54 protein-coding genes, 1 pseudogene and 2 riboswitches (2 of these 57 cut by a window edge) are annotated in these 57671 nt (G+C 43.4%); of the genes and pseudogenes, 7 read left to right on the forward strand and 48 right to left on the reverse strand.

Features of this window, described 5'->3' with window-relative positions:
• The 10 genes from CPZ25_RS05690 to CPZ25_RS05720 form a co-directional block, all read right to left on the reverse strand.
• Window positions 1-341: the start of a DEAD/DEAH box helicase gene (locus CPZ25_RS05690; protein ID WP_243129349.1), read on the reverse strand. The gene continues 1381 nt to the left of window position 1, outside the view; the window shows 341 of its 1722 coding nt (coding positions 1-341); its start codon is at window positions 339-341; its stop codon lies beyond the left edge, outside the window.
• Complete coding sequence (locus tag CPZ25_RS05695) at window positions 325-651, reverse strand: hypothetical protein (RefSeq protein ID WP_096919569.1); 327 nt, start codon at window positions 649-651, stop codon at window positions 325-327. Before CPZ25_RS05695 ends, CPZ25_RS05690 begins: the two co-directional genes overlap by 17 nt.
• A complete protein-coding gene (locus CPZ25_RS05700) occupies window positions 641-841 on the reverse strand; it encodes a hypothetical protein (protein ID WP_074617065.1) in 201 nt (66 codons plus the stop codon). The genes CPZ25_RS05695 and CPZ25_RS05700 overlap by 11 nt, the downstream gene beginning before the upstream one ends.
• Before the next feature lie 87 nt (window positions 842-928).
• The gene (locus CPZ25_RS05705; protein ID WP_096919568.1) at window positions 929-1657 is read right to left on the reverse strand and encodes a hypothetical protein; all 729 of its coding nucleotides are present in this window, start codon (window positions 1655-1657) and stop codon (window positions 929-931) included.
• Entirely contained in the window at window positions 1657-1983 is a 327-nt protein-coding gene (locus CPZ25_RS05710) for a hypothetical protein (protein ID WP_074617067.1), read from the reverse strand. The genes CPZ25_RS05705 and CPZ25_RS05710 overlap by 1 nt, the downstream gene beginning before the upstream one ends.
• Before the next feature lie 358 nt (window positions 1984-2341).
• Window positions 2342-2515, reverse strand: coding sequence for a hypothetical protein (locus CPZ25_RS20370; protein WP_167495174.1), 174 nt, complete (start codon window positions 2513-2515; stop codon window positions 2342-2344).
• Window positions 2512-2637 (reverse strand): hypothetical protein, encoded by a 126-nt coding sequence (locus CPZ25_RS20950; protein WP_279230343.1) that lies wholly within the window; start codon window positions 2635-2637, stop codon window positions 2512-2514. Before CPZ25_RS20950 ends, CPZ25_RS20370 begins: the two co-directional genes overlap by 4 nt.
• An 85-nt stretch (window positions 2638-2722) precedes the next feature.
• Window positions 2723-2890: a hypothetical protein gene (locus CPZ25_RS20375; protein WP_167495175.1), complete on the reverse strand. Its 168-nt coding sequence runs from the start codon at window positions 2888-2890 to the stop codon at window positions 2723-2725.
• Between the two features lie 487 nt (window positions 2891-3377).
• Window positions 3378-3608 carry a helix-turn-helix domain-containing protein gene (locus CPZ25_RS21145; RefSeq protein WP_120785063.1) on the reverse strand — a complete coding sequence of 77 codons (231 nt, stop codon included), beginning with the start codon at window positions 3606-3608 and terminating at the stop codon, window positions 3378-3380.
• 12 nt (window positions 3609-3620) lie between these two features.
• Complete coding sequence (locus tag CPZ25_RS05720) at window positions 3621-3815, reverse strand: hypothetical protein (protein ID WP_096919566.1); 195 nt, start codon at window positions 3813-3815, stop codon at window positions 3621-3623.
• Window positions 3816-3928: 113 nt separating this feature from the next.
• Here CPZ25_RS05720 and CPZ25_RS05725 point away from each other — a divergent pair, with 113 nt between their 5' ends.
• The 3 genes from CPZ25_RS05725 to CPZ25_RS05735 all read left to right on the forward strand — a co-directional run bounded on the left by CPZ25_RS05725 (window position 3929) and on the right by CPZ25_RS05735 (window position 7564).
• Complete coding sequence (locus tag CPZ25_RS05725) at window positions 3929-4297, forward strand: helix-turn-helix domain-containing protein (protein WP_167495177.1); 369 nt, start codon at window positions 3929-3931, stop codon at window positions 4295-4297.
• Between the two features lie 333 nt (window positions 4298-4630).
• Window positions 4631-6013, forward strand: coding sequence for an SNIPE associated domain-containing protein (locus CPZ25_RS05730; RefSeq protein WP_096919564.1), 1383 nt, complete (start codon window positions 4631-4633; stop codon window positions 6011-6013).
• 156 nt (window positions 6014-6169) lie between these two features.
• Entirely contained in the window at window positions 6170-7564 is a 1395-nt protein-coding gene (locus CPZ25_RS05735; protein WP_096919563.1) for a recombinase family protein, read from the forward strand.
• Between the two features lie 216 nt (window positions 7565-7780).
• On the opposite strand, the gene CPZ25_RS05740 is transcribed toward CPZ25_RS05735, so the two are convergent.
• The 6 genes from CPZ25_RS05740 to CPZ25_RS05765 all read right to left on the reverse strand — a co-directional run bounded on the left by CPZ25_RS05740 (window position 7781) and on the right by CPZ25_RS05765 (window position 11212).
• Window positions 7781-8392 carry an RNA polymerase sigma factor gene (locus CPZ25_RS05740; protein WP_167495178.1) on the reverse strand — a complete coding sequence of 204 codons (612 nt, stop codon included), beginning with the start codon at window positions 8390-8392 and terminating at the stop codon, window positions 7781-7783.
• Between the two features lie 12 nt (window positions 8393-8404).
• Window positions 8405-8611, reverse strand: coding sequence for a hypothetical protein (locus CPZ25_RS05745; protein WP_096919561.1), 207 nt, complete (start codon window positions 8609-8611; stop codon window positions 8405-8407).
• A gap of 135 nt (window positions 8612-8746) precedes the next feature.
• The gene (locus CPZ25_RS05750) at window positions 8747-9151 is read right to left on the reverse strand and encodes a hypothetical protein (protein ID WP_058694119.1); all 405 of its coding nucleotides are present in this window, start codon (window positions 9149-9151) and stop codon (window positions 8747-8749) included.
• An 8-nt stretch (window positions 9152-9159) separates the two neighbouring features.
• Window positions 9160-9690, reverse strand: a complete 531-nt coding sequence (locus tag CPZ25_RS05755; protein ID WP_096919560.1) for a BRO-N domain-containing protein — start codon at window positions 9688-9690, stop codon at window positions 9160-9162.
• A gap of 19 nt (window positions 9691-9709) precedes the next feature.
• The gene (locus CPZ25_RS05760; protein WP_096919559.1) at window positions 9710-10330 is read right to left on the reverse strand and encodes a hypothetical protein; all 621 of its coding nucleotides are present in this window, start codon (window positions 10328-10330) and stop codon (window positions 9710-9712) included.
• 159 nt (window positions 10331-10489) lie between these two features.
• Window positions 10490-11212, reverse strand: a complete 723-nt coding sequence (locus CPZ25_RS05765; protein ID WP_096919558.1) for a hypothetical protein — start codon at window positions 11210-11212, stop codon at window positions 10490-10492.
• Window positions 11213-11427: 215 nt separating this feature from the next.
• Here CPZ25_RS05765 and CPZ25_RS05770 point away from each other — a divergent pair.
• Window positions 11428-11864: pseudogene (locus tag CPZ25_RS05770) on the forward strand (transposase); the annotation flags it as partial.
• 559 nt (window positions 11865-12423) lie between these two features.
• Here CPZ25_RS05770 and CPZ25_RS05780 read toward each other — a convergent pair.
• The 12 genes from CPZ25_RS05780 to CPZ25_RS05835 all read right to left on the reverse strand — a co-directional run bounded on the left by CPZ25_RS05780 (window position 12424) and on the right by CPZ25_RS05835 (window position 25420).
• Window positions 12424-13635 carry an MATE family efflux transporter gene (locus tag CPZ25_RS05780; protein ID WP_096919557.1) on the reverse strand — a complete coding sequence of 404 codons (1212 nt, stop codon included), beginning with the start codon at window positions 13633-13635 and terminating at the stop codon, window positions 12424-12426.
• Between the two features lie 193 nt (window positions 13636-13828).
• Complete coding sequence (locus CPZ25_RS05785; protein ID WP_096919556.1) at window positions 13829-15091, reverse strand: hypothetical protein; 1263 nt, start codon at window positions 15089-15091, stop codon at window positions 13829-13831.
• 76 nt (window positions 15092-15167) lie between these two features.
• Entirely contained in the window at window positions 15168-16382 is a 1215-nt protein-coding gene (locus CPZ25_RS05790; protein WP_096919555.1) for a glycosyltransferase, read from the reverse strand.
• Complete coding sequence (locus tag CPZ25_RS20955; protein ID WP_279230344.1) at window positions 16358-16948, reverse strand: DapH/DapD/GlmU-related protein; 591 nt, start codon at window positions 16946-16948, stop codon at window positions 16358-16360. Before CPZ25_RS20955 ends, CPZ25_RS05790 begins: the two co-directional genes overlap by 25 nt.
• Window positions 16941-18116, reverse strand: a complete 1176-nt coding sequence (locus CPZ25_RS05800) for a glycosyltransferase (protein WP_096919553.1) — start codon at window positions 18114-18116, stop codon at window positions 16941-16943. Before CPZ25_RS05800 ends, CPZ25_RS20955 begins: the two co-directional genes overlap by 8 nt.
• A 3-nt stretch (window positions 18117-18119) precedes the next feature.
• Entirely contained in the window at window positions 18120-18815 is a 696-nt protein-coding gene (locus CPZ25_RS05805; RefSeq protein ID WP_096919552.1) for a sugar transferase, read from the reverse strand.
• A 26-nt stretch (window positions 18816-18841) separates the two neighbouring features.
• Entirely contained in the window at window positions 18842-20044 is a 1203-nt protein-coding gene (locus CPZ25_RS05810) for a DegT/DnrJ/EryC1/StrS family aminotransferase (RefSeq protein WP_096919551.1), read from the reverse strand.
• Window positions 20045-20368: 324 nt separating this feature from the next.
• The gene (locus CPZ25_RS05815; protein ID WP_096919550.1) at window positions 20369-21598 is read right to left on the reverse strand and encodes a nucleotide sugar dehydrogenase; all 1230 of its coding nucleotides are present in this window, start codon (window positions 21596-21598) and stop codon (window positions 20369-20371) included.
• Window positions 21599-21633: 35 nt separating this feature from the next.
• A complete protein-coding gene (locus CPZ25_RS05820; protein WP_096919549.1) occupies window positions 21634-22686 on the reverse strand; it encodes an NAD-dependent epimerase/dehydratase family protein in 1053 nt (350 codons plus the stop codon).
• 269 nt (window positions 22687-22955) lie between these two features.
• Window positions 22956-24422 (reverse strand): hypothetical protein, encoded by a 1467-nt coding sequence (locus CPZ25_RS05825; protein WP_138721005.1) that lies wholly within the window; start codon window positions 24420-24422, stop codon window positions 22956-22958.
• Between the two features lie 485 nt (window positions 24423-24907).
• A complete protein-coding gene (locus tag CPZ25_RS05830; RefSeq protein WP_013381005.1) occupies window positions 24908-25126 on the reverse strand; it encodes a YdbC family protein in 219 nt (72 codons plus the stop codon).
• 39 nt (window positions 25127-25165) lie between these two features.
• Complete coding sequence (locus tag CPZ25_RS05835; protein ID WP_243129350.1) at window positions 25166-25420, reverse strand: glutaredoxin domain-containing protein; 255 nt, start codon at window positions 25418-25420, stop codon at window positions 25166-25168.
• Between the two features lie 194 nt (window positions 25421-25614).
• On the opposite strand from CPZ25_RS05835, the gene upp reads away from it, so the two are divergent.
• Window positions 25615-26244, forward strand: coding sequence for a uracil phosphoribosyltransferase (upp, locus tag CPZ25_RS05840; RefSeq protein WP_096920803.1), 630 nt, complete (start codon window positions 25615-25617; stop codon window positions 26242-26244).
• 18 nt (window positions 26245-26262) lie between these two features.
• Window positions 26263-27609 (forward strand): APC family permease, encoded by a 1347-nt coding sequence (locus CPZ25_RS05845; protein ID WP_096920804.1) that lies wholly within the window; start codon window positions 26263-26265, stop codon window positions 27607-27609.
• Between the two features lie 15 nt (window positions 27610-27624).
• On the opposite strand, the gene CPZ25_RS05850 is transcribed toward CPZ25_RS05845, so the two are convergent.
• The 11 genes from CPZ25_RS05850 to CPZ25_RS05900 form a co-directional block, all read right to left on the reverse strand.
• Entirely contained in the window at window positions 27625-28032 is a 408-nt protein-coding gene (locus CPZ25_RS05850) for a hypothetical protein (RefSeq protein WP_096920805.1), read from the reverse strand.
• Between the two features lie 213 nt (window positions 28033-28245).
• Window positions 28246-29826: a BCCT family transporter gene (locus tag CPZ25_RS05855; protein WP_096920806.1), complete on the reverse strand. Its 1581-nt coding sequence runs from the start codon at window positions 29824-29826 to the stop codon at window positions 28246-28248.
• Between the two features lie 60 nt (window positions 29827-29886).
• Entirely contained in the window at window positions 29887-31320 is a 1434-nt protein-coding gene (locus CPZ25_RS05860; protein ID WP_096920818.1) for a trimethylamine methyltransferase family protein, read from the reverse strand.
• Between the two features lie 22 nt (window positions 31321-31342).
• Window positions 31343-32782 (reverse strand): trimethylamine methyltransferase family protein, encoded by a 1440-nt coding sequence (locus tag CPZ25_RS05865; RefSeq protein WP_096920807.1) that lies wholly within the window; start codon window positions 32780-32782, stop codon window positions 31343-31345.
• A 23-nt stretch (window positions 32783-32805) separates the two neighbouring features.
• Entirely contained in the window at window positions 32806-34257 is a 1452-nt protein-coding gene (locus CPZ25_RS05870; RefSeq protein ID WP_096920808.1) for a sigma-54 interaction domain-containing protein, read from the reverse strand.
• Between the two features lie 92 nt (window positions 34258-34349).
• Entirely contained in the window at window positions 34350-35792 is a 1443-nt protein-coding gene (locus CPZ25_RS05875; protein ID WP_096920809.1) for a trimethylamine methyltransferase family protein, read from the reverse strand.
• Window positions 35793-35796: 4 nt separating this feature from the next.
• Window positions 35797-37233 (reverse strand): trimethylamine methyltransferase family protein, encoded by a 1437-nt coding sequence (locus CPZ25_RS05880; RefSeq protein WP_074617100.1) that lies wholly within the window; start codon window positions 37231-37233, stop codon window positions 35797-35799.
• 20 nt (window positions 37234-37253) lie between these two features.
• A complete protein-coding gene (locus CPZ25_RS05885) occupies window positions 37254-38537 on the reverse strand; it encodes an MFS transporter (RefSeq protein ID WP_058694089.1) in 1284 nt (427 codons plus the stop codon).
• Between the two features lie 465 nt (window positions 38538-39002).
• Entirely contained in the window at window positions 39003-40130 is a 1128-nt protein-coding gene (locus CPZ25_RS05890) for a DUF362 domain-containing protein (protein ID WP_096920810.1), read from the reverse strand.
• A gap of 96 nt (window positions 40131-40226) precedes the next feature.
• Window positions 40227-41975, reverse strand: a complete 1749-nt coding sequence (locus tag CPZ25_RS05895) for an ABC transporter ATP-binding protein (protein ID WP_096920811.1) — start codon at window positions 41973-41975, stop codon at window positions 40227-40229.
• On the reverse strand, window positions 41972-43708 hold the full coding sequence (locus CPZ25_RS05900) for an ABC transporter ATP-binding protein (RefSeq protein ID WP_096920812.1): 1737 nt from the start codon (window positions 43706-43708) through the stop codon (window positions 41972-41974). The genes CPZ25_RS05895 and CPZ25_RS05900 overlap by 4 nt, the downstream gene beginning before the upstream one ends.
• A gap of 114 nt (window positions 43709-43822) precedes the next feature.
• On the opposite strand from CPZ25_RS05900, the gene CPZ25_RS05905 reads away from it, so the two are divergent.
• Window positions 43823-44683: a LysR family transcriptional regulator gene (locus tag CPZ25_RS05905; protein ID WP_074617105.1), complete on the forward strand. Its 861-nt coding sequence runs from the start codon at window positions 43823-43825 to the stop codon at window positions 44681-44683.
• Window positions 44684-44749: 66 nt separating this feature from the next.
• Window positions 44750-44912: riboswitch (cobalamin riboswitch) on the forward strand.
• Window positions 44913-45309: 397 nt separating this feature from the next.
• Here CPZ25_RS05905 and CPZ25_RS05910 read toward each other — a convergent pair.
• From CPZ25_RS05910 to CPZ25_RS05950, 9 genes are all read right to left on the reverse strand, one after another.
• Window positions 45310-46056, reverse strand: coding sequence for a hypothetical protein (locus CPZ25_RS05910; RefSeq protein WP_096920813.1), 747 nt, complete (start codon window positions 46054-46056; stop codon window positions 45310-45312).
• Window positions 46057-46066: 10 nt separating this feature from the next.
• The gene (locus CPZ25_RS05915) at window positions 46067-51304 is read right to left on the reverse strand and encodes a M60 family metallopeptidase (RefSeq protein ID WP_096920814.1); all 5238 of its coding nucleotides are present in this window, start codon (window positions 51302-51304) and stop codon (window positions 46067-46069) included.
• A 117-nt stretch (window positions 51305-51421) separates the two neighbouring features.
• Window positions 51422-51509: riboswitch (cyclic di-GMP riboswitch) on the reverse strand.
• 149 nt (window positions 51510-51658) lie between these two features.
• A complete protein-coding gene (gene phoU, locus CPZ25_RS05920) occupies window positions 51659-52339 on the reverse strand; it encodes a phosphate signaling complex protein PhoU (protein WP_224168833.1) in 681 nt (226 codons plus the stop codon).
• Between the two features lie 11 nt (window positions 52340-52350).
• Window positions 52351-53112 carry a phosphate ABC transporter ATP-binding protein PstB gene (gene pstB / locus CPZ25_RS05925; protein WP_074617109.1) on the reverse strand — a complete coding sequence of 254 codons (762 nt, stop codon included), beginning with the start codon at window positions 53110-53112 and terminating at the stop codon, window positions 52351-52353.
• Between the two features lie 11 nt (window positions 53113-53123).
• Window positions 53124-54329 (reverse strand): phosphate ABC transporter permease PstA, encoded by a 1206-nt coding sequence (pstA, locus tag CPZ25_RS21090; protein WP_058694081.1) that lies wholly within the window; start codon window positions 54327-54329, stop codon window positions 53124-53126.
• Between the two features lie 5 nt (window positions 54330-54334).
• Window positions 54335-55216, reverse strand: coding sequence for a phosphate ABC transporter permease subunit PstC (pstC, locus tag CPZ25_RS05935; RefSeq protein ID WP_096920815.1), 882 nt, complete (start codon window positions 55214-55216; stop codon window positions 54335-54337).
• Window positions 55217-55263: 47 nt separating this feature from the next.
• The gene (locus CPZ25_RS05940) at window positions 55264-56100 is read right to left on the reverse strand and encodes a phosphate ABC transporter substrate-binding protein (protein ID WP_096920816.1); all 837 of its coding nucleotides are present in this window, start codon (window positions 56098-56100) and stop codon (window positions 55264-55266) included.
• Between the two features lie 364 nt (window positions 56101-56464).
• Window positions 56465-57106 (reverse strand): cytidylate kinase-like family protein, encoded by a 642-nt coding sequence (locus tag CPZ25_RS05945; protein ID WP_058694078.1) that lies wholly within the window; start codon window positions 57104-57106, stop codon window positions 56465-56467.
• 99 nt (window positions 57107-57205) lie between these two features.
• Window positions 57206-57671 carry the final stretch of an InlB B-repeat-containing protein gene (locus tag CPZ25_RS05950; protein WP_167495179.1) on the reverse strand. The gene runs 2861 nt beyond the window's last position, so the window shows 466 of its 3327 coding nt (coding positions 2862-3327); its start codon lies beyond the right edge, outside the window; it ends in the stop codon at window positions 57206-57208.

Below are 57671 nucleotides of genomic sequence, written 5' to 3' on the forward strand. Positions count from 1 at the left end.
CCGTAGCCGCATCGCCCCTGGTGAAAAAGGGCCATGGCTTTCGCATAGGCGGCGTATTGGTGTTCAAAGGGTGTGATTCCTGCTTTTAAGGGCATGGGGCCGATATCGGAGATAGTTTTCTTTTCGGCCGCCACCGGTGTTTCAAAGTCCGCCTTAACCGCAGTGTCGCCTTCAATGCCAGGCACGGCCATCAAAAGCCCCTGCCAGACATCCAGGCTGTAGGGCAGCACCCATTCCTTGTGGAAGGGATCCCACTGGCCGCCCATGGCCTTGACGGTTTCTTTATATTTATAATCCACACAGGCCCGCAGGCCATCCGGAGCTTTATAGGCGCGCATCATCGCTTTGCACCTCCCGCTTGATATGCTGGCCGCACCAGGGGCAGTATTCACCGATAAATCCGGAATGGACTCGGGTATGGATCTGAATGGCGCCAATGGCATGACCACAGGTTGGGCAGAAAAAGCCGACGCGCTCGCCATCCTCCCGCTTGTAAAGCTTCTTTGCCTCCCGCATCCGCAGGGCTTCAATGCCTGCCTGAATGGCGGCCTGGCCATAATCATGACCACCCTTGCTGTCTTTCTTTAAGGCGGACAGCTTGCCTTTTAAGGTGGTGATCGCATTTTCGATCAATGCCTGTTCATGCTTCATAATGGTCTTCCTCCTTCCCCATGGCCTGATCCACAGCGCTCCGAACGGTATCCAGAATGATTTCGCAGTCCCGATAGGTCGTGACAAAATCCGGGTTGTTGACCATGAGCTTGGTAATCTTGGCGGCAGTATTCATGAGCACACCAAGGCGGTATGGTGGAATTTCGTCGGGTTTCTTTTCGGTTTTCACTTGATTTTTTCTCCAATCGTGATATACTCACTTACAGGTAGTTCTTTAATGTGCCGGGATGACGTGGCTGCGTCACCCGGCTTTTTTCTATGCAATAATGATGTAGGGGCAGTTTCCGTCCTCATCGCTCAGGGCTTCGATCAGGTAGGCTTGAATGTTTTTCATGGCTTCCTGCCTCCAGGCGCCGCCATCGGCTTCAAAGAGCGCTACCTGCATGTTTTGGTTGATGCGCAGCACAAAGGCACTCTCGGGCTGCTCCACCTCGGTGAAGGTTCGGAACGGTGCCAGGCGGACGGGGTTCGGGATCGTGGCTTTGGTTTTTAGCACTGCGCCTGTTTTTGCTTCTACGTTCTGGGTCACACCGTCGTCGGAAACCTCCACACCGCTGTTCTGATCCAGACAGATGTTGCCAACCACTTTCAGAACGGCATCCCTGTCACATTGACCTTTGAAGCAAGACTGCAGCATGACGTTGAAGGCTTCGCGGTCCATGTACTCGTTAAACCGGATATGCGGTACTGGCGCGGTGGCTTCCAGGAATTCTTCCCGGGTACGGGTACAACACTCCAAAGAACCGTTGACCGTGACCGTCTCTGGCCCATACACATGAATAAGTGTATATGCTGTGGGTTCTCCGTCAATATTGCTTCTGAGATAGTCCACGATGCTTGTCAGGCTCTTCGTCCGCAGAGATACTGGTTTTGGTGGCAGTACCGGAAATAGGTTTTCCCTTGTGTACTCCACGCTCCCCGCTTCAATGGTTTTCGGGCCGGCCATTTCTTCAATCTTTTCAATAAAATCACGTGTTAAGTCCATTATTTGACTCCTTCCATTTCGAGTACATTTTCAACGTTCATCTGTCCGGGAAGCTCGTTCCCGATTTCTTCTGCGACCACCTTGCGGCCGTCTTCGGTGATGGTAATGGCAGTGGCAAAACCGTTGATCGGGGCTTCGGTGTGCTTGACTTTAAAGTCAATATCGCCGATGGTGCGTTTTTCATTGGGGCTGATGGTCATCTCGATGGTGACCTTCCGTTTTGCTTTGGGATCGGTGTTGATGTCCCGGATGTTTTTTAGAACCTTGTCGAACTCATAGTCAAAGACTTCCTGCAAGGCACCGTTGTTAATTTCGCTTAATTGCATGTTTTTTCTCCTTTGGTTTATTTGAGAATGTTTGGCCGGAGTGACAGTACCCTGCCCTCCGGCTTTTCAAAATCCATTAAAGTTTAGAAATTTGACTGTTCAGGTTGAACGGGCGCTCATTCCCGTCCGTTTTTATCTTGTGTGTTTTTTTACAAACCGATTTTTATTCTTTTTATTTCCGCGTTTTTAGCCCGCGGATCAGGCTTTTGACTTATAAAGATGAACAATATGGCGTCGCACAGCTTCCTTATGGTGGAATGCCCCTGTATTGGATCATTGTTTTTTCTCCGTTTCTGTGGTAGAATAACCACGTAACATATATCTGGTCCCTAATGCGGTGCTTCGCTTTGGGACCTTTTTATTTGCCATACTTCCGGTGCAGCCCATCAATCTGTGGCCGCATCGCCTCAACCTGTCGTTCCAGTTCCTCGCGCCTTCTGCCAATTTCCGGCGTCCAGCCGACCCCGTGGGGTAACATTGCCAGTTCGTGCGCGGCCTTTAAATATTGGGTTACGACTTGTTCATCGGTCATTTCCTTTTCACCTCCTTCAAAATTTCAATACCTACCGGCACCATCACCAACCCGATCACGGTCAGCCAGCCGGTCGTCTCTGCGAGTCTTCCCGCCCAGTAAATATAGATTAATCCTTCCATAGCCACCCCTTATTGACCGCAAAGCGAAAGGCTTGATAAATTGCGATGCCCATCAAGACAAAGGGCAGTCCGGCGTAACTTAGGTTCATGAGGCGGCCTCCGTATCGGCTTTATGCCCCTTATCCCATATTTCTTGAATCATCCGGCAAGCGGTTTCCACCCCGACTGTAAATGCTGGACAGTAACCAGTGGTATCCTCAATATAAGTTCCATCCGACAATTTTTCTTTTACAGAAATTTCATTTATTTTCATGATTTTTCCTTTCTTTTACTCAAATGATCCAAATATATTGGTCTTTCTATTCCTCTATTTTTCATCAGTATTTGTAATATTTTTATCGTTATGTTAAAATTTAAGTATGCCAATAGGGCAAATCCAAACCAAAGGAGTTGGTTTCTTTTGGAAGCATTTTTGAATTTGCCCGCTCCCTTTTTACAGGCCGCCGTCGTGATGGCAGACACGTTAAACGCTGTATAGTATTTTCCACCCTTCCTATTATTCGTGTAGATCCACGTTAAAAACTAGCGGTTAGCGCCGTGCTAAAAAATGCTATTGTTGTGGTGAGAAAATCCTGTAACCAGTCAGCAAAAGGGCTTGCTCTTTTGAGCAGTCGCAGAACCAAAACTGCGAAAGTGACGGATGCTCCAAGAAGCGTTAAGCTGTTTTTAATGCGGTGTAAGCCTGCAAAGCATTAAGGGTAAACAATTTTGGGCAAAAGCTGATAGAGAAACAGCCTCTATCAGTTTTTTGTTTTTTTTGAGTTATTAATCTTCATATATTCCATTGGTTCAATCCCAAGGTAACAACAAATTTTCATATATTCTCCCACACGTAGATCTCTGTCCCTGCTTTTATTTGATAAACTGTCATAAATTGACATATATGGAATCTCTGTGTCATTGGAGAGTTTTGTCAAATTAATTCTTTTTTCTTTTATATACTCTGAAATGAATTTAGTTGGTTCATCTATTTTCCTTTCCTCCTAACTCGCCACCAGCGTCTGTTCATCCGGCGCCTGTTTCTTCTTGCTGTCCAGATAAGTCTGGCGCTGGGCCAAAACTGCGATGGTGTTGGCCACAACCGCGAAATCATCTGGCTTCAGACTTTCCATTTTTTCTTTAGCAGAAATCAAATCTTGCTGTTTTTCTTTGGTAAGCATATATTCACCTTCTTTCATTTTTTGTATCCTTCGACACTATTATATGTGCCTTAGCAACTTTTGTCAATCTTTTTTTGTTGACATTGACACCTTTTGGTGATATATTGTTTTCATGCAAAGGAGGTATGGCATTGAAAGAAAGAATTAAAGCTCTGCGTAAGCAATTAAAAATGACGCAAGAAGATTTTGCAAAGCGCCTTGGCCTTGCACGTAACAGTATTGCCAATTATGAAATTGGCCGCAGAGAACCTACAAACGCAATAGTAAATTCTATTTGTAGAGAATTTAATGTGAATGAAGAATGGCTTCTTACTGGAAAGGGTGAAATGTTCATTGACTTTTCCGAAGGTGAGGAACTGGCTGCTTTCTGCGGAAAGCTGTGCGCTGGTACCGATCCCGCTATAGCAAATGCACTTTTATACTACAGCCGCCTTTCTGACGAAGATAAGGAATTTGTCCGGACACTTATGTGGAACCTTGGAAATTTTGAAAAAAAATAGCGCGCGGCAAATACGCCACGCGCTGGTGTTTCTTTAATCTTCCATCAGGTTCTTAATGAAAAGAGCGATCATGTTCAGTTTTTCCTGATCCGTGATATCCTCGATCATCTCAAGAATGTCCCAGGCCGTATAATCTTGTGCATTCATAGACGTACTCCTAAAATTTATTTAGAAGCGGCCGCTATCTATAGTTTAATTATAGACAACTATAGATCTGATTCCAATGATAAACAGGTTTTATTCGTCATTTATTTGAAATATTTTTAGAAAACATTTTCAATTCGCCAATATTAGTATATAATATTCCCAATAGTATTTTATTGGAGGTATATTATGGCATTATTTGATAAACTAAAAAAACAGGTTTCTGAAAAAATTACTGATGGGATTTCTGCAGCACAAGAACAAATTAAGGATAAAGCTGAAGAATTAACACCCTTGGCCAAAAACAAAGAATATCAAGAAAAGATTAAAACATTAGAATCGGAAAACAAACGCCTTCAGTCGATTCTCTCACCTGAACTAATAGATAGCACAGAAGCAATTTCTGCTTTGGATAAAGAAAGAGAAACGCTTGAAATTAAGATTCAACGGTTAAGTAATAAACTCCTTAACCTTGAAAGCGAAATAAAAAGCAAGAAGAAAGAGCTTATTATTTTAGATGATGAGACGCTTTACCAAGACTTTGGTCTTTATGCTCCCATTTATGATCTTGTTAATTCTGAAGCCTATAAAGATAGAATTACCGTTATTCGCCAACGCCAAAAGGACATGATTAAAAGTGACACAGCATGTACTTATAGTAAGAATATGACGCTTAATAACAGCCTGAGCAAAGGTCAAAAAATGGTTAAGGACAATGTTAAGCAGGCTCTTCGCACTTTTAATAATGAATGCGAAATGGTCATTGCAAAGGTCAAATTTAATAATATTGAATCCATTCGGAGCCGTATCATTAAGTCTAAAGAAAGTCTTGAGAAACTCAATAAAGCCATGGATATCCAGATTAGCAATGAATATTTAGATTTGAAACTGCAAGAGCTGAACCTCTGTTATGAATATGCTTTGAAAAAGCAACAAGAAAAAGAAGCGGCTAAAGAGGAACGTGAACGCTTGCGTGAAGAAGCCAAACTAGCTAAAGAAATTGAAGAAGCCCGAAAAAATATTCAAAAAGAGCAAAATCATTATCAAAATGCTTTGAATATGGTTATGCAGCAAATCGAAAAGGCATCTCCGGAAGAGCTGTCTGATTTAAATGCTAAAAAATTAGAAATCGAGAATAAAATTTCTGAAATAGATACAGCCATCAAAGACATTGATTATAGGGAAGCCAACAAACGCGCCGGCTATGTATATATCATCTCAAATATTGGAGCCTTTGGCGAAAATGTTTATAAAATAGGCATGACCAGACGTTTAGAGCCATTAGACCGTGTCAATGAACTCGGTGATGCCTCTGTTCCTTTTAATTTTGATGTACATGCTATGATCTTTTCTGATGATGCACCTTCACTTGAAAATGCACTGCATAAAGCATTTGAAGATAAAAAAATTAATATGGTCAACCAACGCAGAGAATTTTTTAATGTAACGCTTGATGAAATAATCAATGAAGTTCAAAAGAATTATGACAAAACCGTCGATTTCATCAGAACTCCAGAAGCTGAACAATACCGTGAGAGTATGATGCTAAAAAAACAAGCGTATAAAGCATAATAAAAAACGCCCCTGTGCGATAACACAGAGGCGATGACATATATAAAACCGAGTGGTCTCATATAGTGTCCCTAGACAAGATTATTATATCAGACCTCACCCGGTTTTACAAATAAACCCGGGTATTCTTATACCCTTTTTTAGGAGGTCTTTGATATGAAAAAGAGAGCGGGTCTCTATATCCGCGTAAGTACAGAAGAACAAGTGGACAACTACTCTATCCCCGAACAGAAAAGACGGCTTGAAGCCTATTGCCAGTCTCATGACTGGGCGGTAGCCGAGGAGTACATTGACGGCGGGTTCTCTGGTGCTAAGCTGGACCGGCCGGCCATGCAGAAGATGATTGCCGATTCAAAAGCTGGAAATCTGGACGTGGTGGTATCCATTAAGCTGGATCGGCTGTCCCGCAGCCAGAAGGATACACTTCATCTGATCGAGGATATTTTCCTTCCCTACCACGTTGATTATGTATCCGTCAATGAAAGTTTCGACACTGGCACCAGCTTCGGCCGGGCCATGGTCGGGATTCTCTCTGTCTTCGCGCAGCTGGAGCGAGAGCAGATTCTTGAACGGATGCACAGCGGAATGGAAGCCAGGGCTAAGACAGGACTCTACCATGGATCAAAGCCGCCATATGGTTATACGCTTGAAAAAGGGATTCTTAAAATCGATCCCACAGAAGCCGTAGCGGTGCGAAAAGTTTTTGATTTATGGCTAAAAGGCTATTCATATAACAAGATCAGTGAAATAATGGAAGAAACTTATCATGGGGAAAAGGCTTGGATGCACCCATCTGCGATCAATCAACTTCTTACAAATCCAGCCTATATTGGAAAAATACGTTTTGCTGGGAATGTAATTGATGGACAACATGAAGCAATTATTGACGAGATATCTTTTAAAAAGGCGAACCTACGGCTTGAAACCCGTGCCGCAAATCGAGGGCGGCAAACTACCTATCTCCTCACTGGCGTGGTTTGGTGCGGGAATTGTGGCAGCCGGTACGGCATAAATCTGAGTACCTGTAAGGGGATAAGGTATACGTATTACACTTGCTCCCCAAACCGGAGAAAAAAAGGAAACGAAGGAATACGATGCTGTGGCAACAAGCCCATCCCCACCAAGAAGCTCGACCCTCTTATAATTGAAAAAATCAAGAGGCTTGCCATCAGCAAAGACTTTTTTGAGGAGATACAGAAGCCGGACGCTTCCTTAAGCGATGCAATTGCGTCCCTGGAATCTGCGGCCGCAGAAATCGACAAGCGCATCGGAAAGCTTATGGAGCTATACAGCATGGATGGTATCCCGACCGACACCCTAAGCCAACAAATCAATACCCTCTACGCCCAAAAGAAAGATTTAGAATCCCAAATTTCTGAAAAACAATCTGGATTCAAGCAGACCTATGAGGACTATAAAGAAGTTTTCGACAAGGTCGATTATGCTTTTGAATCCGGAACCATCGAAGAACAAAAATCCATTGTTCGGTCACTGATCAAGCGCATCGACATTCTCAACCAGGAAATAACTATCACCTGGAACTTCCAATAACGGCTAAATTTAGCCGTTTTTTACACTTACCTGAATAAAACTAAGTATTTTCCCATCCTTTTCTCCATAATTGACGGTGATTTTCATTCCCACCGATTCCACAGTTTTCTCAATCGTTGCCATATTGTTTGCCTCCTGTTTATATTCCGGCAGCGCTGCCTTACACCTTACAATATGGCAAATCCCCAAAACACCCAACCTGCTTTTAAGCTTTCTTTAAGCATTCTCAATGCCATAGGCTTTCCGCATGCCCTTCATGGCCTTGCTCAGGGTCTTCGCCACGCATTGCTCGCTGACGCCGCGTTCTCTTGCGATGGCCTGGTAAGTCTGACCCCTGTAATAGTGAGCCTGAATGCACTCCCTCTGGGCTTTGGGCAGCTGTGCCACCCGCAGCTTCAGAAAAAACAGGTGGCTGTCCTCTCTTTTCTCCCGCGCCCACCGCTGCGCGTCCGTCTCCGCACACGCCTCAGCCGGAAGGGCCTCTGCCAGAGTGCCCCCCTCCGCCACCGGCGCGTCCAGCGAAATCGCCGTCTGAGCCGAGACAGCCGGCCGCTTTTTAGCCCGCTGGACAAACACGTAAAAGAGCTGTTTTTTAATATAGGCTGGAAAATAGTCCGGCCGCTCTGATTTAAAATCCTTTAAACGCTCCATAAAAATAACACAGGCCTCCTGATAGGCATCTTCCAGCTGGGTTTTATCGTAAATATACTCGCTAATGGTGGCTAAAATCAACGGCTTAAAGGTCAGCAGCAGCGTTTCCGCTGCCGCCTTGCTTCCTGCCTGCGCCCTTGTGACCAATGCACCGATCTCTGCGTATTTTTTACTCAAGCACACCCTCCTTTACTCGCCCTCGCAAATAGATATAATCTCCAAAACGGCCTCGGGGAAATGATCCTCCACCGCGCCAGCCGCCTCGTAAAAGCAATCCTCCGCCTCCTCGCGGCTTCTGGCCGACAGCACTTTGCGCACCCGGCATTCCCCTTCCACAGTGTAATGTCTCAACCGCCCTGTACAGGGTCTTCCTGCTCCGTATCGGTTTGTGTACAAACGCACCTCCTGAATTAATAAAGATTAATATATAATATTATTAATAATATTACTAATGGCGGACACCTGTGTCCGCGATGTTGCCGCTATCTTGTTCTTTTTGTCCACATTGCGGTCATATCTGGCCGCTTTACCCTATCCGGCATACTTATCCACAAGGCCGAAAACCGACACGGTTTCATCCGCCAGATTCTTCAGGCGCGTGGGCGCCACATTATCCGCAAAAGGGATTAAAGTATAAACGCCCTTGCGCCGGTTTTTAACCGCCTTCTGATATTTGAGCCGTCCGGCGTCTACCAGCTCCTTGCGGTAACGGCGGATATTGCGTTCGCTCCGCCCAAAGAGGCGCTCAATGCCCTCTGGCCGCACAAAGAACTCCACCCGCCACAGCCACCGTCCATCAATGGACGGCAGCGCGCAGCAATTGCACCGGTAAAGCAGGTAAATCCAAAGCGCCACGGCCCCCTCCGAAAGCTTGCGGTCTGCAGGCAGATCGGATTGCCATTCGATAAAAGCCTCCAGCTCCGAAAAAAAATTCATGAAGCTCCTCAGGCAGCTGCCCTTTGCAAAAGGCGCTCCTCCACTATTTCGAGCCGCGTTTCAAGCTCCTGATTTTTAATGACCTGGAAGGCCAAAGCGCTTGAGAGCATCCGGATGGCCTCCTCCATATTCTCTTTTTCCTCCTGATCCATGTGTGTTTTTTCGCTTTCAGGCAGCATGATCCGGGCTGTGTCGATCTCACGCCGGATCACGGGGATCACACAGGTTTCAAGGTACCGCTTAAACCCTGTGGCTGCCTTATGGCCGCAATGTTTTAACAGGGCCAGAACCCCCTCCTCGCTGACCAGCAGCATTCTGTGCATCCGCCCACCACTGTTCTTAATCAATCGTTTCTGGACCGCTGACGCCGGCAGTTTTTTCAAAAGCCTGTGATAGCTTTTACAGCCCATGTAACTGCCGATCTCTTTCAGGACAAAATAGCTCTGACTGCCCTCCTCGTAAAGATCGGTATATACTCGCAGTTTATGATAATCACTTCCAAAACACTGTTCCAAAGTCGTTAAAACGGGTTTGTTCATCTTGTTCTACCTCCGGTTATTATACATTCAATAAAGACAGGCCGCCGAAAAAACGCTTTGCCATCTGCGGCATCCATTTAAAATAAGTCCGGCTGATCCACTTCCAATCATTGCTAAAGAAACGCATCCTGTCCTCGGCTTCAGCCTTTTCAAAGCCCACAAGGGCCATCCGCCGCACGCCGTCAGCCGTCATGTAAAAGTCTCGGGGGCCATTATCCCGCCGAGGCACCTGCATCTGGAGAAAATCCTGCTTTTTGATATGTTTAAGCAGAAACATTTCTGTTTCATGGAACTCAAAGCCAAAAACATTCCCCATGTCGTGTACATTGTAGAGCAGCGGATCCTCGATGAGCCAAATATTGTTCAGCCAGATCATTCGCACCTCCTTGAAATCTGGCGTCTGTGCCCTGAGCAGACGCTTTTCAATATCGGCCATTTCCCGCTCAATCGGGCGGCTCTCAAAGGGCTCCCTCTCCCTGTGAAAACACCGGCACTGCCCCTGCGCGTCTAAAAAACGGCAGTACAGCCTGCAGCGTGTTTCATCCGCCCGGTAAGCGCATTCTTTGCAGCCCTCAGACATCCGCTTTAAATCATACCAGGGCTCTTCATAAAACCGATCTCTCTTTAAATCTTCGTTCATACCCTTTCCTTTCGGTTAGTTTCGCCAGCGCTGACGTTAGGTTTAATTATAGCGGTTTTTTAATAAAGCGCATCTCGCCTCCAGGGGATGATAAGCAGTAAAAAAACATAAAACGCAGCGTTTTATATCTTTTTATGGCAATATTTTTCTCTTTAAAGTTTAAAAAGTATCGTGTTTTTTAATAACTGTAAACCTCTGCATTTCTGAGGAACAATGTTTTATTTTATACGCTTCCGGTAAAACCGAAAAAGCTTCGTTGGGAGACGCTGTTTGATGATGCCACTCAAGGCATACGCTTTGAATCCCGCATTCCTTACAGCGCAGCCATTCCCCGTAAACGGGCCAGTGGCGTTTGATAAACATTTCCCGAACACGCCAGCCCTCGTCCAGCTTTTCCTGCACCCTGCCGGGCCGCTGCCGGTAAGGGATCGCAAGGCCCGAAAAAGTAACCAGGGCTCTGGCCCTGCGGTCATGCCCTCTGTATACCGCATGCCAGTTAAGATAGCTAAACCGCTTTGCGCTCACCCAGGGCACATCCACCTTAACCGGGATGTACTCAAGCCCAGCCCCTAAAAAAATGACGTTATTGCTTCTCTTTCCCGCAAACCGCATGGTGGTCTTTCGCCGTCCTGCCATGTTTATATCCAGATACTCCCCGATACAGTCCAGAAAATAGCGAGCCTCCACCGGGATGATAAAAGCCTGGCCATCCCCATACAGCACCACCGTGCCGCTGCCCTTTGCCTCACAGCACCGCAAAAACCCCAGCGGCGCACCCGAAAACCGTAAAATCCTGCCGATGTTTTCATCTGTCAGCCTGACCTGCCCGTTGTCGAAGCCCATGGGCAGGGATTCGTATCTTAATTCTGTTATCGATTTCATTTTAACCTCTACTACTCCTTTTTTACAATCTGTTTATATCCGACAATGACAAGCTTGTTTACACCAAGGGAAACGCCTCCTTTCTGGAATATAACGCTATAAAAGATAGTGTATAATAAATTTCGCAAATTCAATTTTAAAAAATAGACATGGTCTATAGCCGTTTGGTAAAATTAAGTCATCACACAAAATCTCACAAAGGAGGCTATGAAACCATGTCTGATAACATTATACAATTGAATGAGGAATTAATAAAACATGATTTATAAGATCTTGTCCGCAGCGGTGTCAAAGAAACTTTAAATGCGCTGCTTGATAAAGAAGTGCATGAACGGGTCAATGCCCCAAAATATGAACATTCTTCTGGACGAAAAGGATACCGTCCCGTCATTACAAAAGACATTTTCAAACAACCGCTGGCGACGTTGAATTGCAAGTGCCAAAACTTAAAACGGCCATTATCGGGCGGTATTGTCGCAGAGAATCCTCGGTTGAGGAAGCGCTTATCGAAATGTATCTGGCGGATGTTTCCATCCACAGAGTGGAGGATATTATCAAAGCGCTCTGGGGAACCAAGGTATCTCCGAGCAGCATCAGTAATCTCAATCAAAAAGCTTATGAGCACATCGAAGCCTGGCATACCCGGCCATTGGCTTTGGACGAACCCCCGAACCAACGACACAATAGAACGTTTAAATCGAAAAATTAAACATCGAACCAAAGTTATTGATACTTTTAAAGTGCGTTAATGTTAGTCTGCGCATGATTACGTCATGTCGTAGCTTCTGAATGAAGCAATCGATGCTATATGAACATGGATCATCTTATCTAGGCAGAAGATGAAACCTAGTCGGGCATTGTTGCGGTTAATGACGCTCTGCCAAACGGCTAAAATTAAACTTGCGAAAAATTCTTGACATTATCCACTGACACTACCTATAATAATCATTCATATTGTCAATTCCAACAATCTTTACCGATGATAGTTTTTCAATAATTCTAATACAAGACTTGAACCAATAAAACCTGCTGCACCCGTAACAAGTAAAATTTTATTCTCTAATTCCACTAGATTATTACTTCACTTTCTTAAAAGTTTGGTTTACTTTTTTATTGACCTACAAAAAATATTCTAATGAAAACAACCATAAAGCGATTTATTCTGTAACTTCAGCTAGTTAGTATTCAATGTTTCATCATTTATTTTCTACTTACTTCCTCGTTGTAACTTCTTCTTTTAATTTTCTATAATAGTGCATAAAAAAATCCGTTACAAATAATAATCCTGTAACAGTATACGATATCGCCGATGCCCAAGCAGCACCGACTATATTAAATTTAGGAATCAAAATCATATTGATGGCAAAATTTGATGTGACAGCAAAAATCAAGTATATTAATACATTTTTTTTACGACCATCAGCCAATACTAATGGGTGAATTATTTTATAAAAGCACATAAAGAAATCACCAATAAATAAAATCAAAATAATAACATATGCTGACTTATAATCATCACCATATAAAAATATTATGATCCACTTTCCTAATAATAAAAAGAAAATAAAAATAACAACCAAAAAAAGAATGGCAATTTTTAAATATAAAATAGTTTTTTTTGCAGCACCTTTTTTAACGACTTCTGATAACAAGAGTTCTTTCAGTGTATCTGGAATTATTAAAATTATATTTGATAAAGTCACTGCAACGCTATAAACGCCAATTAAATTTAAATCCACATTTAAATTTTTTAGCATAATAATATCTAAGTTATAATTAAAAGTAATCAATAAGGTAATAAGCATTACTTTAAATCCGCTATATAAAATATTAGCTATCGTAGTGAACTTATTAGATCTAGCTTTTAAAAAATCCCATGTTATTTTAATCTTATTATAATATATTAACGGAGCAAAAATAAATGTAAGGTTTATCATATATGCCACAAATATTATTTCGACACTTTGCAGTTTTATTAAATATAAAATTAAAAGATTAATTACATAGATAATTTCACTTATTAAAGAAACTATATTCCTAGCTTTGACGTTTATAACACAAGAAAACATTGACACATTTTGAAACAAAATATAAAATCCTGTTATACATAAAATAAAAAACCATTCTTTGTTATCAAACAAAATCATACAAAGAAATGATAACAAAAATAGCAATATACTACTTATAGTAGTAATACCAAAAAATGTCCCTAATACATTATCTCCATATTTTTTTCTATACTCCAAATATAACAAATCTAATCCCATACTACCAATACCGCCCAAAACAGTCACTATATTTATAACATAAGCATACTCACCTTTTAAAGAGGTAGTAAGAACTCTATTTATAAATATTGTTGTTAAAAAATGTATACAAAAATACATTATTCTAATAGTAAACGCTAATCGTTTTTCTTTCATTTACATTCTCTCCAGTTATTTAACATAATATATCCTAACACTTCAATAAATGCTTTATATGAGTGTGTTTAAATTTGTGACATTGATAATCTATCCTTACTCAACATTTATGTTCCCCTTTCTCAAATGAGTATTGCAATACAATAGTGCGCTGCACGATTCAATCGGAATACTCATCTCAATGTCTTTTGATCTATAATTGTTTGTTTTTTATTAATTGATCGATTATCTGAAAGAATAAAAACATAACTGGAAAAACGAAAAGAACCCCTCTAAACAGATCAAATGAAGTATACAAATACCACCTAAAAGCCGTTGCCGTAAAATATATTTTGAGCAGCCTTTGAAAATCAGTTTCTTTTGTCCCCTGCATTTTTTTTAATAAGTGTGCCATTATAATACTCAAAATTATAATGCCCGCATATCCAAACCAAAAATACCAAGATGAAACTAACATCCCACCACCTTTATTCATATAGTATTTTAATGTAAATTCGGTCAAATTTGCTTTTCCATAACTACCGCCTATTACTATGCCAATAAGAAAATCAATAAAGTATAAAAAACTATTAGGGCATTGACTTTTGGCAGCAATAATCGAAATGCCTGTATAAAAAGATTGAGAAACTGTATCAGAAGCAAATCCTTTTAAACCATATTGTGTTATATATGAACTCATAATGTTTTGTGTAGAATAAGATAATCTGTAAACTGAAATTATATTAGAACAAAATATGCCCAATACTGCTATCAAAAACAATTTTTTTAAGGAAATATTTTTTTTCAGATATAAAATAACAATAATTAGTATCATTGGGAAAGCTGATGATCTATCACCTTGAACTACAGCTCTAAAAATATATGTTACTGCATAAATTTTCAATAGTGCATCTGCTTTTTTAGATGTCCCAGAATAATACCAAGCTATCAAAAATAAAGCAGTACTATATTCAAAAAATGTTGTAGTATTACTTTCATATCCTGCAAGACTTGACGAAGATACTGCGTATCCAGTAATTAAAATAATCCATAGTACAAAATATATTCCTAAAAATATATAAATATTATTCTTTTTTTGTCTTATTATGTGTTCTTTAACAATTGCCCCTTTATATGCTGGAACAAGAGCATTTAAAGTAGATATAAACAGCACAAGAGATTTCACAAAAATCAAATCATATTCTGTGCCTCTAAGCTTTTGCCATGAAGTTGTCTCTATTGGTAATGCTAACATCCCATTTGTCAAACAATCTGATATTACTAATGATAAATTTATATACGTAATTATTCCAAAAACAAATATTAGCATCTTATCATTCTTAAATTTAAAAAGTAGTTCAAGTGAGCAAAAAACAAGTACTACTCCAATTAATGTTTTATTATATATATTACATTGGCGCATTTCAAGAATAAGAAAAAGAACTAAAATCAATATCAAATAATCCAAAAACATCATTTTATCTTTTCTAATAGAAAATGACAACATTTTTTATAGTATATACAACAAATTATATTTACTGTATACTTTCCTTTCATTTATATTCATTATAGTTTTTTACTCTTTTACAATAATCATTGAAAATATTTTGTCTTCTAGTTTCAATTACATTTAGATTATATTCTTTGGCTCTTACAAAATTTTTTTCAGATTGTTTTATTAAATTCTTTTTCTCCAACAAGTTTATTATACAATTATATATGTCAGTTATATTATTTGGATTAAATAAACATGACTGATCCAATAGTTCTGGAATCCCCGCAATTCTTGAGCCAACACATGGACATCCTCTATTCATTGCTTCAATAACTGAACGCGGAAGCCCTTCTTGTTTGCTCGGTTGGACATACAAATCGATTTCTTTATACCAATTATTTATTTCTTGTTTATTTAGTGTTCCGAGTATTCGCACTTGATCATAAACTCCATATTTTTGAGCTTCTTTTTTTATATGTATCCCTTCTCCAGGTCCCACAATCTGAAATTCAGCTCTAATCCCGCTTTCTTTTAATTGTTTCAACACTTTTACAATCAGATGCTCGCCTTTATATTTAACATCTATTGAATTCACTGCCTGTCCTAAAACAATTTCATTTAAATTCATATCATTTATTTTTTCAATTCTTTTAGTTAAAACAGCTTCTGATTGTTCGTTTATGTACACATTAGAGCACGAAGTCGTAATATGATCATTGGGATATCTTTTTTGCAAAAAAAACTTTGTTACATATATTGCATATGCTGCATTCTTAATATTGTTTCTTTCATTAATATACATGTAAGGCGCAATTATTTTACCAAGTACCCCATGATTCCAAAATGCATCCCATGCACATCCACCTACTTCAACTAAATATTCTTTATTAATTTTCTTTGCAACTGAAAGTATAACATCTGAAGTGGTACTGGGCATTCGAGCAAATATTAGATCCACTTGTTGTAAAACATTTTTTATCTTTTTTTTAAATTTTTTCTTTTTGTATGTAATTCCAGATAATGAATTGAGATTATCAACTTCAATAACTTTTATTCCATCTAAATCCAACGGTTGCATATTCATTTCTATATATGATTTATCTCTTGAATATGTCCTTACAATGATTACTAATTCATCCACCACCTGAAAGTACCTATTAAACATTTCATTTGTTAATGTAACATTACAATATACTCCATTTTTATCTTTATAAAGGGGGCCATCAAAACAAAATAAACCTGTCACAATTATTCTCCTATCATCTTTTTCCATTTTTTTTCATTTTCGTCATATTGCTTGATGATTTTTGCAGGAACCCCCCCCGCAATACAGTGTTTTGGAATATCTTTTGTTACAACACTGTTTGCTGCAATAACTGAACCCTGACCGATAGTTACTCCTTGTTGAATCACAGCTCCTTCTCCAATCCATACCTTGTCTTCAACAATAATAGGTGATGAAACCAAGGTTCTTTCGTTTGGCGGTTGCAGAGGAGACGATTGATCCTTTCCGTGATACGAACCATGAGCATTATTAACTAATAATACCTTTCCTGAAATCAATACTTCATCTCCAATTGTAATTCTCTTATTAGCGGAAATTCTTACATTATCACCAATTCTAACATTATTACCTATAACAATACATAATTCATTATGTTTTCCATCAACCTCAAATCTACAATTATATCCTGTAGTAATTTTGTTTCCAAATGAAATATATTTTTTCCCACGAATTGTAATTGGGAACCTGATCAATCGTGCATTTTTGAAAAATACTTTGGTAAACATAAGAAAAATGAAATTTTTTATAATTTCAAACACACCATAATTAGACATCTTCATTTTTCCTTTCTTGTATTTCATTGATAAACGAAGTTATTTGCTCATAAAATACCACTGGACTAAAATGCATATTATAAACTTTTCTTGCATTATAAGAAATTTTTTCATACTCCTCAATAGTCAAACCACAAATTTTATCTGCAACTTCGCATTCATCTGTTATGTTAAATCCACAATGCTCCCTTTGTACAATCTTATATGTATCTCCCACTATATTGTTTATAATCGGTATTCCATAATGAAAATATTCTAAAGACTTCATTGTCACACCAACAAAGACTGTTTTTTTCATGATATTTAACGCATAATTACAATTAGATAAAATTTCATTCTTTCTGTTTTCATCATAAACTGCACCGTAAGTAATATATCGTAATTTATTACTTAAACATTTTTGTTCAAGTTCTTCTAGCTTTTCACCTGTGCCAACAATTTTTAATACAACTGGTTTTATATTATTGATAGCGTTCAAAATCTTAATTATTAAATCTATATCAATCAAATTATTAACTGAACCAAGATAAAGAATACTAATTTCATTATCAATCATTGATGGACAATAATTTTGCAACTCATCATTTTTGCTTAAGTAAATAGTTTTTATAGGACAAGTGAAATTAATTCTATCAGTTAAGTATTTTTCAAACAATTCGCATTCGAAAACAATGCCATCAGCTTTACTGACATTCTTATCCCTTATATTTTTCCAGATACAAAGTGGCAATCTCAAAGCCTTTTTTACTGTTTTATGAAGAGGAAACGATTCTGGCCATAAATCTTCTATTTCAAATATTAATTTCGGACTGACGTTCTTCTGTTTCAACTTATTCAAAAAAGAAAAAATATAGTTAGGAGGAGTTATTGCATAAATTAGTTCTGACTTTTTTTCTTCACATATTTTCTTAACTTTTTTTGAAAAAACATAATGTGACCATATACGTTTAAAAGAAATATTCTTTTCGTAAACTGGAACTTCAATTGTAGTTACATTTTCTTTATTTGTTTCATACTTTATTTTATTTCTATGATTAAAGTTCGATGTTACAATTTCTGTTTCAAATCCTTTTTTTTCAAAATAAGTTTCTAAAAACTTAATACGGATCTCATAGTCATAATTGAAAAAAGCTGTAATTATAACAACTCTTTTATTTTTAGAATTCATATATTACCCCTTTCTTCTACTTACTACTATAAATACTGTTCTAAACATGATGAATATATCCTTTGTTAAACTAAACTCATTTAAATACTGAAAATTAAAATTCATTTTTTCTGGAAGTATCTTATTCACATAAACGTAATCAACATCTATTGTTCCTTCAAGTAAGTTTTCTTCATCTTTATATTTAATACTTGCTTCCGAAGTCACCCCTGCCGGAAGCAGTAATGTTGCCATCATTTCCGGTGTATAGCTCTTCACATATTTCATGACCTCTGGTCTTGTACCTACATAGCTCATATCACCGAGCATTATGTTAATTAACTGCGGTATCTCGTCGATTCGATACTTTCGAATAACGGCTCCTACCTTTGTTACTCTCATATCGTTTTTCACAGTAACCTGTGAACCTAATTTATCCGCATTTGCAACCATCGTTCTAAACTTAAAAATACGAAATTTTCTACCATATTGTGTAACTCTTTCCTGTCGAAAGAATACCCCACCTTTTGAATCCATGACAATCGCTATTGAGATGATTAACATCACAGGAGAGAGAACTATCAGCATAAAGGCAGACATGGCCACATCAAATATTCTTTTCAATGCAAGACTAATTTTCCTTTTTTTTAGTTTTTCATAGTATGGTCTTACTGATTCTGTCTGCATATATTTAGGAAGATGTTCCCATCCTTTTAACATAATATTTATTCTCCTCATCACTATTTCTATAGATAATCTTTTACAATCTTTGAGTAATTTTCAATAATATAATTGACTTCTTCATCCATCAGTTTTGTATGTAACGGTAACGTAATTTCATTCACGAAGTGATCGTACGCATTCGGGTAATCTTTTATATCGAATCCCAAATTTTTATATGCTGTCATCATTGGGAGTGGTTTGTAGTGAACATTACAGGCAATACCTGCTTCTGCCATCTTTACAATGATTTCCTGCCTCTGTTCCAGTATTGCTCCTGGGATTCTTGTGATATACAAATGGCCTGAAGACTGGTGTTCATCTGTATAGTGTGAAAGAACTTCAATACCTATCGGTTTAAATGCAGCATCATATTGAGCGATAATGTCTTTTCTACGTTTCAGCATTTCCGGATATCTCTCCACCTGCGCCAATCCAATGCCAGCAATTACATCTGTCATATTGCATTTGTACCATGTTCCGATGATATCGTACTCCCATGCTCCTAACTGTGTTTTTGCAAGCGCATCTTTAGACTGTCCATGAAGTGAGCGTAACTGATACTGATGGTAAATATCTTCATCATTAATTCCCGGTATAGTCTTCCAAGTGACCGCTCCACCTTCTGCTGTTGTAAAATTCTTAACCGCATGAAAACTAAAGTTTGAAAAGTCTGCAATGCTTCCGACAGGCTGTCCGTACCATGTTGATCCAAATGCATGAGCAGCATCAGCCATAACAATCACTCTGCCGATTGCTTTCTGGATTTCATTCTCTGGATGGAATAAATGCTTCTTGCTCTCAACTACTTCAAATATCTTGTGATAGTCACAGGGAATACCACCGAGATCCACTGGTATAATAACCTTTGTATTCTCTGTAATAGCATCCGCCAGTTTTTCGTAATCCATTTCCAGCGAGTCTTTCTGTGTGTCCACCATTACAAGCTTTGCGTCTACATGACAAACTACGGATGCACTGGCAGTATATGTATATGCAGTTACGATCACTTCATCGGTGTTTTTAATCCCAAGAAGATGTAAAGTCATTTCCGCACAAGCGGTCTGTGAACCAAGACAGGCTGCACGATTAACGCCACAGAATCTCGCGACCTGTCTTTCCAGTTCCTTTGTCTTTGGTCCAGTGGTAATCCATCCTGATCTCAATGCATCTGCTACCTGATCAATTTCTAATTTGCTAATGTCTGGTGGTGAAAAACTAATCTTCATAATTCAATGCTACCTCTCAAATTGTTTTTAAAGCACATAATATTTCATGCGTTTTTCCTTCTTTTCTATTTGTTTGTCGCTTTTTTTTGATATACAGATGTTTATATTTTTAAAGTACTAGAATGCTAAAAAATGACCACTAACCCACCGTAATAGCCTTTACGCCGAGCCTGGTCAATTTGTTAATTTCCCTCATTCGCTTTTCCACTCTATATTGTGGGGCAATCCAGCGCACTCAAGAAGTCATCAGAAAAATTGATATTCAGGACATGAATCAGGTCCTCGGAACCTGCATACAATCAAGATTTTTCTTGATTGTGCCTGTTAGTCTCTTCTGAAGTGATCTCTTGTATAGACTTTTTCAATCACATCATCCAGACAAGGATCATAGCGGTTCGCAAGGATGCAGGAACTTTTGATTTTAAAAGCTTCTAAATCATTGATTACGATGGAACCAAAGAAAGTTTCTCCATCTTTAAGAACCGGTTCATAAATTATTAAAGTAGCGCCTTTTGCCTTAATACGCTTCATGATTCCCTGAATGGAGCTCTGGCGGAAATTGTCTGAATTACTTTTCATGGTCAGGCGATAAATGCCCACGATGACTTCTTTCTCTTTACCTCTATTCCAATTGTCATTCGCTTCATAGGCTCCGGCGATCTCTAAAACCCGGTCTGCAATAAAATCTTTCCGGGTTCGATTGCTTTCTACAATTGCAGAGATCATGTTCTGCGGAACATCCTGATAGTTTGCGAGAAGCTGCTTTGTGTCTTTCGGCAGACAATAGCCACCGTATCCGAAAGATGGATTGTTATAATGTGTGCCAATTCGCGGGTCCAGGCAAACACCTTCAATGATCTTTTTGGTATCTAATCCCTTCATTTCTGCATAGGTATCAAGTTCATTGAAATAGGAGACCCGTAAAGCCAGATAGGTATTGGCAAAGAGTTTGACTGCTTCCGCTTCTGTAAATCCCATGAATAAAACATCAATCTTTTCTTTTATCGCACCTTCTGCCAGTAGCTGCGCGAAGGACTCGGCTTTTTCTTTACTCTCTTCATCGCAGCCTACAATAATGCGTGATGGGTAAAGATTATCGTACAGTGCCTTTGATTCCCTGAGGAACTCTGGGCTAAAGATGATATTTTTAGTTCTGTATTTATCTCGGATGCTTTCTGTATAACCAACAGGAATAGTGGACTTAATGACCATCATTGCCTCAGGGTTCACGCTCAAGACCATTTCAATCACTGCTTCAACAGCAGAAGTATCAAAAAAGTTCTTTTTGCTGTCATAATTCGTCGGAGCCGCAATCACCACAATTTCAGCATTTTTATAGGCATTTTCTCCATCCAGCGTTGCGGTCAGATTAAGCTTTTCTTCCCTTAAGAATTTTTCAATATAATCATCATGAATTGGGCTTACGCCCTTATTAATCTGATCGACTTTTTCTGGAATAATATCGACTGCCATGACTTCATTATGTTGTGCCAGCAGTGTGGCGATTGAGAGCCCCACATACCCTGTTCCAGCGACTGCAATTTTCTTTTTCATATTCTATCTGTTCCTTTTATCTCTTTGTTTGTTCGTCATGCTTTATAAAAGACTTTGTACCATTCTGCGAATCTTCTCAGACCAGTACGCAAATCGGTATTCGGTTTGAATTCAAAAGTGCTCTCTAATTCACTCGTATCCGCATATGTAACTGGCACATCACCGGGCTGCATTGCCACAAGCTCTTTATGATTTTCAAAGTTATAATCATCTGGTAATACTTCTGCTTTCACCAATTCTTCGGACAAAATTTGTACAAAATCCAAAAGATTTTCGGGTTTTGAATTCCCGATATTATAGACAGCGTACGGCGGAATTGGCAGGCCATCTTCACCGGTTTTTTTATCCGGCGCACCCTGAATCACTCTTTTAACACCCTCGACGATATCATCTACATATGTAAAGTCTCTTAGGCAATTCCCATAGTTGAAAATCTTAATTGTCTCCCCGGCTCTCAGCTTATTGGTGAAACTGAAGTAGGCCATATCTGGTCTGCCGGCGGGGCCGTAAACGGTAAAAAACCGAAGTCCTGTAGATGGAATGTTATAGAGCTTTGAGTAGGCATGCGCCATCAACTCATTGGATTTCTTTGTTGCAGCATACAGTGACACTGGGTTATCCACTTTATCTTCTGTACTATAAGGAACTTTTTTGTTTACACCATAAACGGATGAAGATGAGGCATAGACCAGATGTTTCACTGGATAATGACGGCATGCCTCAAGGATGTTATAAAATCCAATCAGGTTACTCTCGATATACACGTCTGGATTTGTAATGCTGTAGCGTACGCCCGCTTGGGCGGCAAGGTTTACCACAATTTCTGGTTTGTATTTTTCAAACAGATTAACAATTAGTTCCTTATCCGCAATATTTCCTTTTACAAAAGTCCAGCTGCCGCCTAATGCCTCAATCTGTTCCAATCGCCACGCTTTTATGCTCACATCATAGTAATTATTCATATTGTCAATGCCAATAATGGATACAGACGGAACTGTACGAAGCAGCTCTATCACTAAATTTGAGCCGATAAAACCAGCAGCACCTGTGATCAATATTGTTTTATGATCCAGATCAATGTGATTCATAGTTTCAACTTCCTAATTTTTTATTCTTAGTTAAATCCATATTTTTATTTAAAACTCGTAGCACTCTTGATCAAAGCTGATCCTTTAATCTTTACTTTCATCGCATTGTGTTTTCTTTCATTTCTATGTAAAGAAAACACAATGCGACGCGAAATAAAAACAGGCGGTGCTAAGCCTGTACTTTTGGCCTTGTAGGCGAAAAGCACACCTGTAAATTTCTTTACAGGATTTAAAAATTAAATTTATGATTTACTTTCTTATTCTTCTTATCAGGCAACGCCGGCATAAAACCGCTCATAAAACCCCTTCCCCAGATTCCTGGCGCTGTTGAGCGCCGTACTCCCCTTATGTCCTTCTTTACAGACGAAGTTCTTGCCGCCATAGAAGTTGGGGCTAGGGTTCTGGTACTCGGTATTGTGCTTCGCGATGGGGGCATCGCAATGGTAACACCGGGTACTGGCGTAGTAGGGCTTGCTGGTCATGGCGACCAGGCCTTTCTGCCAGGCTTTATATTTCACGTAGCGGGCGATGCGTCTTCCGATAAAGTCGTAGGGGCTTTTGCCCAGGTAGAGCTTTTTCGCCTGATCGAAGCTTTCTTTGAGCTCGGGCAGGACGATGAGTTTTGCGCCTTGTTTGAGGGCGTAATCGACGATCTTTCTCGATACTTCATGGGCGTAGTGGTCGGTGACGCGGGTGATTTTTTCGTAGTATTTGGCGTTTGGTCGATGCTCTTGCAAAGCGCTACCCGCTTCGGCTTGTCCATAAGACGACAAGCCTCGGGGGCAGACCCCGAGGGCGTCGTTCTCTATGATGTGTGTCATCTTTTTCCCGGCAGTGCCGCGTTTGGTATACCCTAGAAGCTGCTTCCTACGGTGGGCCAGTGCTTTTCCGCCTTTGATGAAATATGGGGCGGTGGCGCGACCGTCAGCTTGGATGGTGGTACAAACGGCCAGGGTGTCGGAGCCGGTTAAGGCGACGGCGACAAAACTTTCATGCTGTTTTACGCGCTCTTTTGCGGTTCGGCTGTCTTCCACGACCTCTTTGACGGGGATGTGGAGCATAACTTTTTTCTTTTTGATGACAATGGTCGGGCTCATGGGCTCGGCGTTTTCTGGAAAGGGTCTGCCGGTATACCGGTGCTTGACCCAGGACCAGGCTTTGCCGGTGTAGAGCTTGAGCAGGATTTGGCCGTCGGCGAAATCCTTATACATTCCCTTGTAATACAGCATTGACATGTGGAGATTCTTTGGGCGGCTTGGGCGGCCCTTTTTCGCCGACTCAGGTGGAAGGTTGAAGGTGGAAAGTGGAAGGTTATGGTGCAAATCGGCTTGGCCGATTTGATTTGATTCAGAATCGCTCTGCGATTCTGTTACTGAATTTTCCATTTTCAATTTTCCATTCCCCATTTGTTTATCTTCCCAGTCCCTGAGCTTGCTCATGTAGCTCCTATACATGCTGATGGCCGCGTTGATGGCGGCGCGCCGGAAGTACAGGGGAATTCTCTCAAAGGGCAAGGGCGTTTCGGGCGGGGTGCCGTCTCTCTGTTTTATGGTCTGTAGCTCTAAATGCCGCAGTAAATTCTGGTTGGTGAGGCTGAGGGCTTCGGGCTGGCGCTCGAGCAGCTCATAGTAGAATGCCAGGACAGCGTCAAAGAGGGACTGGGTCTTTTTAAACCAGTCTAAATGCTTGTAATTCAGCTGTATTTTGTACGTCGTGATGGCGTATCCCGCACTCATAACTGACCTCACTTTTATTCGTGGACTGTTAATAGTCTGCGAGCAGGGTGCCTGAAATACCGCTAGCTTGTGCGCAATAGAGATTTCTGACCAGAATATTGACCAGATTGTAAAAATAATTTTTGTAAATTAAAATTCCTGTGATGCCGAGTTTACCTTATTATATATAGAAGAAAACTGACCATATTTTGACCAGTTTGCCAAAAAGTGAAAAATAAAGAAAATCAGGATTTATCGTTAGAATATAAACATAAAAGTGATTTTAAAGAAAATTATTTAAAAAATTCAAAAAAGGGGTGCATTTTTCATGAGGGAATGTTATAATAAATCACGCAGTTGAAAAACAAATCATTTTCTTAAATGAAAAATCAAAAAAAGTTCGCAGACTATTAACAGTCTGCGAACTTTTTCTATCTAAAAGCAACGTAAAAAACGGACCCTCTCGAGTCCGTTTTTTCTCTTTTTTATTCGTTTTTCTAATAAAATTAAAGCTCTAATTCATTCAAAATGCTGCGCAGCTCTACCAGCTCATCGATGGTCAGGGTTACGCCCTTGCGCATTTTTTCATGGTTTGCGTCCCATTCACGAATATCGTATTTGGGTTCGCGGTCGTTCCAGCTGACCAGGTTTAATTCCTTCTGCCAGCCGTTTGCTCCTTCGGATAATACTCCAACTTCTTCTACTACTTTAAACGAAAATGCCATACTTCCTCTTCTTCCTTTTAATTATTTATCTTATCTCGCTTATGCGAGCATTTTATCAAAGTCGCCCTGATGATCAAGCTCGGCCAACTCGGTATAACCACCGATAAACTTTTCATCGACAAAAATAAAGGGAACCGTGTGCTGCCCGGTCTTTTCGGCCAGTACCTGTTTCATCTCATTATTGCCATAAATGTCAACATCCTTGTAAGTCAGGCCCTTTTGGTCTAACAAACGCTTTGCGTTATTGCAAAATGGGCAGTGGGGCCAGGTATATAATCTTATTTCTTTCATCATCAAACATCCTTCCGTTTCTTATGTTTATATCCTGATTGGCTATTTTTATTCAAGCTTTGATAATATCGATCCTTTTCTTTACCATTTTACCTTATTCTGGCAGAGTGTCAAGAATTAAAAGTAAAAAACAATGGCCTTTCAGCTTTTTTTAATGTATTATATTGTTTAGTAAACAAGACAAAGGAGCTTTTTTTATGAATGAAGTAACTACCATTGACCATCCTCTGGTCACCCATAAGCTGACATTGATGCGCATGGAAGATACGCCGCCTAAGGATTTCAGAGAGCTGGTAAAGGAGCTGGCTACGCTCATGGCTTATGAGGTTACCAGAAGCTTTCCTCTCAAGGATATTGAAATTCAAACGCCGATCTGCAAGACCACCAAGCAGGTGCTGGCAGATAAGGATGTGGTCATCGTGCCAATTCTGCGCGCTGGTCTGGGCATGGTCGAGGGCTTTACCCATGTTATCCCCAATGCCAAAATCGGGCATATCGGCTTATTCCGCGATCCTGAAACGTTGGAAGCCGTGGAGTATTACCGCAAGCTGCCCACGGATATCGCTGAGCGCGAGGCCATTATCACAGACCCCATGCTGGCCACTGGCGTCTCCTCTGTCCACACCATTGACATCCTGAAGGCTGCGGGTTGCAAAAATATTAAGTTGGTTGTTATTTTAGCTTCTCCGGAGGGTATAAAGGCTGTACAAGCAAAACACCCCGAGGTACCTATTTATTGTGCTTGTATCGACGAAGGGCTGAACGATCACTCCTATATTGTTCCAGGCCTTGGCGATGCGGGAGACCGCCTCTTCGGGACTAAATAGGACAGGAGGTCTGTTACCATGACAACAGACACAATCAAAAAACGTTATGGACTGTTTACAGCCATTGCCATGATTATCGGAATCGTCATCGGTTCCGGTATTTTTTTTAAAAGCGATAATATTTTAATTGCCACTGGCGGCAATGTCGTTCTGGGTGTAATTATTTTCTGCTTTGCGGCGGTCAGCATTATTTTTGGGAGCCTGACAGTCGCGGAGCTGGCATCCCGGACCGACGAGCCCGGCGGGGTACTCACCTATGCCCGGGTTTTTATAAACCCCATGGCAGGCTCGGCCTACGGCTGGTTTCAAACCTTTGTCTATCTGCCCACCATCACGGTGGTGCTGTCCTGGGTTTCGGGCATTTACTTTTGCATTTTTATGGGCATCAATGCCTCTCTGGAGGTCCAGTGTCTCGTAGGCTTTGGTCTGCTGACGGGCCTATACCTTATGAATATGCTCTCGGCCAGGCTGGCCGGGCTTTTTCAGAACGCTGCGACGGTTATCAAGCTGATTCCCCTGCTGATCATCGCGGTGGCGGGCCTGCTCCACGGCAATACGCAAACCGCCGCAGTCGCTATGCCTACCCCAGCAACGGGGATGCTTCACGCTTCCTGGATTATGGCTATCCCATCTGTGGCTTTCTCCTTTGACGGATGGATCATCTCCACCTCGGTGGCCCATGAGATCAAAAACAGCCGGCGGAACCTGCCCATCGCGCTGGTCATCAGCCCTCTGTTCATCCTGCTCATGTACATCCTCTACTTTGTAGGGGTCACCAACCTGCTGGGCGCGCCGGCCATTATGCAGTTGGGCGACGCGCATCTTGACAAGGCGGCCGCTATGGTCTTTGGCCCCTTTGGCGCTAAGCTGATCGGCTTCTTTGTTTTAATCTCTGTGCTGGGCGGCCTAAACGGACTGGTGATGGGCATTTCTCAGATGCCCTATTCCCTGGCGCTTCAGAAAATGATTCCGGGCGCGGACAGGCTGAAAGTACTGACGCCAAAGTCGGATTTCCCCCTCAACTCGACGATCGCCTCTTATCTGATTGTCGCCTGCTGGTTTGTGATCCATTATTTTACACAGCGCTTTGGGCTGCTGGCCAACTCGGATGTGTCAGAAATCGCCATTGTGGTCTCTTACCTGCTCTACCTTCCTCTGTACTACCAGGTGTTTAAACTGGGCCAGAAACGGCAGATTGGGGCTTTCCGGGGCATTCTGTGCCCGGTGCTAGCCGCGGCAGGTTCCTTGATTATCTTCTCAGGCGGTCTGCAGAGCCCGCTGTTTATTTTGTATATTGCCATCTGCCTTGTTTTTCTGGCCGGCGGCATGGTTTATTACCAAAAAGTGACAAAAGCGCAGGTCTGATGCCTGCGCTTTTTCTTATTCTTCTTTTGAATCGTCTTTTTCAGTTGTTTCTTCTTCCTCGATTATTTCCGCGTCGGAAACGGCTGCTTCATCTGTATCTTCAGCAGCTTCTTCGGTTTCTTCCTTTGCTTCTTCCTTTGCTTTCATTTCTTCTTCCCTGGCTTCAAGCTCTGCGATCTTTTCTTCTTTTTCCAAAATTTTGCGGCACAGCACATCGGAAGGGTCGTCGCTGTCTTCTGTCAGGTTATCCTTACGGGCCTCGTACACGGTTCTTCCCAACTCAGCCAGAAGCGCCTCCATCTCATGCTTTTCAGAAACGATGGTGGTTTTTACCTTGGCTGTTTCTGCCAGGTCACCGAGCATGTCCGCAGTCGCGGCGGCTACATCGTTCAGGGTTTTTCCCAAATCATCAAAAATTGTCATTCTTTTTCTCCTTTTATGTTAGTTTTAAAAAATCAGGGGTATATATCTTTCTGGCAGGGAAACCACACCGGTCTCCTTTTATATAAATTAATTTTTTACTCCTCTCAAATCCCCGGTCAGCGCCAAAGTGACCGGGGGTCTCCTTTTTTTTGATGATTCTATTTTAGCATGAAAGCTTTAAAGAAAGATTTATCTTTTCCATGAAATCAAATTTTACTGATCATCTTTTTTATAAACATCCAGATCTCCCTGGCTGTAGTCATCATATACATTCAGATGTCTCATTGTGCGGTAATAAGAAACCATCATAAGCACCATTAAAAGCGCAATAGGCAGACCGCATACAATGGAGGCTGTCTGCAGGGCTTCTGTCCCTCCCGTGCCCAGTAAAACCGCGGCGGTTACCGCCATGATGCTCCCCCAGAAAATACTGATGCCGCGGGGTGGAGAGGCCTCCCCGGTCGCGTCTTTAAACTGGCGCATCGACATGGCCGATATCGACATGGTCATGGATTCAGCCAAAGTGACAAAGGACAGTATCACAATGACAAGGGCTACCACATTCATGACAGCGTTCCACGGCAGCTGCTTAAAGAAAGCGTACAGAGCCATATCCGACCCTGTCTGCTCAATGAGCTCACCGATATTGGCGCCATAAAATTTTTCAAGAATGATGCTGCTGCCGCCAAAAATACCAAACCAGGCAAAGGAGAACACCACTGGCGCAATGAGGTTAACGATCACAAATTCACGTATGGTCCGCCCGTAGGCCAGCTTGACTAAAAACAAACCGATCAAAGGTGCAAAAACCATCCACCAGGTATTAAAGAACACATTATTGGCCCCAATCCACCCTGTTTTCTCGATGGGGTCAAGAAACAGGGATAGATTAACAAAATCATTAAAATACTGGCCGATGGCTGTGATGGTTAATTCCGTTACCCCCACGGGGTCTACAGCAATAAAGGCAAAAATCAGGACAAAAAAGTAAAGCACTGTGTTTAGATTGCTGATATAGGTAATGCCCTTATGCAGCCCGGAGATACTGGATAAGGTGTAAAAAACAGTGATCACAGCAATGATAATAATCCAGCTGTACAAGTTGCTTGTAAATCCCATAATAATATCCAATCCCCGGGCGATCTGAAGCGTGGCAAAGCCGAGAGAGGTCGCAATTCCTCCAATAATCGCAAAAATAGCCAGCGCGTCAACGGCGTTTCCGACTCTGCCATATATTTTATCTCCAGCAAGAGGATACAACGCTGTACATACCCGGTAATCTTTCTTGCTATTATAAATTAAGAAGACAAGGCTCAGCCCCGCGGCTGTATATATTGAGTAGGGATGAATGCACCAGTGCAGAAAGGTATATTTTAAGGAGCCGAAAACAGCCTCGCTGGATAAGGGCACGGCGCCCAGGAACGGCGGTGGATTGTATATAAACTGGATCGGCTCATAGACGCCGTAGTAATTAATCCCCACTGCGATTCCCGAGGTCAGCGCGACTGCAAACCAGACAAATTTATTCATTTTTGGCGCTGCATCCGGGCCGCCCAGCCGTATTTTTCCATATTTACTAAAACCAGCCCACAGGCAAAATATAATGGCCGAAAAAGCTACAATGGTGATAAACCATGTGAAATTTTTGAGCACAAATGAAAGTGCGGCATTGGCGGCCTTCGAAAAAGCTTCTGGTGCAACGCAGGCAAAGGCCACGAAAAAAATAAGCGCGGCTCCGGAAATCAGCAGCACATGCCAGTTGACCATCTTTAACAGCTTATTATTTTTATCCATAATGATTTTTCTCCTGTTCGGTAAAAAAGCAGAGACATCCTCTGCCTCTGCTTTATAAATTTATATACCTGTCTTATAACATTCAGGAATATATGGCTCAATGACAGACAAACGCTCCTTTGAAATCTGCGGCGGCTGGTAGCTCTCCAGCCGTTTTTTGACAGCAGGCTTCATGGTGTCCCTTAAAGATCTGGACCCGCTGTTTTGCCATTGGTTTGGGTCTTCCTTATTCATGTATTTTGACTGGTAGAATTCTTCCCGGTACATTTTGGGCGTCCGCCCTTTTAAGAATGTTCCTCTGGCGCCCGTCGCCTTAATTTCCTCAAAGCAGAAACGTTCTTCTGAGCAGTTTACCCCTTTTAACAAATGCTCGACCATCTGTATGATTTCCTCATCCATCAAAAACTTTTCAAAATTTATGACATTAAAGGTTCCCAGGGTTCCGCAGGCATGCTCGATAAAGTTGGAGCCGCAGTCTAGGCTCGCGTAGAGCATCATCATGCTCTCAATACCTGACTGGGCGTCAAAATTCTTGGCATCGCTGAGGCCGCCGCCGGTTCTGAAGGGCAGATGATAATAGTCTGCCAGCCCTGCTGTTACATAACAGACAAGCGCAGTTTCGGGCGATCCAATGCTCAGCTGAATGGTGTGCATGTTGGTGGAAGCCGAGGTGTTCCCATAGATCACCGGTATGCCAGGCCGCAGAAGCTGGGCCAGCACAATGCCCGCCAGTTGTTCGGCGTTTGTCATGGCCATCATCGAGGCCACAGACGGCGGCGCTGTCATCAGGGGCATGGCGCAGGGCACGATCCACAGCGGCTGGTTTGCCTCGCAGGTTGCAAACAGCTTTTCAATGGGCGCATTGTCAAAGGTAAGGGGCGACAAAGAATTGAGCATTGGCAAAATATGATATTTATTGTTTCCCTCAAAGCGGTTAACGATTTCGATTGTTTCTTTAAACAATGTCCTCAAATGGCTTTCTTTTCCAGATGCCAGCGTATTAGGATAAAGAGTTACGGTTGGTTTATTGGCATATTTCATTTGCAGCGCCATGTTTGCAAAAACCTTTTGCTCCGGCGTGAAATTTTTGGTTTCTGCCAGCAGGTTAATGTGCGAGCCTGTGATGACAGGACTGGTATCTGCCAGCTTAAACTGGTCAAGAATATCCTGATTGTCCATTTTTCTTATTTCTTTTCCTGTCTGAATGTAAATATTACTTCCGAGCGGTCTGAAAACCGTGTGATCCCCTCCGATTACCAGATCACCCTTAAAAGAGGAGAGAATAAACTGAGAAGGAATTATTTTCAGAGCTTCCGTCAGTGTTTTTTCATCAATAAACACCGTATCGTTTTCTACCCGGACTCCGTGTTTTTTAAAAACCTCCAAGGCCTCCTGATTTTCAAATTTTACGCCAACCTCATCGAGGATACGCAGCGTCTGCTCGTGAATTTTCTCGACCGCCTGCTTTGAAATATACTTTTCATAAGATTTCATTGCTGTTCCCTTACATTCCACTTTAGATCATTTCCTTATAGGCATCGGGCAGATAAGGCTGAAGCAGATCATTCTGCTCTTTTGTGATTTCTGGCGGAGTGTAGGAGGCCAGGCGTTTTTCGACATCCTGCTGTGCGATATCAACCACACTGACGCTTCCCTTGTTCTGCCACTGATTTGGGTCATCCTTATTAAAATATTTGGCAAGATAGACCTCTTCGCGGTACATTTTAGGTGTGCGGCCTGTTAGGAAAGCACCTCTTGGCCCAACCTTTTTAAGAGTATCCATACAGAATTTTTCGTCACTGCAGTCAATTCCCGCAAACAGCCGCTGATTCATTCTCTGGATTTCTTCGTCGATCAGGAACTTGCGAAAATCGGTTACGTTAAATGATCCCATACAGCCACAGGCGTGCAGAACAATATCGGCGTTGACGTCCTGCGTGGCCGTAATCATCATCATTGATTCGGCCCCGGCCTGAATATCGGCGTCTTTCGCATCACTGAGTGAGCCGCCGGTTCTGAATGGCATCCCATAGTAGTCTGCCAGGCCGGCTGTCGCGTAAACGACCAATGCGCATTCCGGCGCCCCGATTGAAAGCTGAACTGTCCGCATATCTGTAGCGCCCGAGGTATTGCCGTAGACTATCGGTACATCTGGATTCAGCAGTTTTGCCAGCACATAGCCGCCCAGTACCTCGGCGTTAGTCATAGCCACCATCGAAGCAATGGAGGGAGGCGCTGTCATAAGCGGCATGGCGCAGGGTGCGAACATAATGCCCTGGTTTGCTTCGCAGAGAACAAATACTCTGTCTAACGGGTCGTGGTCCATGGTAAGAGGCGACAGGGTATTTAAAATATAAACATTGTGCACCGCGTCATTTCCTTCAAAATCATTCAAAAGCTGAACGCTCTTTTCAAAAGCTTTTTTAATCTCTTTTTTATCCGACAGCGCAAAGGTATTGGCGGTTGTCAGGAAAAGCGGTTTATGCCCGTACTTTAAAATCAACGCAATATTGCTGAATATTTTCTGATCTAAAGTAAACCCCTTTGAATAGTCCTGAAAATAATTGATGGTCCCAAAATCAAGCATATCGCTGGTATCCTCAAGTTTAAACTGGTTTAATGTATCCTCATTGTTCATTTTCCGGATCACTCCTTCTGGATAGTGGCAGTACACATTGCCGCCGATCGCGCCATTATACTGTTTGCCGCTGCCAATTTCCAGATCGCCTTTGCAAGATTTTACGGTAAAGCTCCGCTGCGCATATTTGAGGGTCTCTGTCACCATTTTTTCATCAATAAAAACAGTCTGCCCCTCCACACGGGCACCGTGTTTTTTAAAAACCTCCAGAGCTCCCTCATGCTCGAAGCGCATACCGATTTCTGATAAAATCTTCAGTGAATACTCATGGATTTTTTCAATTTCTTGTTTGGATATAAAACGTTCATAGCTTTTCATCTTTATTTCTCCCATCTGGATAACTATCCGGATATTTTATATTTTCTCATTTTATTTTGCAGGTTCTGTCTTGAAATATTTAAGAGCTTTGCCGCCTGCGTAACGTTATGGTTTTTCTGCATTAACGCCTTTATAATCGTTTCTTTTTCAAAATTATCAACCATCTCTCTGAGGTTTTTGTTGGTACCTAAGCTCAGAGAATCCATTTGTTTTTCTTCATTTACCTTGTAGCGCTCCAGCAGGTATTCGGGCAGGCATGAGCTTTCCAGCGCATAGCAGTCATTTCCAGCCAAATACAGGCTTTGGGTAATAACATGCCGCAGCTCTCGTATATTCCCCGGCCAGTCATGCCGCAGCAGGATTTTTCGGCTTGTTTTGGACAGGCTGTTGACCTTTTTCCCCAAAAAGGCTGCCACCTCTGAGATATAGTGGTTCGAGAGGGCAATGATATCTTCCTTTCGATTTTTTAACGGCGGCAGCTGAAGGTTAAAGACGCTGAGCCGGTAATAAAGGTCTGAGCGCAGGCGGTTTTCCTTGATGGCCTCCAGGGGATCCTGGTTAATCGCCGCGATTATCCTGACATTTGCGATAATCTCTTTATTCCCGCCAACTCTTCTGAATCTTTTCTCCTCCAGTACTCTCAACAGCTTGGACTGGATACTGATATTCATTGAGTTTAACTCATCCAGAAAAAGGGTTCCGCCTTCAGCTTCTTCAAAAAGGCCCTTTCGTTCTTTTGCTCCGGTAAAGGAGCCGCTTCTCACACCAAACAACGTGCTCTCCAAAAGGTTCTCGGGTATCGCGCTGCAATTAACAGCCACAAAATGATTCTTTTTGTGATCACTGATATTATGAATACTCTGGGCAAATACCTCTTTTCCTGTCCCTGTGGCTCCGGATATCATAATCGGTACATCTGTTGTCCCGGCCAGCTTGGCTTTTTCAATGCACTGCTTCATTTCATTGCTTTCACCTATAATATCCTCAAAGGTATACTGTGTGTTATTATGGAGCTTAACGGCGCTTAACGTGCCGTTGTCATGATTCTTTTTATTGATCGTATCAATTAAATTAAAATACTCTGATATTTCGCGGTAGGTGCCGACGCTCATTTCAATATTTCCACTTTCATCAAAAACAGGAAAAGAATTAAAGAGCACCGTACATTCTTTACCGTTCTGTGTTTTATAGTAAGAGAAGGTATCCTTATAGCAGCGCCCATCCTTTAAGGTGTTCAACAGCAGGGAGCGGTTTTCATCGTTCAGGGTGATGGCCTTATCCGGATCATTTGGTTCATAAATTTCATTTGGGTTTTTGCCGATTGCATCCTCTCTTTTCATCTCCTCGATACGTTCACAGCCTTTTGAATAGGCAATAATTTTTTTGTTTTTATCGACAACCAGCACGCAGAAATCCTCAATTTTTTCAAGACATTCTGTTGGCATTAATTTTTTTTCTGTTTTCCCATTTTTCATAAAGCACCTCTTGATTTTTGGTGATGGTATTTTAACCTAAAATACCTGTATGGCAAAACGGCTGCATTTTTAATTAAGAATCACTACTTTATTTATATGTTTTCTCTATATTCAACAGGAATATAAGGCCTGAGCAGATCATCCTGCTCTTTGGTAATTTCAGGGGCCTCATAAGACGCGATGCGACGTTCAACCTCCTCTTTGCAAAGCGCATCAATACTTGGAGCTCCCCTGTTCATCCACTGGTTGGGATCTTCTTTATTCAAAAATTCAGGCAGGTAGAATTCTTCCCGGTACATTTTTGGCGTCCTGCCTTTTAGAAAAGTGCCCCGTGCGCCGGTTTCTTCAATCTCTTTAATGCAAAAACGGCTTTCATCACAGTCTATCCCCCTAATCAGGCGGCTGCACATGGCGGTTATTTCCTCGTCTACGATATACTTTTCAAAGCTGATAACATTGAAGGAGCCCATAATACCGCAGGCGTGTGCAACCAGATCTGCGCCGCAGTCCAGCGTTGCAAAAGTGAGCATTTCGGACTCAATACCTGCCTGAATATCAAAATCCTTTGCGTCGCTCAACGCTCCACCTGTCCTGAAAGGCATGTGGTAAAGATCAGCCAGACCTGCTGTTGCATAACAGATCAGCGCAGACTCGGGCGCGCCAATGCTCAGCTGCAGTGTTCTCAGATTCGTGCCTGCCGAGGTATTGCCATAGACTACCGGCAGCCCTGGCCTGCAAAGCTGTGTCAGCACAATCCCTGCCAGTGTCTCGGCATTTGTCATGGCCATCATCCCAGCGATTGACGGAGGCGCTGTCAGGAGCGCCATCCCACACGGGCTGATCCACAACGGTTGGTTTTCATCGCAATGCGCCAAAATGCGTTCGATCGGGTCATGATCATAGCATAACGGGGACAGTGTGTTGACACCGTAGGAGATTACGTATTTTTCATCGTCCTCCACACCCTCAAATCGTTTGACCAGCCGAATTCCCTCGGCAAAGACTTCCCGCACGCTCTCCTTCTCAGAAAGCGCGAAGGTTCTGGGCATGAGGGCCACAGGCGCTGTGTGGCTGTATTTTAAGGCAATTGCGATGTTCGAAAAAATCTTTTGTTCCTTACTAAAATGCTCTGTTTCCAAGAACCCGTTTACATCGTTGCTGTTGACAATCTTACTGGCCTCGCCTAATTTGAACTGCCTGATAATATCGCTGTTCGTCATCTTTCGGATATGTCCATTTTCGGATAAATAGATGGACCCATCAGCCGGCCGCATGATTCTGGAACCGTGTCCTACCTCGTAGCTTCCTTTTAATGAAAACCGTGTAAAGCTCTCTGGTACTGTTTCTAATGCGTTTTGTACCATTTTTTCGTCCAGGTAGACTGTATCATTCTCAACCGATGCACCGTTTCTTTTAAAAATATCAAGCGCTTCCGGATGCTCAAATTTGATTCCGGTATGTTTTAAGATATGCAGACTTTTTTCATGTATCTTCTCAATTTTTTCCTTCTTAATATACTTTTCATACGCTTTCATCTAACTAGATCCCTTCTCTGTAAATTTGGGGGATAAATGCATCCAATAATTTACATTGGTCTTTGGTTCTCTCAGGCGCCTCATAGGCTTCCAGGCGTTTCTTAACCTCTGCCCTCGCCTTTTCCTTAATGCTGACGCTCCCTTCATTCTGCCACTGGTTTGGATCCTCTTTGTTAAATAAGGCCGCCCTGTAAAATTCTTCACGATACATCTTAGGTGTTCTACCTTTCAGGAACGTCCCTCTTGGCCCAACCTTCCTGATGGCGTCAAAGCATAATTTCTCTTCCGAGCAGTCAATACCACTTCGTTCGCGCTCAAGCATACCGATAATTTCCTCATCCATGATAAATTTTTCAAGGCTCAGCACATTAAAGGTCCCCATTGTCCCGATGGTATGGTAGATTACATCCGGCTGAACATCTATCGTTGCCTTTAGGAGCATCATCGTTTCAGCGCCAGCCTGTCCATCTAAATCTTTGGCGTCCGATAGCGAGCCGCCGGTCCTGAATGGCAGGCCGTAGTAATCTGCCAACGCGGCGGTTCCGTAAGCAATCAAGGCTGTCTCGGGTGTACCAATCGTCAGCTGCAGTGTTTTTAAATCGGAGGAGCCCGATGTATTGCCATAGACAAAGCCGGTTCCGGGCCGTATCAGCTGGATGAGCACAAGACCAGCCAATATTTCTGCATTGTTCATTGAAAGAATGCCTGCAACAGAAGGTGGGCCGGTCAATACAGGCATTGCACAAGGCGATAAAATCAACGGCTGATTTTCATCACAGGCGGCGAATATCTTTTCGACCGGCGCGCTGTCATAGGTCAAGGGCGACAGCACGTTTAAGCTTCGATAGCATACGTACTGGTCCCTGATCCCTTCAAATTCCTTAATCAGCTGAATGCCCTTCCGCGTCAAATCATAAACAGCCTCAGGGTCCAGCCCTAACGTCATCTCATTGGCGTTTATATGGCTTTTTCCCGAATATTTTAAGTCCATGGCATAAACGCCAAACACCTTTTCTTCCGCCGTAAATTTCTGAGCGTCTGGAAACTGGTTTAGCACAGCAGAGTCGATAACCGGGCTCATGACTCCCATTTTAAATTGATTGATATTGTCCTCGTTTGTCGTCTTACGAATTTTGTCCCCATCCTGAATATAAATATTGGACGCCAGCGCAATCTTCATCATGCTGCCGCCGCCAATTTCCATATCCTTATAGGAGTTGGAATAAATCATGAATTTCCGGGGCGCTGTTTTCAACGCCGTCTCAAGCATTTTTTCATCTATAAAGACGGTATCGCCCTCTACCCTTGCACCGTGTTTTTTAAAGACCTCCAGCGCACGTGTATTTTCAAAATTGATGCCAATCTCAGACAGAATTTTCAATGTGTTTTCATGTACCTTTTCAACTGATTCTTTCGAAATATACTTTTCATAAGCTTTCATAATTCACCTCTTTTCCGTGTCTATACGGCTTCTTCTGCATTTTTTTTATCTGCAATTTTTCCTTCTTTTTGAATCACTGCCAGCTTCGCAATGGTTTCTTTATTCCGTCTGTGAAAAATAATGGAGATAATACATGCAAATATTGCTCCGGCCGCTGCGGCTATAAAGATAAAGCGGTATGCCAGCTCCGGCGGATAGCTATCCAGCCAGTTACCGATAATAATTGGCATAAAGCTGTCCGGCAAAAAGCCAATGGTGGAGATGATCCCAATTACTGTACCGGACATGTACATTGGAATATCTGCCTCCGGCAGGGTTGCAAAATAAATTCCCCTGGCAGCTCCAAGGATAATATAGCCCAGCGCAGTACCAATAAATACCAGAATAACCAGGGATGCCTGCTGCGGGATAATCGCAATAAAAATATTGATGACTGCCAGCAGCGCAGTGACGATAATCAACAGCTTCGAAATCCCGGTTTTATTGCTGACATTCCCCGAGATCAAAGCGCCGATAGGCTGCATATAATCCCTGAACATACCCAGAATTGCCCCCAGTGTTATGGACAGGCCAAACATCTGCGTTCCGTACGGCGTCATATAGGGCGTTGTCGTGCAGGAAATAAAAGCTCCAAAAACGATAAAGGACATCAACCATACGTTTGGATTTTTAAGGCAGGTTAACAGAATTTTTCCAATTCCCAAATTTTTGTCCTTGTCCGGTTCGTCCCTTTCAAAGAAAATCCAGATGAGAATTCCAATCAGGATACAGGCCCCGCCAAAGATAAAGATAACGACCTGCATACCAGTGACAATGTTGGAAAACTGGCTGAAAATAAAAATAGCAATGGTTCCAAGAACTGCTGCCAGGATACTTCTGGTCCCTTCAACATCGCCCTGCGCCTTTCCTTCTTCTCCTGGTCTTGCAAAAATTCGAATCGCCTTAATTAAGGCGGACCAGAAGGTTAAGGTTGTCGTAACCCCTAAGATGGCGAAAAGCACGACCGCGACCCGGTAATCCGGGATCGTACCAAACCCCACACACAACAGTCCCGAAGCTACATAGGAAAAAGCCAGCAGCTTTCTCGCCGAAAACTTATCAGCCACCAGTCCCCCTAAAAAATATGTGGCGATTGTCATGGTCGTGTAAGCGCTTGTCATAATCCCGAGTTCCACATTCGTGACGTTAAAAGCCTGGATCAGAGCATCGTAAAAACTGGCTTTCATATAAGGTACATAATAAATAATGCTTGCGCCGCACAGACAAATAAATTGAATTGCTCGTTTGAAATCAAATTTTTTCATTTTTTCCCCCTTGGATCATTCTAAAAATACATATTTACCGCGAGCTCACAGCCTTTTTGACGTATTGTTGCCCTCCTTTCGTATAAAATTGGCTTGAAATTAATATTTGCAAATTTTGTGCCAAAGATATTTTTTGTTTTTTTACGAAAATTTATTAAAAAGCTTTTTTAAATATCTTTTTTTCCTTTAAATATAAAATAAAAACATTTTTACAACTTTTTATTGTTGTTTTTACATAAAAAATTGCGCGCAATTTTTTGTTTAGCTCATTTTAAAACCTTTACAGTCTATGCTCTAATTTCTATAAGCGCAATATTTTTTTGCGCTTTTGGTCTTATTTTGATATTTTTTGTAAATTAATGGTTTTTATCAAATAAAAAAAGACATTCATTCCTGTAGAAACAAGAAAAAATGTCTTTTCCATAAAATCAAAAAACTGCCTGATTACTCAGACAGTCTTTTTCACTATTTTATCTCAATCAATTCATAGGCCCTGGTTCCAAGTCCGATTTTTTCTGCGTGCTCAAGGCACACCCGCCAGTCAGTTTCGGGATGGGTGCAGGTAAAGCGGTCATGCTCCTCGGCATCATGAACATGGTTTTTATGGATCTGATCTGCCAGATAACTGCCGGGAATAATGGGCGCTTGATTACAGGCGTCGGCACATGCCATGTCAAGTGCTACCGGATCATAAGAGGCAAACATGCCAACATCCTGAATAATCGGCAGGTCATTTTCAGCATGACAGTCGCAGAATGGTGAAACATCCATGACCAGGCTGATATGAAAATTCGGCCGGCCCTTTATAACAGCCAGGCTGTATTCGGCCATTTTTTTATTGAGCACATCAAAGCTTTCGTCGTTGGGCGTGGTGATGGCATCAAAAGGACATATCCCGATACAGCGTCCGCAGCCCACGCATTTGTCATGATCGATCACAGCTTTTTCCGGGTAAGAGATGGCGTTCATGGCGCAGATATCCTTACATACTTTGCAGTCGCGGCATTTCTTTTCGATGACATGTGGCTTGCCCGCATTGTGCATTTCCATTTTTCCGCGTCTGGAGCCACAGCCCATCCCAATGTTTTTAAGCGCGCCGCCAAATCCGGTGTTCTCATGGCCCTTAAAATGGCTCAGCGTGATAAAAACATCCGCATCCATAATGGCCCGCCCGATTTTGGCCTCCTTGATATACTCGCCATTGACTGGTACCTCCACCTCGTCTGTCCCCTTAAGTCCATCGGCGATGATCAGCTGACAGCCGGTGGTAAAGGGGTTATAGCCATTTTCATAAGCCGCGTCGAGATGCTCCAGAGCGTCCTTCCGACGGCCCACATATAAGGTATTGCAGTCCGTTAAAAAGGGCTTTCCCCCTTCCTCTTTGATCAAATCCACAACGACCTTTGAAAAATTGGGCCGAAGATAGGCAATGTTTCCAGGCTCTCCAAAATGTATTTTAATCGCCGCAAATTTATTTTCAAAGTCAATGTCGGTCATTCCTGCCGCCACAATCAGCTTTCTGAGCTTTTGCAGGAGATTCATTTTTGGATTCGCTCTGAAATTCGTAAAATAGACCTTTGCTTTTTCGTTCATATTGTTTTAACGCCTCCTTGAATTGTTCCAGATTATTTTATCATAAACCCATCATTTTAGATACCCGTTTTAGCTGCTCGCCAAAGCAAAAATCCCCTACTCGCTTCCCTCAAACTGGCTGTTGTAAAGTTTTGTATAAAAACCATTTTGAGCCAGCAAAGATGCATGGTTTCCCTGCTCCACGATACGTCCCTGGTTCATCACCAGAATAATATCCGCCTCGCGGATGGTGGACAGCCGATGCGCAACCACGAAGCTGGTTCTACCCCTCATCATATCGTTAAATGCGTTTTGAATACGGATCTCAGTTCGTGTGTCAATGCTGCTGGTCGCCTCATCGAGAATGAGCATTGGCGGTCTGGTGAGCATGACCCTGGCGATGCAGAGAAGCTGCCGCTGCCCCTGGGAGAGGTTCTCTCCGCCCTCGGCAATCTGTGTGTCGTAGCCCTTTTCAAGCTGCCTGATAAAGCTGTCGGCGTAGGCCTTTCGAGCGGCCTCGACGATCTCATCATCGCTGGCATCCGGTCTGCCATAGGCAATGTTCTCCCGTATCGTTCCTGAAAACAGCCAGGTATCCTGGAGCACCATGCCGTACTGCTCTCTAAGACTGCTCCGGGTCACACCTTTTACCGGATGCCCGTCCACGGCAATAGTACCCCGGTTGACATCGTAAAAACGCATAAGCAGATTGATGATCGTGGTCTTTCCGCAGCCTGTCGGCCCTACCAGCGCAATCCGCTGCCCCGGTTCGGCATTAATGTTCAAATCCCTGATGAGGCGCGTATCCGGCTGATATGAAAAATCCACATGTTCTGCGCGCACCGCTCCTTCTGCCAGCGGCAGCGCCGGAAGCGCCGCGTCGCTTGGTTCTGGCGGTTCATCCAGCAGGGCAAAAACCCTTCTGGCCGAGGCAAAGGCCGTCTGGATTTCTGTCAGCACACCAGTCACCTCATTAAAGGGCTTGGTGTACTGGTTAGCATAGGCTAAAAAGCTCGACAGCTGCCCTACACTCAGGCCTCCGCGTATGGCTGAAAGCGCTCCGGTTATGCCCACAGCCGCGTAAACCATAGCGTTAACAAAGCGCGTGGAAGGATTGGTCAGCGAAGAATAAAACTGCGCCCGAACGCCGCAGCGGTACAAGCGCTGGTTAATGGCCTCAAACTCCTGCTTTGCTGCTGCCTCATGGCTGAAAGCCGTGACCACCTTCTGATTGCCTACCATTTCCTCCACAAAACCACTCAGATCGCCGCGCACCACAGATTGCTCCCTGAATTTGTTATAGGAAAGCCTGGCGATAATCCCTGCCACAAAAATGGATAAAGGCGTGACCAGGACTACCACTACTGTAATGCGCAGATTGATCGACAGCATAAAGCCCAGCGTTCCCAGAATCGTCACGACACCAGTAAAAAGCTGAGTAAGGCCCTGAAGCAGACCATTTGAGATCAGTTCGATATCATTGACAAAACGGCTCATCAAATCCCCGTGCGAGTGACTGTCGATATACTTAAGCGGGACGGTATTAAATTTTTCAAAGGCCTCCTTCCGGATATCCTGAATTGTTTTGTAGGTAATCTGATTGGTGCACAGGCTCATCAGGTATTGAAAGATAACCGTGACGCCGATATTGACACCCAAAATTACCACATAGCGCATAATCCCCGAAAAATCCACCTGACCCGGCCCCACGATATAATCTACCCCGCGGCCGATCAAAACCGGCATCCACAAAGCAAGGGCAATGCTGATCACCGCGCAGACAAGGCCGAGAAAAAGAAAAATGCCATAGGGCTTTGCATAGGCCCACAGCCTCGGAATCACCGGTATTTTGTTTTTTTCATTCATTTGTTTACCTCCTGGCTGCTCAGCTGTGAGAGACAGATTTCACGGTACACGCCACAGTCTTTAAAAAGCGCCTCGTGAGTGCCAAAGCCTGCCATTTTTCCCTGATCCAGCACAATGATCCGGTCTGCATTTTTTACAGTTGTTACCCTTTGTGACACCATCAGCACAGTCATTTCTCCTGTTTTCTGACGGATGGCTTTTCTGAGCGCCGCATCGGTCGCAAAATCAAGGGCGCTGGCGCTGTCGTCCAATATCAAAATCTCGGGATGGCGCACCAATGCCCTGGCGATGGTGAGACGCTGCTTCTGTCCACCGGACAGATTCTTGCCGCCCTGATATATCTCGGTATCCAGGCCTTTCGGCATCTTTTGGATGATCTCGGCTGCCTGGGCAATCTCCAGAGCCTGCTCAATTTCTTCATCATTCGCCTGAGGATTCCCCCATTTCATATTTTCACGAACTGTTCCGGTGAAAAGCACTGCTTTTTGAGGCACAATACCAATTTTAGACCGGAGCTGCCCCAAAGGATATTCTCTCACACCAACCCCTGCCACGTCGACACGCCCCGTAGTTACGTCGTAAAAACGGGGAATCAGATTGACCAGTGTGCTTTTCCCGGCCCCTGTACCGCCAATAACACCGATGGTCTCACCCTTTTTAATGGAAAAACTCAGGTTCTTCAGGGCATATTCGTTATTCTGGTTATAAGAGAAGGAGACATCCTGAAATCGGATTTCATCCCCTGTATTGGCAAATACCGGTCCTGGCAGCGCAGCCCCCGGGATTACCGAAGGCTCCGTGTCAAAAACGGCGTTGATTCTGGCTGCACTGGCAGCCGCCTTGGTGAAGATCACCACCAGATTGGCCGCGACAATCAATGCTAGTAAAATCTGCGTCATATAATTGACAAAAGCAATGACCTCTCCCTGGCTCAGATCGCCAGCATTGACGCGGATACCCCCAAACCACAGAATAAAAAGAATGGCGATATTGACAATCGCATAAGTAAGAGGATTGAGCAGAGAGGAAATACGCCCGGCTTTCAGCGATGCCTTCATCAGATTCTTATTCGCCGCCGCAAAGCGGGCTGTTTCGCTTTTCTGCCTGGAAAAAGCCCGGATCACCCTCACCCCGTCCAGGTTTTCACGGGTAATGAGCGAAATGCCGTCAAGCCGCGCCTGAATTTTTTTATAGACTGGCACGGCACGGCTCATGACAAAATAAATGGTCAAAGCGATGAGCGGCGCCGCCACCAGAAAAACAACGGACAGCTTCAGGTCAATGGTCATCGCCATGATGGTTGCGCCGATAATTAAAAAGGGGACCCGCAGTAAAAGCCGGATGGTCATGGCCACCGCCACCTGCAGCTGGTCAATATCATTGGTAATCCGGGTGATGAGGGACGGCGTGCCAATTTTGTCCAGCTCTGCATAGGAAAGCCGGTTAATATGCGCAAAAAAATCACGGCGTATCAGCGTACCTGTCCCCTGAGAGGCCCTGGCGGCAAAATATTGAGCAGTCAGCGCAAAACATAGGCCCACTGCTCCCAGCGCCGCCATCAGCCCACCCATATGGTAAACATAACGGGTATCTCCGTTTTTTATCCCCACGTCAATAATGCTGGCCATAACCAGCGGGACGATTAACTCGAATACTGCTTCGGTCAGCTTAAAAAATGGTCCGAGAATCATTTCTTTTTTAAAATGCTTAAGATAATGCGCGAGTTCTATCATTTTTGTTCTCCTGTCTTTACGTCTCATTATGGCTATGATATCATAAAAACAACCATATGAATAATATTTAGTTTATATATCTTCTATATAAAATACAGATAGAAAGGCGCCGCGATGGACCTAAAACAGCTGCTTTATTTTAAAACCGTAGTAGAAGAGGGAACAATCTCTGCCGCGGCCAAAAAACTTAATCTTTCCCAACCCCCACTCAGCCAGCAGATCAAACAGCTGGAAACTGAAATTGGCGTAAAGCTGATGGAACGGGGCGCCCGAAAAATCACGCTGAACGCAGCAGGCAAAGCGTTATATGAAAAGGCCTGTGCCCTGCTCACTCTGGCAGACCAGACAGTACGGGAGCTTCGCGATATCCACGATGGGCTGGAGGGCACGCTCACCCTTGGCACCATCTCTTCATCCGGCGCCATCATTCTGTCAGAGGCTCTTCCTGCCTTTCATTCCCTGCATCCGCATATCCGCTTCGAGCTTCACGAGGGCACTACCTTCCAGGTTATCGACCTTTTAAACGCTGGCATCATCGAGCTCGGCGTTGTGCGCACCCCCTTTCGCCCAGATGGCTTTGAAACCCACTTCTTAACGTCCGAGCCCATGGCCGCAGTCGGAAACCCATCCTTTTTTGAGGGGAATCCTTCCGACACTGTCACTCTTCAGGCGCTGGCTGCGAAGCCGCTTATCTATTACCGCCGCTTTGAATCCCTGATCGAGGGAACCTTTGACGCTGCTGGCCTGTCGCCTAAAGCCATCTGTAAAAATGACGATGCCCGGACCTCACTCATGTGGGCAGGCGCCGGCATCGGTATTGCCATTATTCCCAGCTCTGCCAGCCAGATCATTGCTTCGGCCAATACCGTCTGCAAAAGTATTGATGCAAAAGCCTTAAATACCCAGATCGCCTTTATCTGGAAAAGAGGCCACACCCTGAGCCGCATCGCCCGGGATTTTTTAGCATTTTTTTAATGTTGTAGGATTCTTTCGTTTTCACCCTTGACAAGCCACAATATCTGGTGTATTATAGGTTTAGTTAAATATTGAATGATCCTATGTTCAAGGGAAAAAGGTGAAAATCCTTTGCTGTAATCGCAGCTGTAAGGTAAAATGCCCGTTTCAATCCACTGTCCTGACGGATGGGAAGGGAAACGGAATGATATTACCGAGCCAGAAGACCTATATAGGAGTTTATTCTTAATTGCCTCCGATTTAGAGGGTTTAAGAGCTATCATGTACCGTGTTAGTATTTTTTATCCTTCTTCGCACTTGGAGAAGGATTTTTTATTTCTCCTCCTTCCCGTACATGGTTGGACTTCAATGAACACAGAACCTACATCTCCAACAATTTAATCATCGCTCAATATTTGACATTTGTTTGGGATTAAAATCTGCCATTTTAAAACGCCAAAAAGGGGTGGTGTGTAACACCCCTTTCCCCAAACAATTTAAACGGTTCCCAATATTTATTAAAATACAATGTATTATTTATTAATACTGTCCTCCCTTTTTCTAGCTTTAACGCCTGAAAAGATTAATCAATTTCTCAAAAACAAAAATCCCGCTGAGTTTATCAGCGGGATTTTTGCGTTTATTCTTTATAAAAATCTTTTGCGCTTTAACGCCACCAGGCCAGCCAGCATGACAATGAGCATACCACCTGTCACAAACGCGGCGGCGCCAGGGTCAGTGATGACGCCGGTAGACGGGTTTGCCAGCCCGTAAGGTCTTGAAGGAGACACCCCGTCCGGATTGGCCGGATCCTCTTTGCCCTGGCCTTCTTCTGGAATCTCTGGCCTAACCTCTGGGTTTTGATTGGGAACTTCGGTATCTTGCTGAACAATCACCAGATTATCATCAGAATTTTTGTCTGCTGCTACTACTGCGGCCGTATCCTTTTGATAATCAGATACATCCACCATTTCAAGGCCACTGGCCTCGATCCTGTATTTTTCGCCGCTTTTCCCTTTTACCGTCAGGGCGCCGATATCAATACTGCCGGCTGGCAGCTGTCCCTTTCTGGTGACCACCAGCCTGGCTTCTTTTCCATCATTTCCGATCAGCATTTTTACGCGGGTGTCTTCTGTGTTGAGGGCGCTTCCCGGTTCGATGGTTCCGTCAAAAAATGCTTCTCCGCCGGTTAATTTCAGCTCCAGGGAAAAGCCTTTAATGGCTTTATCCCCAAGATGCGTCAGTGAAAGCTGCACCTGGTTGGCACTTTCTCCCTTTGTCACCAACAGTTCTGGGCTGTTATCTGCTGCCATGACCGGCATTGAAAAAAGGATCACCATAATGGCTGCAAGGCAGCTCAATCCTAATTTTCTCATTTTTTTATTTTGCTTCATTCCTGGTCTCCTATTCCTCTGGTATTTGTCCGCCGGTCAGCCTGATGTTCGGCAGGCTCTCAGGTAATGCCACATCAAGGGTATCGCTGGTCAGGCGTTGGCCTTCGTTGGTTTCCATATTGTTGACACGGTACAGCTCAGCCTTGACGGTTTTAGGGAGCATTTTCATATCCAGCTGGTCCTTGTCAATCCAGTAAATCCAAGTTCCCTGGCTGATTTCGCCGATATTGCCGTTTTCAGGTATATTTGCCATAAAGATACTCGCAGCCTCATTATTTTTGCCGACAACATTGTTGCCGTCCTGGTCTTTCAGCAGCACAGCGTTAAAGCCCGGATGGCCTCGGTAGCTGCCTGTAAAGATGAGCGATCCTGCTTTGATGGCGGGCTGGGCTGGATCGTAGACGAAATCTTCTTCCAATAGACCTACACCACTCTGTTCAAGCTCTACGTTATCTCCTGGAGGTCCGATAATGTCAAATTCGGATGCGCTTATCCCAGATGCGCCGTTCGCTGTGATACGCACATATTCTGCACGATATGTGATCAGCTGGTTCGCGCCTTCCTGATCTTTTTCATTAAAGTAAACCGTCGCTTCTGGGTTTTCAGCGGTTAACGTGAAGCTCCCCTTTGCGGCATCCTGCCAGTTTGAGCCATCCTCGCTTACCTGAATGGTGTAGTTTTTGATGGTATTTTCCGCGAGGGCCCCATCTTTGACGGCTGCAGTGTATTTAAAACCGACAACGGGCATATTTTCATGCAGATTGATGGTAATCTGCGCATTACCAGGGCCTTTTACTCCTTCATAGAGGTTGCTGTAATCATCATCATAAAGCCTGGTCAGAGCTGGATGGTTTAAGCCTGAGCCTGTACAATCCTCAATATAAGTATCTCCTTCCGAGGTCATATCTGTATCCATGGTCCATTTTGTTTTGGCAATGCTGCCATCGTGCTGAATTTTGATGGGTTCCAGCGCCAGAGCCTCAGTTTTGTTCAGATAATTGTCATAAGCGACTACCTCGTATTTCAACACACGGTTGTTCATGGAGGAAATTACGTCTGTATAGGTATTGTCTGTTGTAAAGCCAACTACCTCGCCGTTTCGAATAATTTCATAACCTAAAATGGTTTCGGGGTTTTTGTTTACACCTAAATTGAAGGTAATCCGCTTTGAGTCCTTTCCATTTTCCACGGTATGGCCCAGTGTGGCTTCGACTTTGGTGTTCTTGTCCATCGCCGTCGCTTTTTCGATCCGTTTATGTCTTGCGTCATCATTCAGGTAGTAGATCGCACGCTCCTCTTTGGGGTACTTGCTCACATACTCGATGGTTTCATCGTTCGCTGTCAGTCCCCATCTTTCAAAGTATGCTGTTAAATCCTTCTGGGCTGCATCGCTCGCCATACGAATCAACAGGTTATCTTTGTCTGTCTTCACCGTGTTTCTTCGGTAGTTTTGATACATACGCCCATAAAAGCTGTCGGAATCCTCGAGATTGTTATAGGTGTCGTCATAAGCTAAGTGCAGCTGCCAGAACATACCAAGCTGTGTAAAAACATTGCTCGCGTAGCCCTTTGTACCGGATGTCACCTTTTGGTAGATTGCAGGATAATCCGCACGTGCTTCTGTTTTTTCATCAAAGGTTTTAACCATCTGTGACAGAATATTATTGGAGGTCTCGCCGTATACCATATCTCCTTCGTCGGTCACATGTCCAATTTCATGGGCAATTCCCCAGCCATAGAGATTTCCACCACCCATGGTTCCATCTGCCTGTTTTGTATGCGGGCGTCCGTGTGTCAGGCCGCCGACCGAGCCATATTCAATGCCGATATGCTGTCCGGTCGCATACATAAACGCGCCGGTAAACATACGGGTATATCGAATATTAATTCTGGAACCAGGCCATTGATCTTTTGCGTCTTGCGCATCCCGAGACAGCCCTTTTGAGCGGTAGGTGATATCCATCAGCTGTTCCATGGCCAGGCTGTTCTGATAAAGCTGCTCAACTTGTTCGCTTTCGGAACCGGAGAGGGCCTCCAGTACAGCTGTCGCCGGTACAGATAACAGCATCTGATTTGTCATAATATCTGTACTGTTATAGATACTGGACTTTTTATCCCATTGGTATTTCGAGTCTTCACCCGCATACAGATCCGGTACAGTAGCGACAAAATCCTTTAGCTCTTTAACATAGGACTGAATTGCCGCTTTCGCATTATTTTCATCCGTAATACCGGTCAGATTTAGGCTGGGGATCCTTGTAGCACCTGCTACTCTCACCTTGATGTCCTTGCCAGACGGGCTGGCGTTGGGATAACGGATATATAGGGCGCCGCCACGTTCGCTGTCTTCCCCTCCAATCTGGTCAAGGGTAATTTCATTTTTACCCTTCTTCAGGTTAACGGTTTTGCTCCACCCTGTCTTAACATCAGGATGATACTGGGTATAAACAAGCTGTGGCAGGACATTTCCCTCTGTTCCCACATAGACATTAATAGTATCACCCGCTCTGGCTGCAAGGCCAAGAGGCTGAAAATCATTCAAAGCCATTGCAAAGCCTAAGTTTCCATTTTTAGCGTTTGACACATTCTGGTCCACAAGCATGGTATCGTCGATGTTTGTTTCGCTCAAAATAGCCTTTGCCAATGTCAGCTCAGAAAGAATGGAATCCTTATCCGGATGAAATTCACCGCTGACAGGGTCCGGCGTATTGGCCCGCTCAATAAGCTTATCAACATATTCCATCGTTATGCTGTCTTTCAGCTCCACATGTAAATCATCCACAAACAGGGCATTTGTCTCATCTGCCAAACTATCATATTCATAAAATTTTATTTCTGAAATCCGGCAGCGTGCATTTGGCGCGCCAGCCCAATAAAGCGCCGGGTTAATCTGAATTTTGACAGGCTTAATTTTTTCGTTTAGGCGGATACGGTAATATTCTTTGCCGTTCGTGCTTTTTTTAGACTGAACCGCAAAATTATTGCCGATATTCAGGTCGTGAGCCTGTCCTTTTTCATCCCACCATCGGATTTTCATATAAGCATTGTAAGTGCTCGGCTCGCCTTCGCCACGCACCAGCACAATATCATTCATCTCATAAGACTGGTCAAATTCAACGACCGGTGCCTGCAGGGCGCCGGCCCAGCCGCCAGCGTTCCAGCCGCCATAGTTCCAGTATGAGGTGTAATCATTATCTACAATATCAAACTTATCAAAAGCTTTCTCGTAATCACTCTCCTTTAAATAAGGATATGTGACATCTTTGATGTGAGCAGTCGGCTGGTTCACCTCTCCGGCCCGGTTAATCAGCTTATAGTTCGAAGTGACCGGCGGATCAATGGACTCGGTCGCGCAGGTGTATACCGGCGATTTTGCGCCTTCTCCAATAGCGTTATAGCCTGTCAGATAGACCTCGTATTCAGCTTGGTCCTTAAGGTTTTCAATTACATAGCTGGTGCCGCTCAAATCCCCGGCCTTTATATAGTCGCCCATCCCTTTTTCACGGTAATAGACATTATATCCGGTAGAATTTTTCTGTTTTTCCCAATTGACAGTGATCTGGCGGTATCCGCCTTTTAAGGTTATACCCTCTGGCCTTTCAGGCACTGAGGTTGGCATTGGCGTTCCGATAACCAGAGCACTGAAACCACTTTCCCAATTTCCGCTTTCGGAACGGTTAACCGACTGTACTGAAATTTTATATGCCACAAAATTGATTAAATCGTTAATTGTCAGAGAAGTTCCATCCACTGCAGTCAGCGTAGTCTCATTTTTACCGGTTTTAGGGTTTGTAAAACTCATCTTTACTTCATAGCCGGTTACATTGGGCTGTGCCTCCCAGCTGACCGTCAGACTTTCGTTGCCAGAAACCACTTTGACATTTGCAGGTATGCTCGTAACCTGCTCAACGATTTTATCCTTGGTATTATTTAAAAATTCAACTTTTGAGATTTCCGCAAGATTGCTGCTCGCCTTATTGGTCTCTGTCACAAAGATGGTAACCTTTTTGATGGCTACCTGTTTATCCAAATTAATGACAATGGTCGACGGGGAAGCTTCATCGGTTAAAAAGAGATAATCCACTTTGTCCTGGAGGTCAAAACTATGGGTTTCTTTTTCCCCGAATTCATCGACCACCTCAACACGTCCCCTTCTGGGCGCATTTTCAAGGCCTAGTTCATTGGGGGCAATCCGCAGTTCTGTTGCCTTGACGGGTTCCTGCATGACAAGCGGAATCTCCAGCGGCGCTTCCTCAGAAATCACACCTTCATCCTCTTTGGCGAACTGGACTGATGCTGCCTGGTCAGAAGCCGTGCTGAAAAGCTGAGCAATATCACCGCTTTTAACCACGACAGGATTGGATACATTTTTTTCAATGACCACATTTCCCGGATCCACAATCGGGGACGTATCACTGATCTGTACCTTTTCGGCATCATAGGCCTCGCCCATATTTTCCTGCAGATAGACCAGATCGACAATATCGACAAGTCCATCTCCATTAAGATCATAATCGGTTTCGGAGGAGCCCAGCTTTTTCATGACAGCGTCGTAGTCGGCATCGTCAATAATACCGTTACTATCTACGTCTCCAGCTAAAACTGCACCGTCCATAAACTCGACACGTTTCGAGCTTCCCTCAAGGCGTACCCGTGCCTGCACAGGGATTATCCCCATATCCGAAACAGTTATTGTATAGTCGCCGACTGGCAGATTATACAAATTGACATTGGCAAAATAAATTTTTGCATCTGGGTTTTGTGCATCGTAAAAAACATTGCTGCTCTCCCCGTTATCGGAAGCTTTATCAAAAAGCAAGGTTTTGTACTGAATGCTCCTGCCGCCAAAATCAGTTAAGATTTTTTCATTTACGATATCTTTTAATAGGATTTCCTTTACGGTGCCGTCATCGGAAGCCAGTGTCAGGACAGCGGTTTCAAGCAGCTTTGTCTTGGGCTGGGCAAAATGGATTTCCACCTCCATATTCCCGACAAGTTCAGCGGATCCGCCAGTGCGGATCATGCTGTCTTTTTCATCTTCCGCCTGCGGCTCTGAAGCTTCATCTGCCAAAGAGGAGATGCCCTCCAAGGCTTCCTCTGGCCCGGCCTCTTCCTGATTTTCCGTCACAATATCCGTTTCCGCAGTTTCGGAGGAGGTCTCCTGTACAGTTTCCTCTGCCAAAATGGATATCGGAAAGCTCGCAAACAGCATCACAACGGACATAAAACAAGCCAACCATTTTTTCATGTTCTTTTCCCTTTCCTTATTCTGATGAATGATCTTTAATTAATCCTGTTTCTAAAAATAAAAAACGGCTGCAAAAGGGCGCAGCCGTGGGGTATCCACCTACTAATCATGGATTGCTGTAGCAACTGGCTGCCATCGTCGTTTAACGGCTTTAGGCCCTTTAGTTTTGCGTCTCTGCCTTTCAGCAGATTTGCCCTTTTTACATATTAAAAACGTTATTAAATTAAAATCAGTATAGATTATGCCTCATTATATCAAGCACGATTCTTTTCGTCAAGATTCTTTGATTATTTTGCATAAATAAAAAAAAGACCAGCGCAAAAATCTACTCTGGTCCAGGATAAAACCTATGGTTTATTCGTCCTCTGGGATTGTATTTAAGTCATTAAAATCCATATAATTTCCAGTGACAATAAAATAGACGGTCTCAAAAATATTAGTGGCATGATCACCAATTCTTTCCAAATGGCTCCCTATAAAAGAAAAGCTCATAGCCTGAAGCGCCATTTCCGGATTTTGGTTGATCTCTGCGATGCAGTCGCTGTGCAGGGTATTGTTCAAACGGTCGATTTCATCCTCATAACGGATCACATCATCCATCTTGCTGATATCCTCGTCAATATAAGCCTGAATACACATTTTAAGCTGATCTTCCACCATCTTTGCCATCTGCGGGATATTGTCCAGTTTTTTATAGTACTCTTCCTTACGCAGGCAGATCACCTTTTGGCAGATATTCACCGCCAGGTCAGCGATTCTTTCAAGATTTGTAATAATTTTATAGGTGGAGGAAAGTCTTCTCAAATCCCCTGCGACGGGCTGCTGCCTCGCAATCACCTCGCTGACAATCTGCTGAAGCTGGATTTCCTTTAAATCCACAATGTCATCCCGGCTGATGACGCTTCTGGCCAGCTTGACATTTTGTTCTTCCAGCGCCGTAATCGAATCCGACAGCATGCGTTCTGCCTGGGAAGACATCAATAAAATTTCATTCTTAATGGTTTTTAATTCTTCGTTATAAACTTCTCGCATCATTCGCTCCTTTATCAACCAAATCGGCCGGTAATATAATCCTCAGTCCGTTTATCTTCTGGATTCATGAAAATAGTATTTGTCTCATTGTACTCAATAATTTCTCCCATAAGGAAGAAAGCGGTTCTGTCTGAAATTCTGGCAGCCTGCTGCATGGAATGTGTGACGATGATAATGGTGTAGTCCTTTTTAAGCTCCTCCATCAAATCTTCAATTTTTGAAGTAGCAATTGGGTCAAGGGCCGAGGTTGGCTCATCCATCAGGATAACCTCTGGCTGCATGGCGATGGTCCTGGCAATGCACAGACGCTGCTGCTGCCCACCGGAAAGGCCGAGGGCGGATTTGCCCAGACGGTCGCTGACTTCATCCCACAGAGCCGCTCCTACCAGACTGTCGTGTACAATTTTATCAAGTTTCTTCTTATCTTTCAAGCCCTGGCATTTTGGACCATAGGCGATATTATCGTAGATACTCATCGGAAACGGGTTAGGTTTTTGGAAAACCATGCCCACCTTTGTTCTGAGCTGGATAACGTCCGTATCTTTTTCATAGATATTTTTACCGTCAAAATTCAGGGTCCCCTCGATACGAACCGAGTCAATTAAGTCATTCATGCGGTTCAGACAGCGCAGAAATGTAGATTTTCCACAGCCTGACGGGCCGATAAAAGCGGTCACTTCATTTTCATAAATATCAATATTGATTTTTTTTAAGGCCTGAAAATCACCATAATACAAATCCAGATCCTTCACATCAAATTTTTTCTTCTTATCCATTTTAACCTCGTCTATTTTTTATGGGCAACATCCAGCTTGTCCGCTGCCAGTCTTGATAAAATATTCAATACAATGACAATCAATACAATAATAATACCAATAGCACAGGCCAGTTCGATATTTCCTTCCTCTTTAGCCACATAGTAGGCCTGAACCGTCAGTGTGCTCCCCGGCGAAAGCAGCGTTCCCGGAATCTGCGCAACGGTGCCCGCAGTGAGCAGCAGCGCCGCAGATTCGCCGATCACACGGCCAATACTTAAGAGCACCGCCGTCACAATACCGGGGACTGCAGATGGCAGCACGACCTTAAACACGGTCTGCAGCTTTGTTGCCCCAAGAGCCAGGGAGCCTTCGCGGTAACTGACCGGGACGGTTTTCAGGGCTTCCTCTGTACTCCGTATAATGACCGGAAGCAGAATAATCGCCACGGTTAAGCTCCCTGACAGTAAGGATATTTGAAATTTGAGCGCGACCACGAAAAACGCCATACCAAAAAGACCAAAAATAATAGAAGGTATCCCCGACAAGCATTCCGTTGCAAAGCGGATCGCGTTGACCAGTCGGCCGGGCTTGGCGTATTCCGTCATATAGATGGCTGCTAAAATACCGATCGGCAGCGCGATAACCAATGACAGAAATACCATGTACAGCGTTGTGACAATATTGCTGAAAATCCCGCCGCCCGGATTAACCACCTTCAGCTTAAGGGTACCGCCGCCATTTTGTACCAGCTGAGCAATCTCCTCCAATGATAAATCCGACACCTCGGCGCCGTCCACACTTTCAAGCACATAGTCGGTCTTAACCGCCGTGCCCCTTCCGGTTGTGTCCTTAGTGGCGTTTAAGCTCGAGTCCTTTTCGATATAACTGAAAATCACCTGCTTGTGCTGATCGTTTCGTTTTGAATAATCAACCTTCATAATGGCCGCTCCCAGAGACTCGATATAAAGCGGCTCGCCGTCTGGTGTTTCATACTTTTTATAGTAATCCGATTTTGACAAAAGGTCTGCTTCATTGATCGAAAGGGGTACATCTTTCTTTTCCACCATCTGATAGCCCACCTTATCGTTAAAATCGCGAGTGATAAAATTCCAGTCCACCATGCCAATCCCTTTAACAAAGATAAAGCCAATAATAAACAACAAGATGCCAAGCGTGATGGCTGTGGCCGCGTAGATAACGCCTTTCACACAATTGTCTTTTACTTTTCTGCTCATGCTTCTCAGCCTCCAATTTTTGATTCGACGAATTTATTAACGACAAAATTGATGATCATAATAAACACAAACAGGACCACACCGGTTGAGAACAGAAGCTGCTGGTGCACACCGGAGGCGTAGCCCATTTCAAGCGCAATGTTCGTGGTTAAAGGGCGAATCTGATCAAAAAGACTGGTCGGAATACCCGCGATCGGGTTGCCGCATACCAGCATAACCGCCATGGTTTCCCCGATGGCCCGGCCAATCCCCAAAATAATACCTGTAATAATACCCGATTTAGCCGCTGGAATAACCACCTTGAAAATTGTCTGAATCTTAGACGCACCCAGGGCCAGGGAACCCTCCCGATAGGCGTCGGGAACGGCGGATATAGAGGTTTCCGAAATGCTGACGACTGTGGGCAGGATCATAACCGCCAGAACGATGATTGTCGCCAAAAGGGACTCACCCTGTGCCATGGGCGAAATCTTTAACACATAAGGGACGATAATCCCGAGGCCAAACACACCGTAGAGCACCGAAGGAATTCCGGCCAACAGTTCAACCGCAAAACGGACTATTTTTCCAATGCGGGTACCTGCCAATTCAGAGATAAACACCGCGGTTAACAATGCGATAGGAACACCGATGACAATAGCTCCCAAGGTCGCATAAACCGAACCGACGATCATGTAAAAAATGCCATACATATCCGACCCGGGCCGCCATTCTGTCCCTGAAATAAATTTCAGGAAAGAGTAAGAGCCGTTTACAAAAGGCTCCAGCCCATTGACAAATACATAGATGGTAATGGTAACGACGCTGATGATCGATACAAGAGCGCAAAGTAAAAATATCTTTTCAACAACTTTCTCGCTTACTTTGGTTTGTTTCTTTTCTTCCAAGTAAATGATCTCACTTTCTTAAAGAATTTTATTTTAAAAGCAGAATGCTACCTCACGCTGATTCCGCCATTTTTTTCTACAATCGTCTGACCTTCGTCTGTCATGATGAAATCAAGAAAAGCCCTTGTCTGCGGCGTAATGTTTTTTTCATTATAAAGTGCTAAAAATGGCCGTGACAGACCATAACTTTTGTTCAGCACATTTTCCATGGTTGCTTCCACGCCATCCACCCGGAGGGGCTTAACTGATCGGTCGACAAAGGTAATGGAAACATAGCCGATGGCATTGGGATTCGCCGCGACTGTGGACTGGACATTTCCGTTGCCTTCTTTAACGGTTGCGCTGGGTTTCAGCTGCTCTGTAAAATCCAGAAGCTCCTCGACCGCCGTCCGTGTTCCGGCGCCGTCTTCCCTTGATACTACCGCGATCGGGCGTTCTTCACCGCCAACTTCTCTCCAGTTGGTAATCCTTCCGGTATAGATTGCTTTGATCTGATCCTTTGTCAGATTTTCCACGGGGTTCTTATCATTGACGATCACCGCGATCCCGTCATAGGCAAACACCAGCTCGGTCAAATCGCCCTGTTCAGACGTTTTAAGCTCTCTGGATGCACAGCCAAAGGAGTAGGTTCCATTCGCAGCGTTTTTAATGCCGTCGGAAGAACCAGTCCCGCTGTAGGTAAACTTTACCGCCGGATGAAGCGCTCCAAATTCCGCGCCTTCGGCGTCAATGATTTTTTGAACAGAGGTGGAACCGCCGCCATTTATTTCTCCTGAAATTTCACTTGAACCGGCTGGCAGCTCCTCATTGCCGCAGCCGGAAAGCGATAGGGCCAGCAAAAATAAAACCATCAATGCCGCCATCCAAGACAAAGATCTTTTCATTATTCATTCTCCTTCATGATTAACCTAAATTTAACATTACGGTAATCATATCAAAGAAAGCCGCCGGATTCGCGCAGAGAATGTTAAACCAATGTTAAAATCAGGTTAAATCGCGCCGCTTACGCTCCGGATCATGGCGCTTCGTTTTCTGCCTCGAATCTTTATTTTCCCAGCTGAACGAAACCTTGCTTTCCTGTTCAGGACTCCTCAATTATAGCGAACCCATGTTAAGAGCGTATTACAAACAGGTTAAAGCTCAAAAATGTCACGTTTTCAGAAAGCTTTTTTTGATTTGACTACTTATTTCCTTTATACCCAAAAAATAAAAAAGCCCATTGAAAATATCCAATGGGCGCAAAGGTTTTTAACCTCTTGCTTTTTTACGTATATTTCGTTTTTCAATAAAGGCTTTAATAATATCCACACAGCTGTCTTCGCCTAAAGCGCCGCTGTTCAGGCACAGGTCATAGTTATCAGCCTGTCCCCATTTTTTGTCTGAATAATAACTGTAGTAATTGCTTCGCCTTTTGTCAATCTTTTTAACCGTCTCCTCAGCCTTCTTCAGATTTAAATCATAGATTTTAGATACCTGATTGACCCGTTCTCCAAAGTCTCGATGAATAAAAACATCTACAGTATCCTCATCATCCCTGAGAACATAATTCGCACAACGCCCCACGATCACACAGGAGCCTTCGGACGCGAATTTCCGGATCACATCAGACTGGGCTAAAAACAAGCGGTCGGTCATTGGCAGCTCGACCGTTGGCGAAAAGTGTCCGGCACCAAAGAATGAGCTGGTAGCAATGGAGTACAGCAGCGAATTGGTCGGTGTTTCTTCCAGATCCTTAACCATTTCAGGATTAATACCGCTTTCCTTAGCGCCCTCGTCAATAAGCTCCTGATCATAAAACGGAATATCCAGTGCTTTTGCCAGTTTTTTTCCAATGTTTCTTCCACCGCTGCCAAACTGACGGGCAATGGTTATAATAATACGTTCACTCATGTTTGCTTCCCCCTTTATTCATTGGTTTCTAGCTCTAGTTTACCTGTTTTTGCCAATAAATTCAAGTGTTTCATTTTAAATATCATTTGAAGGGAGCTTTTAATCTTGTTTTCTTTTCCTGACCCTTATGGCAAGAACCACACCAGAAGCCATGACCAGTAAAACAATGACAGATATTGAAACGCCTGAAAAAACACCAGTATGAGGAGAGCCTTCAGACCGATTCTCTGCCATTAACGTTTCATGTGTTTCTTTATCTCCGTTTTCTGTCGGAACAGCGGTCCATTTGGCGTACAATGTCATATTTCCATTGACACGGCCAGTATCAAAATTCCAGGCGGTCAAGGCTTCCGCCTCAATGAACCAGCCGCCAAATTTATAACCATCTCTTACTGGCTCTGTAGGCATTTTAACCGTTGAGCCGCCTGGAATATCACGAAGCGCCTCCACTGGTGATCCACCCTGTGAATCAAAGCTTACCGTATAAGTTTCTGGTGCAGAAATGGCAGACCATTTGGCGTACAGCGTCGTGTCTTCATTTATAGTATAATTCTCAAAATCCCAT

Source organism: Eubacterium maltosivorans (assembly GCF_002441855.2).
Taxonomy (GTDB): Bacteria; Bacillota; Clostridia; order Eubacteriales; family Eubacteriaceae; genus Eubacterium; species Eubacterium maltosivorans.

What these genes read in the sequence shown, in the direction of transcription:
- CPZ25_RS05900 (WP_096920812.1), bottom strand. Translation starts at nt 43,708, where the DNA reads ATGATAGAACTCGCGCATTATCTTAAGCATTTTAAAAAAGAAATGATT.
- CPZ25_RS05885 (WP_058694089.1), bottom strand. Translation starts at nt 38,537, where the DNA reads ATGAAAAAATTTGATTTCAAACGAGCAATTCAATTTATTTGTCTGTGC.
- CPZ25_RS05755 (WP_096919560.1), bottom strand. Translation starts at nt 9,690, where the DNA reads ATGAACAAACCCGTTTTAACGACTTTGGAACAGTGTTTTGGAAGTGAT.
- CPZ25_RS20370 (WP_167495174.1), bottom strand. Translation starts at nt 2,515, where the DNA reads ATGACCGATGAACAAGTCGTAACCCAATATTTAAAGGCCGCGCACGAA.
- CPZ25_RS05830 (WP_013381005.1), bottom strand. Translation starts at nt 25,126, where the DNA reads ATGGCATTTTCGTTTAAAGTAGTAGAAGAAGTTGGAGTATTATCCGAA.
- CPZ25_RS05860 (WP_096920818.1), bottom strand. Translation starts at nt 31,320, where the DNA reads ATGAAATCTTATGAAAAGTATATTTCAAAGCAGGCGGTCGAGAAAATT.
- CPZ25_RS05705 (WP_096919568.1), bottom strand. Translation starts at nt 1,657, where the DNA reads ATGGACTTAACACGTGATTTTATTGAAAAGATTGAAGAAATGGCCGGC.
- CPZ25_RS05845 (WP_096920804.1), top strand. Translation starts at nt 26,263, where the DNA reads ATGACAACAGACACAATCAAAAAACGTTATGGACTGTTTACAGCCATT.
- CPZ25_RS05750 (WP_058694119.1), bottom strand. Translation starts at nt 9,151, where the DNA reads ATGAATTTTTTTTCGGAGCTGGAGGCTTTTATCGAATGGCAATCCGAT.
- CPZ25_RS05870 (WP_096920808.1), bottom strand. Translation starts at nt 34,257, where the DNA reads ATGAAAAATGGGAAAACAGAAAAAAAATTAATGCCAACAGAATGTCTT.
- CPZ25_RS05790 (WP_096919555.1), bottom strand. Translation starts at nt 16,382, where the DNA reads ATGGAAAAAGATGATAGGAGAATAATTGTGACAGGTTTATTTTGTTTT.
- CPZ25_RS05710 (WP_074617067.1), bottom strand. Translation starts at nt 1,983, where the DNA reads ATGCAATTAAGCGAAATTAACAACGGTGCCTTGCAGGAAGTCTTTGAC.
- CPZ25_RS05905 (WP_074617105.1), top strand. Translation starts at nt 43,823, where the DNA reads ATGGACCTAAAACAGCTGCTTTATTTTAAAACCGTAGTAGAAGAGGGA.
- CPZ25_RS05815 (WP_096919550.1), bottom strand. Translation starts at nt 21,598, where the DNA reads ATGAAAAAGAAAATTGCAGTCGCTGGAACAGGGTATGTGGGGCTCTCA.
- pstB (WP_074617109.1), bottom strand. Translation starts at nt 53,112, where the DNA reads ATGGATAAGAAGAAAAAATTTGATGTGAAGGATCTGGATTTGTATTAT.
- CPZ25_RS05835 (WP_243129350.1), bottom strand. Translation starts at nt 25,420, where the DNA reads ATGATGAAAGAAATAAGATTATATACCTGGCCCCACTGCCCATTTTGC.
- CPZ25_RS20955 (WP_279230344.1), bottom strand. Translation starts at nt 16,948, where the DNA reads ATGTCTAATTATGGTGTGTTTGAAATTATAAAAAATTTCATTTTTCTT.
- CPZ25_RS05800 (WP_096919553.1), bottom strand. Translation starts at nt 18,116, where the DNA reads ATGAATTCTAAAAATAAAAGAGTTGTTATAATTACAGCTTTTTTCAAT.
- CPZ25_RS05720 (WP_096919566.1), bottom strand. Translation starts at nt 3,815, where the DNA reads ATGAAAGAAGGTGAATATATGCTTACCAAAGAAAAACAGCAAGATTTG.
- pstA (WP_058694081.1), bottom strand. Translation starts at nt 54,329, where the DNA reads ATGAGCAGAAAAGTAAAAGACAATTGTGTGAAAGGCGTTATCTACGCG.
- CPZ25_RS05915 (WP_096920814.1), bottom strand. Translation starts at nt 51,304, where the DNA reads ATGAAAAAATGGTTGGCTTGTTTTATGTCCGTTGTGATGCTGTTTGCG.
- CPZ25_RS05880 (WP_074617100.1), bottom strand. Translation starts at nt 37,233, where the DNA reads ATGAAAGCTTATGAAAAGTATATTTCGAAAGAATCAGTTGAAAAGGTA.
- CPZ25_RS05910 (WP_096920813.1), bottom strand. Translation starts at nt 46,056, where the DNA reads ATGAAGCAAAATAAAAAAATGAGAAAATTAGGATTGAGCTGCCTTGCA.
- CPZ25_RS05890 (WP_096920810.1), bottom strand. Translation starts at nt 40,130, where the DNA reads ATGAACGAAAAAGCAAAGGTCTATTTTACGAATTTCAGAGCGAATCCA.
- CPZ25_RS05855 (WP_096920806.1), bottom strand. Translation starts at nt 29,826, where the DNA reads ATGGATAAAAATAATAAGCTGTTAAAGATGGTCAACTGGCATGTGCTG.
- CPZ25_RS05865 (WP_096920807.1), bottom strand. Translation starts at nt 32,782, where the DNA reads ATGAAAAGCTATGAACGTTTTATATCCAAACAAGAAATTGAAAAAATC.
- CPZ25_RS05805 (WP_096919552.1), bottom strand. Translation starts at nt 18,815, where the DNA reads ATGTTAAAAGGATGGGAACATCTTCCTAAATATATGCAGACAGAATCA.
- upp (WP_096920803.1), top strand. Translation starts at nt 25,615, where the DNA reads ATGAATGAAGTAACTACCATTGACCATCCTCTGGTCACCCATAAGCTG.
- phoU (WP_224168833.1), bottom strand. Translation starts at nt 52,339, where the DNA reads ATGATGCGAGAAGTTTATAACGAAGAATTAAAAACCATTAAGAATGAA.
- CPZ25_RS05940 (WP_096920816.1), bottom strand. Translation starts at nt 56,100, where the DNA reads ATGAAAAGATCTTTGTCTTGGATGGCGGCATTGATGGTTTTATTTTTG.
- CPZ25_RS05850 (WP_096920805.1), bottom strand. Translation starts at nt 28,032, where the DNA reads ATGACAATTTTTGATGATTTGGGAAAAACCCTGAACGATGTAGCCGCC.
- CPZ25_RS05695 (WP_096919569.1), bottom strand. Translation starts at nt 651, where the DNA reads ATGAAGCATGAACAGGCATTGATCGAAAATGCGATCACCACCTTAAAA.
- CPZ25_RS05875 (WP_096920809.1), bottom strand. Translation starts at nt 35,792, where the DNA reads ATGAAAGCGTATGAAAAGTATATTAAGAAGGAAAAAATTGAGAAGATA.
- CPZ25_RS05825 (WP_138721005.1), bottom strand. Translation starts at nt 24,422, where the DNA reads ATGAGTGCGGGATACGCCATCACGACGTACAAAATACAGCTGAATTAC.
- CPZ25_RS05820 (WP_096919549.1), bottom strand. Translation starts at nt 22,686, where the DNA reads ATGAATCACATTGATCTGGATCATAAAACAATATTGATCACAGGTGCT.
- CPZ25_RS05760 (WP_096919559.1), bottom strand. Translation starts at nt 10,330, where the DNA reads ATGAACGAAGATTTAAAGAGAGATCGGTTTTATGAAGAGCCCTGGTAT.
- CPZ25_RS05945 (WP_058694078.1), bottom strand. Translation starts at nt 57,106, where the DNA reads ATGAGTGAACGTATTATTATAACCATTGCCCGTCAGTTTGGCAGCGGT.
- CPZ25_RS05730 (WP_096919564.1), top strand. Translation starts at nt 4,631, where the DNA reads ATGGCATTATTTGATAAACTAAAAAAACAGGTTTCTGAAAAAATTACT.
- CPZ25_RS05780 (WP_096919557.1), bottom strand. Translation starts at nt 13,635, where the DNA reads ATGAAAGAAAAACGATTAGCGTTTACTATTAGAATAATGTATTTTTGT.
- CPZ25_RS05895 (WP_096920811.1), bottom strand. Translation starts at nt 41,975, where the DNA reads ATGAATGAAAAAAACAAAATACCGGTGATTCCGAGGCTGTGGGCCTAT.
- CPZ25_RS05735 (WP_096919563.1), top strand. Translation starts at nt 6,170, where the DNA reads ATGAAAAAGAGAGCGGGTCTCTATATCCGCGTAAGTACAGAAGAACAA.
- CPZ25_RS05810 (WP_096919551.1), bottom strand. Translation starts at nt 20,044, where the DNA reads ATGAAGATTAGTTTTTCACCACCAGACATTAGCAAATTAGAAATTGAT.
- CPZ25_RS05785 (WP_096919556.1), bottom strand. Translation starts at nt 15,091, where the DNA reads ATGATGTTTTTGGATTATTTGATATTGATTTTAGTTCTTTTTCTTATT.
- CPZ25_RS20950 (WP_279230343.1), bottom strand. Translation starts at nt 2,637, where the DNA reads ATGGAAGGATTAATCTATATTTACTGGGCGGGAAGACTCGCAGAGACG.
- CPZ25_RS05765 (WP_096919558.1), bottom strand. Translation starts at nt 11,212, where the DNA reads ATGAAATCGATAACAGAATTAAGATACGAATCCCTGCCCATGGGCTTC.
- CPZ25_RS20375 (WP_167495175.1), bottom strand. Translation starts at nt 2,890, where the DNA reads ATGAAAATAAATGAAATTTCTGTAAAAGAAAAATTGTCGGATGGAACT.